Genomic DNA, 50,306 nt, shown 5'->3' on the forward strand with positions numbered 1-50,306 from the left:
ATGGGAACGGCGATTAGACTACTACGGAGACCAATCTAGGTCGTATTCTTCGCTTGCAACGGATGTCTGGGTCTCGTCAGATTCAATCACTGCAACAGCCGATACCGTCCCTTTCTCATAGTTTCCGACATCCGTATAGGAACCGTCTATTTGAACGTCCGCACTGGACTTGTTTGAGATTGTGACAACATCCCCAACGCCGAGGTTAGACATTTCATCGACAGCACTCGAGTCGGGATCATATAAGTCGTCGTTGCCTTCATCTCGGACCGTCCCTGTGATGTCAACGTAATCGGAATTACCGATCGACGTGACTTCTATCTGAATTTCATTCGCTTCTTCGTCCACATCGATCGTAACTCCGGCCTGTGCCTCTTGGCCGACACTGCCACCAAGATCGAGCACGAACGCTGCGATTACAGCGGCCAGAATCACGGTTATGGCGACCATCAAGATGACCCCGATAACGGGTGACACTGCGCGCTCCTGTTCGTCACCAACTAATTTTGATTTAATGTCTATCATTAGCTACTGAACCCCTCGTAGTCCTCGCTGGCGACTTGGGTCCGCGTTTCACTTTCTTGAATGACTGCGACGGCAGTCACAGTTCCGCTAGATTCACTCAGCCCGCTGTCCTTTTGCAGCCTAACAGTATCTCCAACCCCCAGTTCCATCTTCGAAGTATTGGTTGTTCCAGTCGATGACGCAGCTGCGTCTCCACTAACGTCCCCACTTAGTTCAACATGGTCTGAGTTACCCAATGACGTTACCTCGACAGAGACATTACCCTTAGCCGTTTCGTCGACTTCAATGTTCACACCGGCTTGCGCTTCCTGGCCGACACTCCCGCCAAGATCGAGCACGAAGGCAGCAATCACAGCCGCGAGGATCACGGTTATGGCTACCATCAAAATGACCCCGATAACGGGTGACACTGCACGCTCCTGTTCGTCTCCGATCAGCTTGTTTCGAATCGATTTTCCGTCTATCATTGTTCTGTCGCACCGACATAAACGGTGAGAAAGCTTTTGCACAACCTCCCCAAAGAGGCAATGCGGTCGCAAGGGGATATGGAGCCAACCTCGCGTCCCCGCTTTCTCATCCCGTCGCCGTCTGGTGCTATCGGTACCGAGCATGCTTCCCCTACTTATAACTATTTGATGCTACAGCTATTGAACGGAATAACTGTCCAAAAGGCTTTCAAAACTGATAATCAAGCACTGTCAGAACCGCTACAGCACCCCCTTGAACCGTTTCCGTCGTGCGATTTCCAAGATCACTCCCAGAAACAATAGGAATTTGATGCCACCGGTCCATTCACCTATCATGTCCGATTCTGAATCTCCGGTCTCCGCGGACGCCCTCGCGCGCACCTACAGTCCCCCCTCCTATTCGGACCCGGTTGATGTCGTCAAGGACTACGGCCGGACGATGGACTATGCGTCCCGACACCCAAACAAGGGCTCGAGTGCGATCGCCTCGGCCTTGGAGTTACCCCGCGGTCGCATTCGCCCATGGCTCGACGGCGCGAAACCAGATGCCGTCCGCGGCATCGAGACCGCCCGCGACTATGGGTGGCTTGAGGCCGAGTACGGCGACCCCGAGTTCACCGCGCACAACACGCTCGTCGCGAACGTCTTTTCGGCCGGGTCGATCTCTGAGCAGTACTACCGGCCGAGTTTCGCCCTGAACCATCGCGGCGAAGACAGTCACGTTCTTGACGCGCTCGAGTTGGCCGGCTGCGAGTATCGGATCGTTGCCGATCGTCGCGACCGGGCCGACGAAGCCCGGCCGACCGAGGACGCTTCGGTGCTCGGTCGCGTGCTCGCGGCGCTGGGTGCGCCGGTCGGTCCGAAAGCCGACCAACAACTCGCGCTGCCGACGTATCTCACTGACGCGCCCGACGATGTCCGCGAGACGTTCGTGTACTCTTATCTCGAGAATCGGGCGATCGAACACGATGACAAAGCGACGCTGACAGTCCGCGAGGCTCGCAACCGGACTTATCTCGAGTCGCTGGCCGCGTTGATCGACGACGTAGCGGGTGGCGGCGTCTCGCTGGGGGAGCGGGATATCGTGATCTCGGCCGACGCGGCCCGCGAGTTAGGGACTGTTCGGTAGGTGGATGGGGCCTGCCCTGGTATCGATTGCTTTTGCGACCGCCTCGCGGCCGTGGAGCGGCAGCACTCGAGGGGTCGGGATTCGGGTCCGAGAAATACATCTGTGTTCTGGTATTTTAAACCCAGAAACGGCACCCGGTAGCACTTTCGATCATAGTAAGCAAATAGAAACTATTCCCTTAGATATAAGTGGATGCGGCGCTAGCGCTAGAACGAACTCAGGTAGTTGCCGTCGCAGAAACGGCCGCGTGCTTGGAACACGCGACCTGGGTTCACACGAGGTAATCGAGTGAACATGAGTACGAAACCGCCGGCCCGTAAAAAGGCTACCGACGACAGTACCGAATCACAAGACATCGTCCTGATAGACGAGTCCACGATCCGCCGACTCGAGGACGAACAATCCGACGAGCACGGCTGCCGGTTTGCCGCGGTCGCCCGTACGTTCGAGCAGAAATCCACGCCGAACGCCACGTTCTCGCTGCCGTCTACTCGCGTTGCGTACGTGGATGAATCCGGAGAGTTCGCCATCGAACGGGAGTTTTTCGGCCACCGCGAGGACTGGCATGAAATCCCACGTACCGTGGTTGTGACCGATTCTTCCGTCGTCAGTAAACTCCCAGACCACCACACGGCACGCTACGCACCGATTCTCGAGATGTACCGTCGCGTGCTCGCGGAGGAATAGCGAGGGAGACCGATGCCTTCCGATATTTCATGCGCCGACGAGCGCCGCGACCGGACCGAGCAGTGGCCGCCCGAACGCATCGAGCGCGAGCTGTGTGAGATCGAACGCGCGAAAGCGACGTGTTACCCACCGGAGGAACGATGACCGCCGATGCTGCGGACTTACTCGAGTGGGTGCCCGTCGCCGTCGGCCAGCGTGCCCGCTGCGACCGCTGCGGCCAGACACTCCGACCGAACGATCGACTCGAGGTGTTGGTGATCTCGACCGGCTCGCTCGAGGCCGAGATCGTCGCCCGACGCTGCGACCACTGCTCGCGAGGGAACATCCGTACAGGAACCGAACGCGAGTGCGTGCTGATTCGGGGTCGGCTTGCGGCAAGCGTCGACGGCCAGGACCGCTCGCGGATCGTGCTGTCAGGTGCGACGGTGGCCGACCGGAACGAATAGCGACCGACCGAATCCTTTTCCTATTTCGCAGCGTAGCCACTCACTGTACCCCGAACCCGGCCAAGGTCCTCGGGGGCTCCCTACTCCGATTCGTTTTCGCCGGCGTCGAAGTTGAGATCGATGTTAGAGGCGTTGTTTACCAGCCACACGGCCTTTCGAATCCGATTCGCGTCATTGAACTCACTATCAATCCGGTGCTCGAGTTCATTTAATTCGGATTGTTTCATCTTGACCGTCACCGACTTCGCCTCATCTTCGTCGCCGACGGGCTCGTCGCCCATATTGTTGCCCTCTCGCCGCCGAGTCAAAAATGCTAGCCGTTTCCGATAGTCGGCTCAGCAATCTGTGACCAAATTTAGGATTGCTGAGACTGTTCTGAGCTTGCTGAGACTGTTGTAAGCGGTAGTTTCTTAATGCAAGACGTGTTTCAGTCTAGTAACCACGTCGTCGGAGCGGCACCCTCTCTGGGTATGTCCCCTCGTACGGGCCGTTGGCTCGTCTTCCGAACCGAGGAATACGGTCTCACGACCGGGCCGATCTCCGCGGCGATCGACTAGCCACTTCTGCCGTTTCAGGCACACAAACCATGAGTTCCAACAGTCACAACACTGTCGCCCTTGGTGCCCGGACGAACATTTTCGACAGCGAAACCGGCGAGTTCGACACCGAGCGCGACCCGAAAGACGACTCGAAACCGTCTCACGACGGCAGCGACGACGGCACCGTACACGACTTCGCGACCGTTGATGAGATGCTTGGCCGCGGTGAGACACATACGCAGGTTCAGGGCGTCAACCGGGATGCGTGGGTCGCCGGCTCAATCCTCCGGAGCTATGGCAACCCGCCGATTTTCTGCCCAGAATGCTGGCATGAGTTCGATACCAAATCGAAACTCTCCGACGCTGAACACTACGTCCCACGAATTGAGGTTGACCACGAGTTCGACACGGAATCGCTTGCACACTCGCTTGAGATATCGAAAAACGACCACCGACGCCATCGCCACTGCCCCGAGTGTGGGGCCGTTAGCTTCGGTGGCGTACTCGGCGATCGCGACACCGAGACCTTCGAGGAGATCCTCGAGTACGTCTTCGATGCCGTCGACGAGCTGGTACTGAGTCGACGGCGGCAATTGACTGCCCACGCCCTTGAGCGGAAAGCCGACGGCATGTCGGACGAATCGAATATGGAACACGTCGTTCGCGACCTGCGGACTGCGGATCAGTGAGAACACATTCATGACGGACCAAACCACTCCTTCGAGAGCGACGCGTAGGGTCGCAACCCGACTCACGTCGGCCCCGATCCGGACGGCCGAAACAATCGCACTGCTCGCGACGCTCGTTGCGTTCGCAGCGACGGTCGTCATGCTTGAGGTCTGGCCACCGGCCACCGAGGCGAACCCGCTGACGGCTGCCCTATTTGAACGTGGGGGTTATCTTGAGGCGGCGACGATCGCTGTTGTCGGTCTCATCACAGGGTTCCAGGTTCTCAACTGGGGCCGAAATCATGCCCCACGCGTCGCGACGGCCGGCGCTGCTGGGGTTGCACTCGTCTCGGTGCTTGACGCCGCTTGGACGGGCTACCTGTTCGTGACCTTCGAGCACGACTGGTTTTGGTCGGGAACTGGACAGGCCTCGATCGGACTCTTTGCTGCTCTTGCGGTGGCCTGGATCGCACGCGACCTCGTTTCTGCAACGTGGTCATCTCTCCAATCGCCCAGTCGAGGCCAGGCTCGAGCACTGCTGTTCGCGTTCGTGATGGTCTCAAGCATCGCAGCAATACCGCTTGCAGTTGGCCCTGGGACTGCAACTGCCATGCCGACAAACTCACTTAGCACCGCTACAGCGACGACGGATAACGCGACGATCTATGTCGGATCAGAAGACAACAATCTGTATGCATACGACTCAGAAACTGGCGAGAAAAAGTGGACTTTCACAACGGGTGGGAGCCTGGGGAGGTCATCACCAACAGTTGTTGACGGGACGGTCTATGTTGGGTCTACAGACAATAATCTCTATGCAGTTGATGCAGGCACTGGTGAGGAAGAATGGAATTTCACAGCTAATGACTACGTCACATCATCACCAACAGTCGTTGACGGGACGGTCTATGTTGGGTCTGGCGACAATAATCTCTATGCAGTTGATGCAGGCACTGGCGAGAAACAGTGGGAATACTCCACTTCAGGCAATATTGGATATTCATCCGCACAAGTGGTTGACGGGATGGTTTATATTGGGTCCAATGACGGTGGTGTTCACGCAGTAGATGCAGGAACCGGCCAACAAGAATGGAAATTCACCACTGGAGGTTCGACTTATGCATCTCCCACTCTATACAAAGATACCCTCTACGCAGCGTCGAAAGATAACAATCTCTATGCGATTGACCCAAAAACAGGTGATGAAAAGTGGAGGTTCGAAACTGGCGATTCTATTGTGAATTCCCCAACCATCAAAGATGATACTATTTATATTGGATCTGTTGATGGAAGTTTATACGCTATCGATAGTGAAACTGGACAGAAAGAATGGAATTATTCCGAGGGAGTCGGTCAGATCAGTTCCTCAGCTACGATCTCAAATGATGTCGTTTATGTTGGGGCCAGTGACGGGTCGGGTGGCGGCCTAGTCCATGCAGTTGACGCAGATACTGGGTCTCGAGTTTGGACCCATCCCACAAATAATAACGCCAAGGCGACTCCGACAGTCTCGGATGGTGTCGTCTATGTTGGCGAATATCAGTTCTATGCACTCGATGCACAGACCGGTGACACACTTTGGTCAACATCCGCGAACGGTTATGACTCGTCTGCAACAGTGGTCGAAAGTGGCGGTGACCGGAGTGCTGGAACCCGGACCTCTCTTGGGACGCTTGGTCATCACGGTGGGTGGACTGGATCGTTTGCTGATTCAATCACCGGCACCGTCACCGACCAACACGGTGACCCGGTCCCGAACGCAACGGTCTCCGTGTGGGGGACGAACCCGCCAAACTTCGATGAATCGACGCTCACTGACCTTAACAGCACGATCGACGACCTCGAGTCTCAACTCGAGTCGCCACTGCCCGATGGGTTCGACGAGGACCTCCAACTGACGGGCACGGGCGGGCAACTCTCTGGGGCCGACACAAACGTCGTCGCTGTCCACTCCGAATCGGACTGGGACCTAAACGGTCGGTCCATCCCGGGGAGTGGCATCGAGTACAATATCGATCCCGACCTCGACCAACCGACAGTCACGGCCCCGAGCAACGAACGGGTCGTCCTGTCGGTCTGGGACCCCACCGAGTCTGGCGGGGCGATTCGGGACCGTGAGGATGCAATCGATAGTGCGCTGCCGGGTCGCACCACGACGGGCACGATCGTCGTCGAGCAACTGTCTCCGACAGGGGAGACACGCGATATGCGCACGCTCGAGACAAGCCCGGTGCTGACAGCGAACCCTTCGTTTTCCTTCTCACAAAAAACGCATGAGGCGGCGGTGACCGAACTCCCAGCGGGAGTCTACCGTGTCTACGCAGAAGGGCACAAGGAGACTGCCTATCTCATCACGGTCGGCGATCCCGACGAGCTGATCGATTCGATCACGTCGGACGTACAAGATCAAATCGTCTCGCTCGAGGATCGCGAAGAACGATTGAGTGACCTGTTGGCCGACGACCGCATCGTCCGCAAGACCACCCAAGCGGACGCAAACGGTGCGTTTGCGGTTGACATGCCGTCGGGCGTCGAGACGGCAAACGTCCATGCGATGCGCGCCGACGGCACGATCCTTGAGGGACTGTCCGATCCGGGCATGCAGGACCTTCGCGATGCCCAAGCAGGCAGCTACAACGGGACGTTCTTCCTACCGAATCCCGAGCCGAACACGGTCGAACCACCGGCTCAAAACGTCTCCGTTACGGTCTACCGCAGCCCGAAGGTCCCACTCGGGGATATGGAGAGTCTGGCAACGCTCCAACAGTGGCTCGAGAACCAACGGCTCAACGAGACGATCGACGAACTGCGAACCGAGTACGACCAACGTTTCGACGAAATGGAGCGCCAAGGGCTCGAACGGGTCTACTCGGACCACCGCACACTCGTCGAGACGCTGCCCGGCGCAGAGGAGCGCTATCTCAATCGGTCTGAGTTCAACACAATCCAGAACGCGAGCAACCTCTCGAGCACGGAGTTGCCGACCGAGACACAGCACATGCAGGTCGCCCTCACGGGCATCGGGGAGATCGAGCCCCCTGACCTCGGCGGCGAGAACCCGATCGATATCGGAGGGGATGGGATCGACCTCGAGTACCCACTCCCGGATGGGATCGACCCCGATTCGATCTCTTTAGAGCGGCATTGGTCTAACGGCTCCGTTGAGACGATCGACGACGAGTTTTGGTCCGTCGAATCGGCCGGGCTCACTGGCCAGGGCCAAAAGGTCGTCGTCAACGACCTCCCGATCAGTGATGCGGACCCCGCAGCGTTCGATATTCGCGTGCGTGGGGCCAGCACTGGCGACGGTGGGTTGCTCCCTGATCTCGGCGACGATCCCGAGGGGCTGTTGGACGACCGACTCTCGGCACTGAACCCGGCGGCCAGCGGCTCGGCTCCGGGCATCGATGCGGTGGACTTCTCGTCACTCGCGCCCGGCCCATCCGAGCGCGTCAACGTCGGGATCGACGCGACCGATGGGACGGGATACGGCTCGCTGGTCGATGCGGCCGCGTTTGCTCCCGACGGCACTGAACTCAACGCGACCATCGATCCCGACCGCGACCGCGCGAGTTTCAGAACCGACGGCGCGGGCACACACTCTGTCCGCTTGACCTATGAGAACCAGCAAGGCGAGCAGTTCACCGTGTCCGAGCGCATCGACGCAAAAGAGCAGTCCCGGTCCGATCCCGCGACGGTCCGGGCCAGTGGCTCCGAGCAGTCACTGACCGGCATCTATGCCGTGACCGGCGAGAATCTCGAGGGCGCGCGCCTCAAGTCCAACGGCGGAACGATGGACGTGACCGTCGTGGCCGACGATTCCGACGGTCCTGGCGAACTCAACGTCATGCCGTCAAACGCAATGACTGGCACCGAGCACACGATCGATATCTCGGTGGTGTATGGCTCAGACGAGCAACGCGTCTCGGGCAACATCCCGGTCAACATCCACCTCGAGAATACGCGAGCAACGACGCTGTACTGGCGGTCGGCGGCCGACTTCGGCGGCGATCCGATCACCCACAGCGGGGAGACCCGCTTTGGCTCAGTCGAGAAACCAACCGACGGAAAACACGTCGTGCGGACCTACACGGAACCGGATGGCTCGCTGACCGTGACGGCGATCGAATCGGCCGGCTATCTTGATCGGGCGTCACACCAAGCTTCGCAGTGGCTGTCCGGGCTCCCGATTCCGTTTGGCATGACGGTCCCATCGGGCGAGTTCGTCGGAGTCCTCGGACTCGCCGGCATCGCTGTCCATCGACGACGGAGGGATACCCAATGACAGACCGCAAACAGACACGGCGCGAACACTTGTATAGCATCGGCGCGGGCGCGGGCACACTGACGCTGGCCTCGCTGGCCCCGACGACCGAACCCGGCCTGCTCGGCTGGGAACCCCCGGCAAACGCGACCTCTCACTCGGAGGACCGATGGAAATGGATCGTCCCCGTCAAAGGCGACGACCCCGAGACTCGCACGCAAAATCTCGATGCACTCGAGGACGAACTGTCTGGGGAGGATAACACGGCGGTCCTCTCGAACCGGCGACACGACGCTGCCGGGACGCTCACCACTCTCGCTCCGGTCGATGTTATTGGGGCTCGCAACCGTGACCGGTGGCTCGCTGATCAGGGCATCGCGACGCTTGACTATATCGACGCCAGCGGCATCGAGATCAATCGGACGGTCACGTTGGCCGACCCGCTCACGCCGGAGACGTCGAACGCGTGGTCTGAGTTCGGAACGCTCGAATCGGTGTTGCTCTCGACGCTTGCCGATGGCACTCCCGACAGTGCGGGCGTGGCGTTTGACGCTGATATGAGCGAGGATGCGCTCGAAGCCGCCCGCAAGGCGACGGCCGCAACCAGTGCCGAGACCGCCTTGCCCGATACCTCGAGTGTGACGGTCGCAGTCGCGGATACGGGCGTCTCCGAGGAAGCGTGGTTAGACGACGCCAATGGGAACACGCGCTTGCTCCCCGCATCGACCAATTTCGTTGCCGACGACGACCCAAGCGGTATCGGCGAGACAGCCGACGGCAACGGGCACGGGAATTGGTGTGCTGCTTGTCTTGCTGCCCGGACACCGTCCGATGCGACACTCGAGGGCTATCTCCCGTCGGCGGACGTGCTCGGTCTCAAGGCCTTAGACGATGAGGGCAGTGGCTCGCTCGACGATATCGCAGCGGCGATCCGCAAAGCCGGCGATGAGGGCGTTGATATCCTCAATCTCTCGCTTGGCAGTCCGAAATACTCGACAGCGATCGATAACGCCCTTGAGTACGCCGTCGAGGAGGGCGTCGTCCCGATCGTTGCAGCGGGCAACGACCGTCAAGGGACCCGCTGGGTGGCGACGCCGGCCTCGAGCGATAATTCGATCGCTGTCGGCGCGACGACCGTGGCCCCGCCCGAGGAAGCGCGATCGGCCTATTTCTCCAACGTCGGACCGCACAACGGGATTACCGACATGTCTGGCGGCGAAACGACTGGCGCAGCAATCGACGTGGCAGCGCCGGGCTGTAAAATTGAGTCCGCAAGCGGCGACGTGCTGACCGGGACATCGATGGCTGGCCCCGTCGTCGCGGGGGTTGCTGGGCTTGGCGTCGCTGACGACCGCATCACCGATCTCGAGTCAGCTCGCGAAGAACTGACCCGGACTGCGGAGCCGATTCCACGAGCAGCCCAGGAGGAGGTCGGCGCGGGGATGCCGTCGGCGGCGAATCTTCTGTCGGGGGCCGTCCCCGATCAAACCCAAACCGAGGCTGAGACCGCCGAGGCAGCAACCCGAGGGGCCGCCTACCAGACAATGAGCGGTTCATGGCTATTCAGACAGATCGATTAACATGTCTGTCTCGAGACGCCGATTCCTCGCGACAGCGGCGACAACGGCTGCTGCGGCCGTTGCAGTCCCGGGGCTTGCGTCGGCGGCCGATCCGCCCGGATGGACACTGAGTCACATCACGGCCGTCGGCGACGACGAGGCCGAACTACGGCAATACGAGCCGTATCTTGATATTCGATTTGACGACCAACAACAGCAGGTCGGCGTCTACGGATGGTGGGCCGAGTCAAGCGAGCACGACACGCGAGCGTACTACTACTGGGCGAAATACGCGAAACAAGACAGTCTCGCGGACCGAATCCCGTTCCTTGGCCCGCTACTGAGTGCTGACAGCCACTTCAAGGACCACGAGCCTATCATCGTCTTTACCGATCCCGACTCTGGCGACGTTCAAACGGTCGTCTATTCGGGCTATCACCACTTCGCGGTCCGATTGACTGGCGACGAAATGACGCTGGCACAAGATGAACTGTCGATCCCCACCCACCCCTCGCTTGCGGTTGCGACCCCGCATCATCACTACCGACATCAACGCGACGCGACTCGAGGCGTCCCAGCACACACGATTGCGGGCAGCGAGTTCGGGTCGTTCCTCGAGAAACAACCCCAGTGGGAGCGAAACCGTGTGTTTGCGAAGTCACACGACCCCGCGGTTTTCGATCCGTGGGTTGCTCGCGACCGCGGGACGTGGTGGGACAAGAGCACGCGCGACTATCAGTTCGCACGCATCCGAATCCTGTTGAACCTCCGCGACGGCGGTGAGACGCTGATTACCGAGGATTGATTCCCATGACACGAACACGCATCCGGTGGACGGCCGGATTGATACCCCCGCCAGTCCCGCCACCGCAAGCGAAACCCCCACCGAACACCCCTACCCGGGAGGACAGTCGCATAGCTCGCCCACTAACCAACTTCATTCACACACATCCACATGAATTTCAATCGATCCACAGTCACGACGCTGTTCATGGTCGCGCTGGTTGCCCTCGCGGGCATCGGCGCGTTCGCAGGCAGTGCCAGTGCGGCAACCACCACGCTGGCCGGCGACGGCACCGACACCGTCACCGGCTTCACGGCCGATTCAAGCAACGATCTCGAAACTAGCATCGCCTCGGACGGGACCGACTTCGACACTGACGGCACCGAGACGCTCAAGATGAACGTCTCCTACGACGGCGAGACCTACGCTCTCACGTCGGAGGACGTGACCGACGGTACTACCGCGTCCCAGACGGTCAACCTCTCGAACGACAAACTATCCGATCTCCCCGGCGATGCGGGCCAGATCACGACTGTCTCTGTCACCACCTGGGGCGTTGACGGCTCCGGTACCGTGACGACCGCCGAATCGAGCTTCCAGGTTGACATTACGTTCGATAACAGTTATGCGGTGACCAACGTCGACGACTCGAGTGCCACGATCGAGGATGTCGATGCCAGCGGCTGGAACACGTTCTCGTTCGGCCTGCTCGGCGATGACGATCCCGCTGACCGGCACACGTACGAACGGACCGTCGGCGTCGACGGCTCGAACACGACGGTCACGCTCAACGACGAGACGACCAACGGCTCGAGTGCGTTCAGCGACGCAATGGACGACAAGGACAGCGGCGACCTGATCCACGGTGCGAGTACGGGCGTTAACGGAACGCCAGTCCTGGCCTTCTACCAGTCGGCTGACAGCGATATCGTCGATACCAGCACCGACACGTACGCGGTCTACGACGCCAACGGCAACGGCGAGTGGACGTTCGAACTCGGCGATGACTACAGCGACGCCACGAGCGTCGATCTCTACGTCTCGAGTCAGTCGTTCACGTCGGTCGATAGCTTCGAGCAGGCCGACCTCAACAGTCTGTTCATCGACAAGGCCGATATGGGTCTGTACAGTCTCGGGAGCAACTTCGGGTGGACCTCGCTTGGGTCCTTCTCGCTGCTCGAGGCGATCGGCATCGGCATGACCGCGCCCGCTGGCGGCCTGTCGCTGGCGTTCCTGATCCCGGCTGGCCGCCGCCGACTCGGAGGTGCGTGATCGACGATGGGACAACGCAGCCAAGCACTCTGGCGGATCGTTGCGTTCGTCTATGGCATCACTGTCGCGGCGCTCATTTCGGGGATCGTCTCGATTGTCGCACTTGCCTGGGGTGTCGTTGACATCTTCTGGCAACTGCTTACCGGCCGCAACGACCTCTCGGAGGACTCTCGGCCGGCGACAATCGTGACCGAAACCCTGCAGTGGAACCTCGATCTGACGATCTACGCATTCGTCGGTAAAGGGTCCATGCAGTGGCTCCCCAGTTGGTGACGTAGCACAGCTTTCCAATTTTCGATCGACCTGCTCACGCACGGCGTGGATGCCGGTTCGACTCCGGCGGCGGGCATTATGGCAACCAGACAGTCTCCCAAGCGCGACCCGCGGACTAACAGCGGTACTGCTGCATACCCGATGGTTGATCGACGACTCTCGAGTGCGACCGGGTTCGAGGCCGAATCGATCGAGACGCTACGTGATATGCTCGGCCTCGAGTCCCGGCTCCGGATCGTCGCCCCTGGGGAATGGCGGCCCGAGCGGACCGCTATTCGTGGCCGGTCGTGGGCCGGCTACGGTTCGGTGATGCGACTCTCTAAGCGCAGCCGTCTCGGCCCATGGACGGTCTCGCTCGACGGCGACGTGTTGCTGTCCGATGCCAGTCGGCGCGAGGCCTTCGAGACGGCTGCCGAGCGGATGCGTGTCATCGCGAACTGCGAGTGACCCAGCCGACGCATCGGGGGTCGGTCCCCTGAGCGGGTTGCCTAGGCCACTCCGGGGCGCTTTCCTCGCTGCGGAGGTCTCGCTTGTCTCCCCCGATACCCTTTCAGTACGATCACTTATGACACAATCAGACCCACAGACGAGGCGACGATTCCTTCGGACGTCGGGGGCGGCCCTGGCGGTCGGTGGATCGACAACTCTCGCTTCGACGACCGCGAGCGCACAGACTGACAGTGACGATCCACCGAGTGGCCTCTTTGCCGACGGCTTCGAGGTCTCGAGTAACAACCTCTTAGCGTTCATCTACGGGTTCCAAGATGCCCGTCAGTACACGCTGTCCTCGGCATCGACACTCGAGAACCTCGCAAACGCGATGCGAAACGAGTTCACGGCCAACGAGGGCCACTGGATCAACTACTCGAATTGGCTCCTCGAGAACCACACGGACATCGACCCACTCGGCACGACGACCCTCCAAATCGACGTGATCGACCCGTCGCTGATCGGCGAGGGCGAACGCGTTGAAACGACTCTCGAAGCCGACTACGACGACACGACACGGACGTTTACGAGCGTCGACTGGCGACGCGAAACGCCCGAGAACCCCGATTACATTGTCGGAATCACGAAACGCCATGCCCGACTCGCGACGGACGACCTCATGGAGTTTCGACGGGAGTATATCGACGAGTCCGGCGACGGCAATCACGAACTGCCCGACGACGAGTATCTGAACGAACTCGCCGGGCGCTACTGGGATGGCCTTCGACTCGGCCCGGACAGTAAGGGCGTGCTTGAGGTCCTTGTCGGGGAGGTGAACACATGAGCGCCGTGCCCGATGACGTGCTCCCAGAGGACCCGCTAGATTGGCTGTTTGCACGACTCCAACAGGTCGTGTGGGCTGACGATCCACGAGACCAGGTCGCCGCGAATCTCTTGTTGTTCACGATCGCACTCCTATCCAATTTCGTCACGTTGGGGGCGACACTCGTTTTCACGGTTATCTTCGGCGTGTTCGGACTCGTTGGGATCGTCCGACTGCTCTGGCAGCTCATTCAGGGGTGATACGATGGTCCGAATTCCAACACTGATTCCGAAAACGCTCGTTCGGCTCACACGCCAGGCACTGTCGGGGACAGTCCTCGATACGCTGTGGCGACTGTTCGTCGTCGCCCTACTCGCCGTCGCAGCGTATGCACTCGCCAGCCTCGGCATGTTCGGAGCGGCGATCTCGGGTGTGATCTTAGGCACGCTCGTCACTGAGCCCGCACAAAATGCCGTCCGAGACGTATGGAACCGCAATTTCTGGGTGTTCAGAACATGAACCGGAAGGTTTCACTTACGACGGTGGCGTGTGCCGCCTTGCTGATCTTGTCGCTCCCAGTGGGTGTCCTCGCAGTCCAAGATGAGCCATTGGTGACGATCGACGAGTCGAACCCACTGGCCACACCCGACGCTGGTAGTACCTACGAGGAGACCGGTACCTTCGGGGGCAATGTCTCGGGCTATGACATGCGTGTCACCGTCGCCGAGACACACTCCGACGCCGGACTCTCCGGCATCGAGTATACCTCGGTCACTGACCGGATGCACCACTACTTGCGTGTCGATTACGACGAGGATATCGACCGGACGATTCGCTTCTACGTCGACTCGGACGTGTGGTATCCCCACTACCGCGAGCTCGAGGCCGAAAACGCCGACGTGACCGCGAGTCTTACGCCGGTCAACGACAGCGAATACACTGCGGTTGAAATCACACTCACTGGCCCGACCGACGCGGTCTTTCAGGTCCCAAAAGTCGTCTCGGGATACTACTACGCCCGCGACAGTGGCCGGTCGTGGCTTGAGAACCGCACGGGCTACGAGATCCCGTCGGTGTTCAGTGGTGGGACACAGTGGGAGCGTGTCGACCACGACGACCTCGCTGACACTAACGAGTCGGTGGCGATCGGCACGAACAACTCTGACCCGATGATTCAATACGACACGGCCGACGACGGCCAGCGGTGGGTACCAGTTCCGAACTGCGATACTGCTCGTGGCGAGGACGCGCCGGTGTGTACCTACGAGCGGCCAGAGGACCCCGATCATGTCTACGTGCTCGCCGACGGCGATGATCCGCCGCCAGTGCGGTACAAACATGGGACCGATGTGGTCGCAGAGATGCAAGCAAGCGTCAACGAACTACTTGAAGTCCCAAACAGACTCATGGAACAAGTAAAGGAATTCTTCGGAGGTGACGACTGACATGGAGTGGCCGTTTTCCACAGCGATGGGGTCTGGCATTGCGATTGTCGCTCTGTCGGTCGGTGTCATTGCTGCGTTAACAACCGGGCTCGGGCCGGTCATCGCTGGCGGTGCACTCATCGCTCTGGTATTGTACCTCATCTATCTCATCGTAATCAACATCCACCGTTGGGCAACGACGCGCTATCTTCGAGGTGGGCGGCGACGATGATGGTCGTTCTTTATCTCTTGGTGGCCGTCGGCGTCGCCTACGGTCTCTATCGGTACTTCCCGACCGCAACGAAGCGGTGGTTCCGACGCATTAAGACTGCCCGCAAGGCGGTTTTCAGCACACTCTTTGCGGTGACAACGCTCATACTGTTGATTAGCGGTGTGTCGTATCTCGTGGTACTCGGTATCAGCATGGCCGTCCTCGCTGCCCTGCAGATCATACTCGAGGACCCACTGGAGGTGTTCTAAGACATGGATCAAATCTTCCAACAACGATCGGATCGTATCGCCGACAAACTCGAGAAGGAAAGCATTCCGGTCGAAATCAAACTCGAGGCGAGCGACCGCCTCCGTGAGATTCGCAGCGACCAACGCCACGTCCTCACACAAGAGGGTCGTGAGACGTTCGTCTTACAGTATCTCAAAGGCGAGGCCGACCGCTTCAAAGCCGACGATGAGACACTCGCCGATCTCGATGCCGAGACGCCACGCAGTCGGCCGCTGTGTACGTGCCCTGACAGTGGGTGTGCACTCAAGGACGGTCGCTTGCCGGCAGCCTTCGCTGAGGACAAGTCACTGCAGCGAAACATCCGTGAGTTTCGCCACAACCACCTCGGCGACCCGATCGTGTTGAACGACGCCGAGGAGAAACTTGACGAGAAGGTCGAGCGCGTCATGTCAGTCTACGATATCGTGTTGATCGCCTTATCGAACAAATGCTCGGTCTCGGAGGTCGAAGCTACCCACACCGGCGACGATGCCGACGAGCCCGAGTCCGACAGTGACACCGAACCCACGGCGAGCGCGGAGGCTGACTAACCACTCATGTCGAACGCATACAATGCTGTCGAGCACGGCCAGTACGAACAACAGTACCAGGAACGGCGTAACCGAATCGATCGGCTGAAAGCGGCCATCGAGAAGTGTTCACGAGCACTCGAGCACGGCACGCGGAAACACTACCTGTATATCGCACGCCGGTTGCACGAATCGATTATCCCGACGATTCGCAAGCACACCTCAAAGTCGCTTGATGATTTCGACGCCGATCTTGACGGCCGCGCGGATTGGAGTTGGGGTGCACTCTCAGAGTTCCTCCGCAATGCCGAGTCGATCATCGCGACACTCGAGACGTCCGATGGCAGTCAGTCGGCGGACCTACTCACGCTGCAGTCGGCGGGCTACGTCGATCCGACGGCGTCGGCTCGCGAGACCGTCCGACGCACGCTGCATTCGATCGCCTGTATCGCCGAGCAAATCGGCGTCGTAAAAGGTAAGTATACCAAGACTGCCGAAGCACAGGGAATCTCTGGCCGCACCATCGGCCGCGTCTACAAAGACCCAAAGATGCCCTTTGGCGACCAAGTCGAGGCGATCGTCGATATCGGGACGATCAAATCGATGTTCGTCGGCGGCACCAACACCGGCAAGTCGACCGCTGGCGAGGGACAATTTCAGGATTACTACTGGCGGAATTTCGTCGACGGTGGCACGCCGACAAAATGCATCGACCCGGTCGACATGAGCGTCGGCGAGAACATTTTCTACGACGTGCCCCAACAGGACGACGACCTCCGCGATGCCCGGGAGGACATGGACCTGCCGCCGGATTTCACCGACACGGACCTCGAGCCCGAACAGGAGATTTTGATCCCACTGTCGCCGTCGTTGAACAACCCGACGACGAAACTCCCCTACGATACGGAGGCCGACGAGTATGTCCCCGAACCGTTCGTGGTTCCGGCATCAAATATCAGTCAGGAACTATTCGTGTCGGTCCTGACCGCACGCGTCTCGAATACCGAAGCGGATACGCTTCGTGAGGTCTACGAAGCCGTCGACCGCGAGCGCAGCGATTGGTCGCTGAAACATCTCGCCGAGGAGGTCGCCAGTCGGGATGAGCTCTCGGACAAACACCAGCGGAAAGCGATTCGGGTAATTCGCTCGCTGCAGGATATGGGGTTCATCCGCCAGCGTGGTGAGTACGAACTCGACTGGGATCGAATCTTCCGGTCGACCGACATCGTCACATCGATCAACCAGCTCGTCTGTCGCAACGATCGCGAGCGGTTGTTCGTCCTCGCGTGGATTCTCGAGCAAATGTGGGAACGGCGGAATCGAACCGTTCACTACCCGCAAATGACGATGATGCTCCGGGAACTGTGGGCCTACGTCCCACAGCGCAATCTCGAGCACGACGACGACATTGCAGCGGCACTGCAGGGCCGGATCATCTACCTGCTAACTCGGTTCCTCCGACAGAACCGGGACGTGCGGACACACGTCGTCGGCGACACGCAAAACGTCGCTGACGTGAATCGCGGCGTCCGCGAGGAGTTCAACCGGTTCTGTCTGTTCGAGGCCAGTTTCTCACCGGCAGAGAAGTTCTTCGAGTGGACGGGCAACCAGCGCGTTGAGTCGTTCGTCGGCAGCATTACGACCGACGTGGGTGAGTGTGGGATCGTCGGCATGATCGGTCCAGCGTTCGAACACACCCACGTCGAATACCTCGCTCCAGTGGCGATGGCCCCGCCAAGCCACCATCACCACGACAAGGACGACGGTAACGGCTTCTTGGTCCGCTGTGACCTCGTAGACGCCGAAGAACCACGCGCACCGGCCACAGATGACGACTGTGACTGGCCGGTTTCGGTTCCCGGAGACCTGCAGATTCCGACCCCCGAGGACCTACTCGAGGACGACGAGGACGGCGACGAGGGCGACGAGACCGACGTGTCGCCCTCCGAATACCACCGCAAAGAGGCCCGCAACCGGCGGCGTAACGGCCAGTCATACCGGTCGATTCGGGACGCCATTCCGAACAATCCAGACACCGGAAACCCCTACTCTGTGAGCACCATCAAAAATTGGACTGACGACGTGCAATCGAACACACAGGGATCGAATACGGGCAGTATGGCCGAACTGGCAGACGATTAGCGAACTATCCTGAGCGGGTGTTCGTTCGTTCGGCAGTGATGTTCGGGCATACTCCGTACTCAGTATAATACGCGCGTGCGGCCTCTCAGAGAAGTGTTCAACCAATCCAAAATCGAAAACAGCGCGAGAGGTCACACTGTGCAAAATTCCGGGTGGTCGGTTCACACTGTGTGCACACTGTTCGTAACACAAGCTAAACCAATATGGAAATAGACGAAATAAAGGAGGCCATTAACGCGGGGGCAACGACCGCGCGCGAAATTGCCGAATACCACGGCGTTGACCGCTCTACGGCTTCCAGATACGCAAAGCAAGCAGCGGAGGATAGCACGACAGACATCGTTCGCGAGCGTGGCCCCAACGGTGGCTACGTCTACGGTCTCGAGCAAGCCGACGCCGACGGCGCTGGCGAAATGCCCGTCTTTGGCGATCGGGAGTATGACTGGGGCCAGTTCGTACCCGAGCCCTCGGCGGACGTCTACGTCGAAGTCGACGGCGAGAAATCCGATATCGATGCGATTCTCGATGCCCGCGACGAGACGGGCCAACTCCCGCGGTTCCGACTGACCGGCCCGCCGGGCACGGGCAAGACGACGCTGGCCGAATCGATTGCTGCCGAGCGTCAGTGGGCGTTTATCACTGTCCAAGTGACCGCGTCCATGCGCGACGCCGAGCTATTCGGCTCGCCGCACTTGATCGGTGGCGAGTCGGTGTGGGTCGACGGCCCGCTCGTGAAAGCGTTACTCTGTTCCCAAGAGCGGCCGGTCGTAGTCGTCTTAGACGAGATCAACCGGGCACCGTTCCATCGGAAATCCGGCCTGCAGTCCGTGCTTGACCACCGCGCACAGGCGACCCTCGAGTTACGCGGCGGCGAAGTCATCGAGGGCAATCCCGAAAACCTAGTGACGATCGCCACGATGAACGAGGGGCCGGAGTACGAGACCTACGATATCGATCCGGCAGAACGCCGTCGCCACGGCAATACGTGGGAAGTCCCCTATCTTGGGCTTGTGAGTCCGGCCCGTGAGGCGTCGATCTTAGCCGATCGAACTCCTGTATCACGGACGCTGGCCGACGGTTTGGTAGCTGCAGCGAACGACGTGCGCAAGATTGCGATGGAAGATGCGACGAGCCCGATCGATAGCGGGATCGCCACCTCGATTCTCCTCGAGTGGGCGAACACAACGGCCGCGTATCAGCAAGCTGGCCGGGCAAACCCCATCCGTCGAGCAGCGAAAACATCGATGATCGACCCGCACTACCCCGAACCCGCGGCCTCGGAGGTCGACGCTGTCGTGACTGATCAACTGCGTATGCACGCTGAGGAAATCGCCGCTGAAGGCACCGCGGGGGGCGATTGAATGCCACCCCTCGAGCTGTCCGATCGCCACTTCGAGGGTATCAAGTGGCTGTTCGACCCCGAGACCGACGACTCTGAACCCGGCGACCCCGATGAGGACGAATTAGACCTCGAACTGGCCTTACTCGCCGAAAGCGACGACACGGACGACGAATCCGATCTGAGCGTCGATTTCGAGTGGTCCGACGACAGTATCCGCGAGACGGCCGTCGAGTCCTATTCACCCCGTGACCGCGACGAGCGGATCGCCGACTACAGCGGCGACGCCCCGCATGGTGAGATTCGCGCGCACGTACGCGACCGCGGACTCGCCGAGGACATGCGCGAAGCGCTGCAGGATATTGCGACAGAGGAACACGAAACGACGGCCGCGGAGGGCGACCTCCTCGACATGCGAAACGCGATTCGCCGACTCGCTGGCGATACGACCATCGACGAGTATTATCGGCGGCCGACGACCTATCCCGCCGACGACCTGGCGGTCGGCATCTCGATCGACATGTCCGGTTCGATGCGGAGTACCGAACTCGAGGCGAAAGCCGCCGTCGGAACCTTTCTCTTTGCGGTCGACCAACTCGGCGGCAGCGTCGTCGCGAACGCGTGGCACTACCAAAACGGCGCGGTCAAAGTACGGATGCTGACCGGCTCGTCGGAACGTTTTCAGTGGCGGCATCTCGATGGTGTCGAACCCGGCGGCGGCGATCCGATCGCCCGCGGAATGCGCTACTGTGGGAACTTACTCGAGCGCACGACGGCCAGTGAGAAGCTCCTATTCGTGATTACCGACGGGAAGCCAAACGTCGAATCGCTTCCCGACGAGGACTACGGCTCGCCGTTGCTCGAAGCCGACCACGTCGCAGGCGAGTTACGTCAGCGTGGCACTACGGTAATCGGCGTCGGCTTTGGCAGTGTTCGCGAGGACAATCTGATAACGATGTTCGGTGACGAGCGGTCAATTCACGCGCCACTTGAGGACCTAGCCGAGACGCTGGCCGACGAATTACTAGACGAACTGACTGGTCCGGAGGAACTACTGGTATGAGACACACACGCGCTTGCGACCGACCACCGCCCTACGTGGCCGAGACGCCGACGAATCGCCCGAAACCACCCCTACCTAACACAACACAATGACGACACACGCAGACCCAGAGAAGATCGCCGAGCACCGACAGCAAGCACTCTCCATGCGGCCTGAAACACCGTTCTCGGTAATCGTCGAGGAGATTCCGAATAATCCAGCGACCGGGGAGCCCTACGCCGCTGCAACACTGTCGAAATGGGCTTGGGAAGCTGAATCTGGCGACTGAGATTCTTTTTCGACCGCCGTTATAACGCACCGATAACCGACCGATAGCGACTGTTCTCACAGTTCATGCACACACCACAGCTATGCAACTCGAAATGACCGGCTCGGTCGTCGAAAACGAGCCGGGAGTACAGACGTACTTCCGCGAGGAATTCCGTGAATCGCCAGCCTTCCCGTTCGATCCTGGCGACGAGTTCCGAGCGATCGGCGTGCCGGGCACCGACATGCTCGTGCTCGTCGAGGCCGACCGCGACCTCGAGTTTCCGATCGAACTGATCATCCGCGACCCCGAGTCGTACCGGGTCACGATCGAACGCGACCCCAACACTGACACACCATAATGGCACTGACACGACTCAAAACCATCCTTGGTTACGACCCGACGTGGAAACGCTACCACTCGGGCGAATACACTTCGCTCGAGGACATCGCCGACCCCGAAACATGGGAGGACGACACGAAAACGACGTGGCGCGACTGGGTATCCGAAAGCCGCGGGAATCAGATCCTTGTCGGCGTCTCGTTGGTCATTGGCGTTGGCCTGCTCGTGTACTTCTCGCAGTTGTTCATCCGACTGTCAACAGGCGTGCTCTCGAACCGGCTCTTTCAGGCCGTCGTCGGCGCGCTGGGACTTGTCACTGTGACGTACGTGTACGCGACGAAAGCCCAACGCAAGCGATTTCAGACTCTCGACTGGTTGGTCTTGCCGAAAGACGGCGGCGGTGTGACCCGATTCCTCGGCTACTACCGCGAGGGTGATGCGACCGACGCACCGCTCTTTGTACCGGTGAAAGGCTTCCGGTGGAACGGCCACAAGGCCGAACCGTATCGGATCTACGAGGTCTCGTCGGAACTGGCCCGGCGGTACAAGAACACGAACCGCGACCCCGAGGACGTGGCGGTGATTCGTCTCGAGCCCGATATGGCGCGTGTCTCACAGACCGAGACCGGGACGGTGATCTGCCAGCAAACGACCGAGTTGAAACTTGACGAGTTCGGCAACGAAAGCTGTCTGAAAGCACCGGTCAGCGAAAAGCAAGCCGACACCGACGCGGTCCAAGACCTCAAACGCACGCTCGACGACGTGCGTAAAGAGATCTCCTATTGGAAAGCCGAGGCGTCGAAATTCGAGCGCCAGCGCAACGAAGCCCAACAGGATGCCAAACAGCGCCGGGAAAGCATCATCGACGAATTCCTTGAGAAGGCACAAGCCGGCGCGAAAGCCTTCCAGACCCGGCCACAGCGTCGGGGACGATCCCAGACCGATGCCGAGGACCTGCCACCGGCAGCGCAACAAGACATGCAGCAAATGGACAAGCAACTCTCCTACGATGACAACTAACCGACTCAGGACGACGCTTGCGGCCCTGTTGTTGGTCGCGTCGCTGCTCGTTGGCGGCGTGGCGACTGCAACGGCCCAACAGAATACGACGGCCGACACGACAACTGCCGATCTCGCCGTCGGCCAGCCCCATTATATCGGTGACGATGTTCGCGAGCGCACCGAAAACGGCTCGAAAGTCTACATTGCCAAAGGTGAGCGGCTGACACTCACGCCCGAGAACTTCGAGACCGACAACGTCACCGACTACCAGGTGGCGACCGACGGCGGACAACTCACCTACGACAGTACGCTCGAGACGTACGTCTTCGAACCCGGTGGCGGGGAAGGCACCTACGACCTCGAGTGGACTGTTCGCGAGTACGAATCCGTCACCGTCACAGAGGGGAACAACACCACGACCGAACGCCAGCGCGCCGATCGGACCTACACCGCGAAACTTCGCGTCGACGGCGGGCTGAATATGACCCACCTATCGGCGGCTGACAACGAGCGTCGCCAACACCACCTCGAGTTAGGCCGCGAGGTCAACGCGACGACGGACGAACTCCGAGACCGCTCGCTGCCGATGGCGAACAATGACGGGTCTGATTACGAGATTTTCCAGAGCATGACCAACCGGTATATCGATACCGGGCACCCGTTTAACCTCTTGACGGGCAACATCGGGATGATCGTTACGACGATCGTTGTGACGATGGGCGGGTGGCTGTTGATCGTGCTCACCTTCGGGTCCTTCGGCGCGGCAATTCGGGCGCTCAAGAAGAAACTCCACATTCACGAGAGTATCGAACACGAGGAGGGTGAGATCGCCGACCGACATGCTGAATTGGAAATCGAGGAACGCAACCGGAAACTGCAGAACGTCGACCACAACGATGTCTATGCGGACGACGCCATTGCCGGCTGGATGCGCGAGGCCGGCGAGAACGTCCACGACGCCTTGCACACGCTGACGAGTGGCGAACTGCAGCCAAAACACTGGATGGCTGATCGACTTGCGGTCATGGGCGCGGCGGGCTATCAGGCCGACGTGACGCGTACCGCGTCGGACGGTGATGGCGACGGTGAGGCGACGATCACCGACGCGACGCTTGCGACCCCCGATGCCGACAGTGACACGCTCGAGCCGATCGCCGAATTGGACCTCGAGAAACTCGTCGAGGCGATCGATTGGGACGATTCAGTGCTGTGGAACGACTTCCGACTCCCCGACGCTGACGTGGATTTCAGCGAGTTAGACCGCGAACCGCTGACGATGAACCTCGATGCAACGATGCATGAAGCGAACCTGCAGGTCGAACGCTTCCCGAACAAACGCGTTGCCGGCCAGTGTGTCCTTGAGTTGATCGAATCCGTCGAAGCCCACGAGTACACCGACGCCGACGGCAAGCCACAGCTCGTCCGTGAATTGCTGAACAATTGGCTCAAGACGCTCCAACACGCGACCGACCGCCACCGGATGCCGGTCCAAGCAATCAGCGAAGCCCTTGAGCAAGCCCTGGAGAACCACGACCCGAACGCCGAGGCCCGACAGGCCGCACAGGAGGTGCGTGCCGGTGCTGACTAATCACCTCGCCGCAGTCGTACTGCAGGCTGGCCGCGAGGGGACAGACGTTACGGTGCCACAGCGAACCCCTAGTCAGTTTTGGATCGCGATCGCCGTACTCGTCCTCGGGGCAGCAGCGGCGCTCTTTCTGTGGTATCGGACGGATTTTTCCGGGCTCCCCGACGACCAACAGAGCGTCAAATCGACGCTCAAACAACAGCGCCAAGACCTCTCGCCGGTCTCGCTTCGGATTCCCGCGACTGCGGACGTATCGGAGTGCTGGCCCCAACTTTCCCGGTTGCTCGATGCCGTCGAACGGGGATCGGCCGACGTGAGTCTGGGGGTTGAGACACACACAACCCATGCTGACGCGCTTGCACACGCACGGGACGAACTCTCGCAAGCGTGGGACCCGGTCGTGCGGCGGGTGCCGAAACGTGCTCGACAAGCAATCGAACTCGGTGTCTTACTTGCTGTCTTCGGGGCGATCGCCGTCTCGACAAGCGCGGTGGTCGGCACGCTGCAGGGTGGCGACGGACTGCCGACGCTGCCCCAGACGCTCGAGACTGCCGTGTCGATTACCCAGTCGGTTGTGACCACAGGCCTCGAGATCCTGACGGCGTTTCCGTTCGCCGACGTGGTGTGGGCGTTTGCCTTCGCCTACACTATCATAACTCTCGAGTGGATCTACACACACTGGTATGTGACCGCGTCAGTCGTTGTCCTCGGCGGACTCGTCCTTGCAATCCTTGAGTGGCGTTCCGATGGGGACGATTCGCGGGCGCTGTACGACCGTCGTCACACGACACTGGCGGTCGTCGCGTCGGTCCTGTCGGTGTGGGTCGTCGGTACCGTACCGGCGGCACTGGCAGCGTCGTTCGTGGCTGCGGGCGATCTCCCGCCACTCGTCGCAACGCTTGGGGCTGCCGTCGGGTTCCTGTCAGCGCTTGCACTCACCGTGACGTTCACGGTTGGTGCGGTCGCCGGCCTCCTACAGGACGTGTTCATCGCCGCGGGCGCGGGCGTGCGACTACAGCGGCTTGCACGTGCCCGACCCAGCGAACTGATCCGGCGTCTCCTCGAGCGGACCATCGGCCTGTCGCGTGGCACACGGGATCTCCCACAGCCCGCTTCCGGCTCCGATGCTGACTGGCCGCTCGTGGGATCGATCTTGGTGCGGCGTATCTTAAACGTCGCCAACGGGGTACTCGTTGTCGTCCTCGCAGCCTACGTCGTCGTAAGTGTCGTCGAGGGCCGACTCGCTCGCGTGCTCGGTGCGCTTGCAACCGCGCCAGGTGATACGAAACTCGCCATCGGCCTCGTCGTTGCGGTGCCGACGGTCGTGCTTGCCCTGCAGGCGCGGGCAGCATGGCCCGACATTCGGACGGCACTTGCCGAATCGTTCGCTCGTCAGCGGGTACGTGTCGCCGTCCTCGGACGTGGCATGCCGACGGTCGGCGTAGTCGGCGTGACTGTCGTGGCCTATCAATTCACCCAATCAATTCCCGTTGCCGTCGCTCTCGGGATTGCCGCTGGACTAGTGTTGTACGGCCTCTACGTGCTGTTGCTCAAATCCCAGCACGCCATTTCGATGCTCGAGACCGGCGAGTCGCTCCCGAAAGAAACGCTAGTCCAGGTCTACCCACCGTTGACGGTCGAAGTCGACGGCGAGGACGGCCAGACGCACGAGGAACAGCGCTTCTATGCCGTTATCAACGGGTCGACGGGCGTGATGTGGAACGATCGCACTGCGTTCGAACGGTTCCTCCGCGAGACGATCGCCGACTGCAGAGATCCCGATGCGACGCCGTCGTCGCTTGGGTACTGGCACGCCAAGGACGCCTTCGACCACGGGATTGCCGATCCCGACGTGACGGATGCAAAACTCGATGAGAAGATCCGCAAGCACACGGTACACTCGCTCCGCGAGGCAAACGGCGCGATCAAGCGATCGGAGGTGCTTGCCGACCTCGAGCAATTCCCCGACGACCGCCGTGAACAACGGTGGAACGAGTGGTTTGCCGACGGCATCTTACGCCGGGTTGACGACCTACTCGTGCTCGAGTACGACCCGTGGAAAGCGGACGACCGAGGGCGGTCGTCATGACGACCGAACTCCGCGGCGAGGTCCAACAGGTTCTCTCGCCGGACGAACTCGACGACTACGCACTCTCGGAACCGCTACGAGTGCTCGCCGAGGGCTGCCACGTCGTTGTGGTAGACGACCCACGTCACTACGATACGAGCCTGAAAACGCGAGTTCTCTCGCGGCTGTTGCTTCAGTCGGTTGACCCGCCACCGACGCTCGTGATTTCCGACCCGCCGTTTGCCGAGGACGACGCGATTCGCGTGCGAGCCGAGCGAAGCCACCTTGATGGCGTCTACGTGCAAGCCGACGACGTAGCTGTACTCGAGGATGGAATAGACGACACAGCGTCGCCGATCGACAAGCCGGGGAGTTGTCAGTGGTGTTCGACAGATTACAGCCGCTATGGCCGACTATTCGGATCGCTATTCGCAACGCTCCATGCGATTCGACGGCACCCAGACGAACTCGAGCACGTCGCCGACGGCGCGGACCCGGAGGAAGTGCCGGCCCAAGACAGCGACCCGTTCCAAATCTCCGGTTCGATCGATATCGTGAGTGTCGGACTCCTAATCGCTGTTGTAGGGCTCGCCACGTCCTACTATGAGTTCGTCGGGTATGGTCGCTATCTCACGGCCGCTGGTCTTGCTCTCGTGGCTCTCGGCGTCGTGAAAGTGACCTACGACCACGCAACCGGATTCGGCGGTGATTCGGAGTGACGGACTGTCGGGGCAACGTACTAGGTACCAGTATGGGAATCCACACACTATGGCAGGGATAGAACCACCACACGACACACTCGAGAGAGGCCAGCCACCCGAACCGGATGCGGACGGGACAGAGATCGTCTACGTCCCTGGCGCGGAGAATCACTACAAGTACGACCACGACGTGATCGTGCTTGACGAACGGCTGCAAGCGTACCCGAAGGCCCACGAGTACATCAAGAACCACGAACTCGAGCATGCAACCCACGGCGGCCTCGAGACCGGCGGGCTCCTCGCGTTGCTTCGCCTGGAGTGGCGGACGGACCTTGACCACTATTTCGCCGACGACGAGACGATCGCAGAGGTCCGCGAGTACTTCGAGGAGAGACGCGAGCGCGAACGAATCCCGCCGCTGACGGCCGCGAAACACACGGTTGTCGATCTCCTCCGCGGGACGTGGGATCTCGCGCTCCGGCCGCTCAGTTGGGCCTACTGGAGGGTGAAGGGATGAGTACAGACCTATTCAGAACCGGCCCGATATCGTTCGGCATCCGACAGTACCACCCGGCCGACCGCGAGGCCGTGATCGGCCTCTGGCAGTCCCGCTTTGGCTGTGAGCGCGACCACGCCGATGCATGGCTCGAGGAAGTGACTTCCGACTACCCGACGGCCTGTTACGTCGCGTCGCCGTCCCAGCACGGCCGCGTCCTCGGCTTCGGGATTACGACGGTCACGAACGAAGACACGACTGACGGGTGGCTCGCCGACGGCTACTACGGGAACGTCGATCTCCTGGCCGACCTCGAGCAACGGACAGCGGTGATGCATATCGGGGTTACGCGGCCCGAATGCGAGGGCGAAGGAATCGCGACCGAGCTGTGGAAACGGCGGCTCGCCCACGCCCGCGAACATGACGCTGCCCAAGCAATCGGTACGTCGTGGCGGCGGTCAGACCACATCGATAGTAGCGTTCTCTTTGAGAAATTCGGCTTCGAGTCGATCAAAGAGGTCGAGAACTACTACGAAGGCGACCGTGAGGACTGTTCCGACTGCGACGGGCAGTGTACGTGTAATGCAACGGTCTACTGGAGGGAGTTGTAGCCGATGTTCGACCTCTTAGACCCTATCGTCGTCGAACCCGACGCCACGGCGCGCCGCATCCGCGAGTACGCCCGCCGGAATCCCGACCTTCGGGAGGGGACATACGGCGGCGAACCGGGCACCGTCGACGGCCTCTGTTATCCGTTAGCAGAGGCATGGTTCCATGCTCAAGGCGGCCAAGACTCCGGGCTCAAAATCTACTGTCTGTCGTGGGCCGATGTCCGCCCCAACGGCGCGGGAACCCATTGGTATCTCCGCGACCCCGACCGCGAGGTGTGGATCGATCTCGGCCTCGAGCGCCCAGCCGATGGGACGCATATCCCCTACGCTGAGGGTCGGTCGCGGGCGTTTATGACCGGCTACGAGCCGAGCAAGCGGGCCGAACGGATACTGACCGACCTCGAGATTGAGGTGAGTGAGTCGTGACTCGTCGTCGGCTACGCACTCGCGCTGGGGCTGTCCTACGTCGGCGTGCGCGTGGTCTCGAGACGGTTGTGGGCTCGACTCGAGCAGGCGTAGGAAGAAACTATTCCCGAAACCGACCGGCCAGATACATGACAGCCACGAGCGCATACCCTACCAGTAGCACAACCGAGAGGCCGGTGATTAGCCACTCCGCGAGGACATCAAGCGACCGGAAGAACTCGAGGTGGAACTGTACGATCCAGTGGGACGGATCGGCCCCAATCGCCGTCGCAGTCCGTTCGAAAGTCTCGGCTGTGGACCACGATCCCAGTACGCCACCCCAGAGGTGGGCGACCGCAACCAGCGGCGCGCCGACGACCGCGACTCTCGCGAACAGCGACTCGAGGGCGCGCTCGCGCCGGCTTCGATGGGGCGCACACGCCCGGCACCGAGCGAGCGTCGAGCCGTTGATCTCCTGTCGGCGAGCAACGGCGTCAGACCCACAGATATCGCACGTGTCGGTCATGGTTCGAAGTTCGTCATTTTGAGACGTGAAAGTGTCGGGGACAGGCAGCTCACCCCTCGATTTCAGACGCGCCGCACTCGGGGCAGTCGACATCCATCGCATCATGCACGTCGCCGCAGTTCGCACAGACGACTTTCGTCCCGGGTTCGAGGTCGCCGTGGACAAACCGGGCTTTGAACTCGTCTCTCACCCGCGGATCGTCAGCAAGATCGTCTCGAGCCATCGAGGACTGGAGCCCGTACCACATCGCTGCAAGCACTAGGAGGGGCACGCTGGCGATGAACAGGAACAGCAAATAGGCCGGCGACCGGAGTCGGGCGGCCCAATCCGCGAGGAACGCCTGTCGCATCGCGGGCTCGAGTTGGGAGAGGAGAACGGCCAGCACGGCCGCGAGCCCGAGCAAGGCGAGGACAGCCCACGCGATCCACCGCGCAAGCGACGGCGGTTCGAACGGTGTGTCGTTGCTCATACGTCGCAGTTCGGCGGTTTGATAGTTGAAGGTGTCGGGGACAGGCGGTTCACGTTTCAAACGCCTCCGCGAGTTGGTCGCGCATATACTCGCGTCGATACTGTCGCCGTTCGGCTTCCGAGAGGTAATTTTTCAGAACCACGCCGGCGTCGGAACTTCCCTGGTCCTCGGCGATCGCGTCCAGATTCTCGAGCAGCCGTTTCTGTGAGTCGAGATAGGTCGTGTACCAGAACCGCCGGCCCATTTTCGAGGTCGGCGTCTCGCCACGAACCCGGACGCCCGCCCGGTCGGCGACGCGCTGAAAGCGTGCCTGTATCGTCTCGCCGACGACGTGGCCGCTGGTGGCCTGTCGCGAGGGAAAGAGATAGCCCGACCACTCGCGGTTGGCCGCCCCGAGCGCGTCGATCCGATCGGCCAGCGTCTCGCGGCCGTAGATCAACGCGACCGTGCCGGGGCCGTTCTTGCGTTCCTCGAAGTGGATGTGCGGGTCGTCGCCCTCAAGGACGAGCTGTGAGACGTGCAAGCCCGCAACCTCGCTGCGGCGAAGGCCCCACCCACACAACGCCAGCACCAACAGTTCCTCGTCGGGGCTCTCGACGGCGTCGTACAGTCGCCGGACTTGGTCGCTCGAGAGCGCCGCATTATCGGGTTCGGGCCGATCCCACCCGTACTCCATGTCGATGGTCTCGGCGGGATTGTACGCGGCCTTGCCCCGGCGCTGGAGGTGTTCGTAGAACTGTGAGACGTCGCCGAGGTACCGCAGCTTCGAGGCGTCGCTCTCGAGGTCGCGGTCGAGTTCGTCAAAGACGGCGATTGCCCGTTCGATCTCGTCGGCCCGACGGGTGAGGTCGCCGAGTCGAGCGGTGAGATCCGCCCGGCCATGCACGTCCCGATACAGCCGCGCGTACGTCGCCAGCCGCGAGCGTTTCGTGGCGACGGTGGACTCGGCGAGGTTCCGCCGCCGATCGAGCGTGCGGATGTACGACTCGAGTTCGTCGACGGCCGTTTCGGCGTCGATACCCCACGGGTAGCCGTCCGCATCGTCGGCTTCGAAGTACCCGACCGACCGGAGAAACTCACCGAGGGTCGTGTCGTGCTGCTCACGGAGTGCGTCCTGTAGCCCGCCGTAGCCGACCTCGAGGAGGTCCTGGTAGGACGGGCGCTCGGAAAGATCGACGCCGGCCCGCCGGAGGTCCGGTTCGATTTGCTTGTTCCAAAACGACTGGAGTTCGTCAAGGGACTTGTGGGACCAGCGGATGCGCTCGGATTCGGTCATTGGCCTCGGGATTCAAGCTGTATCTCGTCCCCAAGAACCCATTTTAGAGCGACTATACTCGCCTCGCGGAGATCTGCCGCGTCGTCGTTTCCCTGCTTACGGAGTGTATCACGTTCCTTCCGTAGCATTTCGAGTCTCGTTTCAATCTCATCGGCAGACCGCGCTACCTGCGGGCGTGTCATGCGTCTTGCCCCTCGAGAACCCCGTTCGCTCCGGGTTGTGGTGATTCTAAGACCGTCATTTCTGTACGTCTCTGTATTCGTGACAGTCACTAAAAGCTATCGTGTACTACGTTGTCGCCAGTGGACAACCACAATACACCGTATAGTGGAGATAGTCGGCCGTATTGGCGTAAACTGAATATCGCTATATGGAACTGCGGACGAATCTGAACACTCGGCACGAGTCACGAATCCGCCGAAAACAGCCGTCTCGACAGTTGCCTCAGCAGTTCAGTAGTGAAGCTACTCTATGTCCCAGTCATCGTCCTCATCAAGAGGTTTCTCAACAACCCAGATATTGGCAGTAAGAGCAACACCTTCTTCGAGATCTTTATCGTCAAAGTCGTATTCATGAAAGCTGTAATCCAACCGGCGGTGAACAACCTCATAACGATCTGATACAGAGGTAACCTCTGCATCTCCTCCCAGATCCTCGAAGGAACCAGACATCTCGAGATCGGCGAGTGATATGATATCGCCAACGACAGGAACAGTCATTTCGGTCGGGATAATTCGGTGATCCAGTTCTTCTTCGGTCTCACGGTCGAAGATAGTCAGTGAGGTGTAATCCATTTCTGTCTGAGTGAGGTTCACATTGACGGTGGTTTCGTCGTTCATGCGAGTTGAACTTGTCACGCGACGCGAATAAGGGTTCCGTGACCGCGGTGAAAGTGAACGGCCTCTACGCCGTCTCCGAAAATGCCTCGAGCGCGGCTTGCTCACTCTCCGGGTCGCCGGGTTCGGGCACGGGACTGTCGGTCTCCTCGGTCGCGGCCTCGAGTCGCTCGAGATAGTGCCAGTAGCCGTTCTGAAAGATCGTGGTCGTATCGCAGCTGTCGAAGCCGGTCCGATAGGCCCACACGAGGCCGTCGGCCCCACCCGGATTCCCGACGTGGGTGCGGAGATCCCGGTCGCGGGCTTCGGCGACGATCTCGGCCCCGTGGGCACGTTTCCATCGTTTCGGCCCGCCGACGAACACGCCCTGACAGCCCTCGAGTGCGTCGAATTGGTCCTCGAGTGGCCGGCCCGGCTGGAGGACCCAGTACCGGGCGAGTTCGCCTGAGCGCAACGGGAGCGGCCGATCATACAGCCATTCGCGGTGGCGTTCGATGGTCGCCTCGGCGTCGCCGTAGACGTCCGGCAAGACGATGAAATCGGGGACCGTCGGCATCTCGAGCAAGGAGCGTTCGACGGTCTCGAGCCACGCCTCGGCGTCGAACGACTCGGTGAATGCGCCATTGTCCACGAAGTACGGGCCGTCATGCGGCGTCATTTTCTGTGGCGTCCACCCGAACCCGTGGGTGTGTGACGGCGCGTGTTCGCGGGCCTTGCGGAGGTTGTTTGGCGACGCGCCAGTATAGTAGAGTCTCATGCGGACCACCTCCCGAGGCCAGCCTGTCCGGCCGCATCGGCGTCGATCTCGCCGCCGACATGCTCGCGTGCCCATTCACGGGCCACCGTCACGGCGACCTCGAGCCCACACTCGGCGGGCGTCTCGGCGACCTCCCGAATCTCGGGGTGTTTCGAGGACGAGCCGTGGGCTCGCAGCCATGGAGCCAGTGCAACGGTCGCATTCCCGCTACCCCGCCATTCGTGGACATACAGATACGGACACGTCTCTAGTGTGTATTGGTCGGGGTCGGCGTGGCCAGGAAAGCGAGTGATCGATTCGGTCCCGTCGCGGCGATAGTAGACCGTCGCCTCCCGGTTCTCGAGGTAGTAGCGCTCGAGACTGTAGCCTGGCGGGGCATCGAAGACGGCCTCGCACACCGCGGGGTTCGACCACTCGGCGGGTGCGGTTTCGCCCATCCACTCGCAGGCCGCGTCGATTCCGTCGACGACCGCACGGGCTTCGTGGCGGTCGCGCTCGCGGCCGTCGATGTCGTCCTCGTATCCATCCTCGTAGATTCGCACGCCGCGCTCGAGACCGTCACAGCGTTCGTCCGTTACCGACACGTAGACGCGGCCAAAGCCGGAGTACACGGCCACCGCGGTCTCACCGTCAGCAGCGTACCACGCGTGACCGTTTTTGTTCGACTCGGGCCGGTGGTGCCAGCCATTGATCTCGCGCGGCAGCTCGTCGCCGTCGGGAAGGGGCGGTTTTGCAACCATCACTCACACCTCCCGCGGGGCCGGCGAGACCACGTCGCCGATCGCCGCGACCGACTCAACGTTGTCGGGCCAGTGACTCTCGTCGTTGCACCACGCCATACCCCGCCCGACGCCAGTGACGTACTCGGAGGTTTGCCACGGCGTCAGGACCGCACACGGGAATCGGTCGAAGTGGGCCTCGAGAGCCCCGACGTAAGTTGCGCTGCCGATGAGCACGACGGCGTCGAAGCCCCCGCACTCAAGGATCGTAGCAAGGTCCCGGGCAACGTCGTGTCCCCATGCTCGAGTTCGATGGTCAGACAGGTCGTCGAGCGTGCGGTCGTAGTGGGCGAGTTCGGTCTGATTGTGGACCAAGCCATACTCCGCGCTCATGATATAGTAGCCATCGGAGTGGCGGCCGTAGCGATCCTTGCAGGTGTGGACACTCGAGTCGTACAACTCGCGGGCGGGGACCGATTCGCCGGGTGCGAGGTCCTGTTTGGTCGCGCCACAGGAAACGACGGTGCAAACGTGAGGACTCATTGGTCGCCCTCCGCTTGCAGTTCCTCGAGTCGCTTTCTCGAGCCCGCAGCAGTCTCGCGTCGCGTTTCGATATCGCCGCCAGCACCGGGCTCAGAAACGTAGCAGTCGGGGCAGAGGTAGTCGCCGCCGTACTGGAGTTCGGCGGGATCGCCACACTCAGCGCACGACTTGACCTCGCGTGCCCGTCCCGTCCGTTGGTATGGATAGTCTTCAGGCGTCATCGGTCGGCCTCCTGCCAGCGGTCGCGCTCGCGAAGCTTCGCCGCCGAGCGAACGATGGTCGCGCCGTAGTCGGGCGCTCGAGGGTGGTCGTTGCCGTAGCCGACCACGAGTGTCACGACGCCGTCGCGGACGTCGTCGACGGTCGCCCTGAAGCGCGGGTGGTCGGCCCACAGCGCGTCGGTGTGGGGGTCGGGGACCGCGTCGGGATCGGCGCGGGCCTCGTTGCACCGCCATGTCTGACCGGGTTCGATCGGGGTCGTCTCGTCTGTCGGTGGTCGTTGTCGTTGCATTGGGGAACACCGAGTACCTCTCTGGTACTCAACCGTAACAATGCTACGATAGACTATAAAGATACCGGAGACCGCACAGACAGGCGACTCTCGGGGGAATTAGGGTCAGCGACCGGGCGAAAAAGAGCGAGGTCGGCGGTCGGTCAGTTAGTCGAACGCGAGCGTTTCACTCCCGCACATGAAACAGTCGCATTTCTCGAGCGGGATTTCATCGGCCGACTCGGCGACGCCGTCGGTTTCGATCGCCTGCTTGACGCGCTTGGCGCGCTCGACGATCGCCGCGAAGCGGTCCGGGTCGAACGCGAAGTACCCATCCTCCGGGTAGGTCCGCACCTCCATGTCGCCTTTCGAGACGTAGACGATCTGGCCGTACTCCGCGCCGGTCGCGGCCATGTAGACATGCACCTGATCCAAGTGGCGGTCTTTCGGCGGGTCGAAGTTGTACCAGCCGTTCCGCGACTTGAAATCCGTCACGGCGTTGCGCTCGGCGTCGTAACAGTCGGTGTGCCCGACGAATCGGACGCCGTCGGTTTCGTACTCGACGGGCTTTTCGAACTCCGCGTCCGCGAGCTGAGGGCCGACGTACTCCTCGATGAACTCGTGAATCAGCGTGCCGGTCTGAAAGATCCCGAGAATGTCGGTGTGGTCTTTCAGCCCGAGTTTGCCGAGGTACGCTTGCCGTTCGCACGCTGCGATTTGGGACGGGTGGAACGTTTCGGCGTCGCGTTCGACGTGGCTTTCGTCGTCGTTTGCATCCTCGAGCGCGGTTTGGAGCCGCGCTTCGAAGTCGATCGGTTCGGGTTCGGTCGTCGTCATTGGTTCCTGAGTCGTCATTGGGGAACACCGGGCCAGTCTCACTGGCCCTAATCGTAGCATAGTTACGGTTACGCATAAAACTACCGGAACGACACTGTTGGCACTCCGAAATCAGTGAAATCGGCGGCGTCGAGATACCCGGTGTTCCCCAACAACGAGTTGATGCGACGCCGCCGGCCGAACCTCCGCGAGCGGACGTGAAAAAAGCCGCGCTCCCATCCAGCGATTGAAGTGGCTACTCGAGCGGCCGAAATCGGCCGCCGTCATGCGATTCGATCGGTATCTTTATTATATACCGTAACCATGTTACGGTTGGGTAGCAGAGAACTACCCGGTGTTCCCCAGATGCACGGCAAACCGTCGAATCTGACCGCCGAATCGTACAACGAACAAATCGAACAACTCGTCGCGCTGAAATCGGCGCTGGCCCGACTCGACTGCGTGGAAACGATGGACATCAACCACGACGAGAACGGTCGCATTCGCGGGCGCGTGTCGCTGCGACACGGCGAGCGGTTCTACAACTTCAACGAAACGATCGTCGATCACCCGGTCAAAATCGTCGCCGTCTACTCCGACGACCGAACCGAGACGACGCCCGACGGCACCCGCCGGGAAGCGGTCGAAGTCCGCGTGTTGATCCGCGAGACGTAACCTAAGCGCCGCTCCATTTTTTCGCGCCCGCTCGAGACTGTCAGCGACAGCTATTTATAGAGTGTCGTAGCTATGTTACGGTACGGGCAAACGCCCGGTGTTCCCCATGCAAGCATTAGCCGTGAACGATCTCCAGTCGCGTTTCGAATGTGTTGCACAGCAAACGGCCCGGTATGAAGACGGGTCGGTCAGTGTCTCGGTCAAACGCGCACTTGATGTCCTTGGACAGACCGGCGTCGCACAAGCGATTCGCTTTGCCGAAACCGACGACGTCTTTCTCGTCGGCGAGTTGGTCGGCAGCGGACTCGACGGGCGAAAGAATCCGATGGGCCGGAACCTGAACAACCCTGGCCACGACCACCGCGTAAAGATCCCGCCCGCGGCGTTCGACCACCTCGAGATTGACAAAGAGCAAGTCAAGGCCGGCGAGGCCGATCTCGACGTGTGGGTGTGTACCGATCCCGAGATTGACGAGTCGGTGATCGCCATTAGTCCGCATATCCGACAGACGTTTCAGGTGGACCTCGAGCCGTTGCTCGGTGATTCGGAATGAGCGAACCGGGCTACTACCTCCGCTTTTCGGTCCGCGGCGTCGATGCCGAGTGCGAAGCCGGGCCGTTCTCGAAAGACCTCGATGCCTACAACGCACGCGACGAACTCGAGGAAATCGACGCAGTCGCGGACGTGCTACTGGAGGATCGGTGGTAGGATGGACAGCCAAATTAGCGACGCGATCAGGTTCGGTCTTCATACCGGAGCCGTGATTGGTGCGATCGTCGGCGCGGTGGCATACTGGATTCGGCCAGAGGTTGCGGTCGGACTCATTCTCGCCTGGAGCGCGATGCTAGTCGTCGCTATCTGGCGACGTGCGGGCACAGAAGGCTTGGTAGACGTACTGGGCGGCCGCCGATAACACCTCTCCTATTCGTCCGCACTCTCGAGCGCCGTCCGCTGCCGAAGCGCATCCTCGATCTCGAGGCCGTGACTCGCGGCCAGGTCCTTCGCCAAGACCCACGCTCGGCAGGCCCGTTCGGGCTGGACGTCTTTCCGATCGGCGTGATACTCAACGAGCGCTTCAACGACGAGGAGATCCTCCTGGGGAGTTCGGTGCATCACCGACGCTGGCCGCGGCTTCCCTGATAAAGAGTCGGACTACCGGTGGTTCAACGCCGTCCGCACCGCCGGCAGCGTATCCCGCAGGCGGCCGTGGTCCCGCGCGAGATGCCGTTCGTATTCGATCTGGGCGTCGACGAACACACGGCCACAGGGACAGCGATAGCAGGCGTCCGGGTGGACGGGCATAGGCGAGTGTCGGGACTGCGTGGGTGTGAGTCTATCTACTCGTCGGCAACCTACTCGCGAAAGTTCTCGCCCGACCACTCGAGATCGGGTACGTCCGCGCCGTCGATCTCGAGGTCGGTGAACATCGCTTTCAGACGTGGGGCGTGTTTGGCTTGGAACTCGTAGGTCGTCCCGTCGGGCATTCGTAACTCGAGGGTATCGCCTTCGCTGGCCTCGAAAGAGTCGGTCTCGTCAGTCATCGGCTAACGCCTCGAGCGTAACAAGACCCCCACCGACACCGGCGACCATGAGCGGTTCGCCGTCGAAAAACGCCCGCACGGCCTCGAAGGCGTTTGATCGGTTCCCGTCTTGTGGCAGCGTCCGATACACTTCGCCCGTCTCGTAATTTCGAATGTCGACGCTCCAGCCGTCGCTGGATTTTCCACAGAGGATTTCAGTCTCGGATTCGGGATGGTACCACGTCGTCTTATCCCATCGGCGGCAGGTGACGATCCACCCGTCCGGGGACCGCACGTCGAAGACCGAGACATGCTTGCAGAGTGTGCCGAAGATCCCTTCGTAGGAGGGTTCGGGACCTTCGTAGCTCGTATTTGTCGCCATACCTGATCGTTCGGAATCCGCCTAGAAAACGATACCGCCGGCAGGCTACTCGTCGTGATCTAGCAGGCGGCCCCCGCTCACCCGGTCGAACCGCTCGAGGACCCACAGCCACACCAGCAAGGACAGGAACAGCACGACGAGACCGACGAGACCGCGACCGGTTTGGACGACCGCCTCGAGCGGGCCGTAGTCATACCAGTACCAGACGCCGGCGCTGGCGAGTCCGAAGAGCGTCATAAGGCTGGCCAGAGTGGCAAGCGAGACATGTCCCCAGCGCGTCTCGAGTCGGTACGTATCAAGCGTCGCGAGCGGCCCCTCGAAGGCAAACGCAAGCGCGCCGAGAAGCGCGTACACGCCGAAGCCAACACCGGCCACGGCGACTACAAGGCGGGTACATTGGACAACGAGCCCCTGAAGGAATAGCGCTTGGTCCTGAAACTGGGCGTTCGCACCTGCGATCGTATCCGGGTACGACTCTGGATTCGGATACGGCGGGACCGTGGTCTGAACGAACGCCTCGAGTGACTGTATCCCGACGGCGATCAATACGACGGCCCCGACCGACAGGCCAGCGACGAGTTTCCATGTCGCCGGCAAATCCTCCGCGTTCGGTTCAGTCACCGGTTCTGTCGCCATATGAACGGGTTCGGAACACTCCTAGAAAACGATACCGCCGACAGTCGGAACTTCAAAACGCCGTTCCAATTCGGTAGACGAGGTATACCAGAGATCCGTACCACACGACAGTAAAGATGGTTGTAAGAAAGGCACCGATCGGGTACGAAATCGATCGTAGTAGAGTCTCCGTCCATGGTCCAAACCGTCCCTCCATTCGGTCGCCAGAATCCGCCGCATCGGTCTCCATACATGACAGTTCGCCATTCGGTCGGATAAACGTACCCCTCACAACCGCCCCGATTCGCCTGTTTTCGCACCCCTCGAGCCCGCGAGCGCCCCGATTGTCGGGATAACACTTATCCGTATAATTCACGTATCTGATTCATAGGATTCGGGCGACTCGGCCACCCGAGCCCGCCGGAATCGGTGAGATAGATATGAGCGTCGATCACCAAACGACAACGACAGGCGAACAGCCCCCGCGGGACGACCCGCTGGCACGATTGTCAAGCGACGAGGTCCTGAAATGCCGGGACCCGGCGACGGGCTACGTGTGGTTCTACGATGTCGCGGACGGCGTCGTGCGAAAGTACCACTGCTACCACGGCTACGCGCCGGAGTTGGTCTCGCGGACCGAGGCCGCCGAGACGATCGGGCGGGCCGGCGAGGTCGCGACCGTCGGGGAGCAGCATCTCGAGATGTTACGGAGGGCTGGTGAATGAGCGCGAGCATTATCGACTGGTGGCAGTGTGCGGACTGTGGCGAGTCGGGTTCAAGCGGCGTCCCGCACTGTCCCGAATGCGGATCGATGCAACTCGGATCGCCGGAGAAAATCACGGATCTCCCGCCGTGTTGGAAAGAGTCCGATCTTGCGGCCGCCCGAGGCGTCGATCGGCTATTTGTCCACCTTGACGGCCCCGGGTTCATCGGTGTTGAGGATGGAACCGCCGAACTCGTGACTGCCGACCTCGCTCGCGGGGAAGAACCGGACCCGGAAACCCGGCCGGCGACACTCGAGAACGTGCAGGAACTCGCGGCGAACTACAACGACGAGTTCTACGGCGACGATAACCACTCACTCGAGGCGGCAGGTGAGACCAATGGCGAGTAAAACGGAGCGGTGGGAACGCGCCGGACGGCCGATGCCGACGGGTGCTGTCCGTCTCGAGGGACCCGACCGTGGCGAGTGTGCGTTCGAGTGCGGCCGGCGCGCGGACTATCTCGTCAAAGCCGAGGCCGAATCCGGCGCGACGGCAACAACGCGCGTCTGTGAGACCTGCAACGACGAGCATCGGATTTGGGCCGAGCGGTACCTTCCGCCAGAATCGGACGGTGAGAACGCATGAGCGACCACGAAACGCTCGACGAAATCGCCGCACAGGCAGCCGAGGAATGGGACTATCGGGCCTTCGATGGCGAGTTCGGGCAAGAGCAACACGTCTCGATTCCGTGCCAACTCCGGTTCACCGACGAGCCCGAGCAACAGACAGAGAAATTCCATACGGCGCTCGAGGTGCATGATCTCACGCCACTGGATGCACGGCCCGTCTCGGATACCGAGCCGTTCTACGACGGCGAGATTTGTTCGACGGACCACTACAACCGACTCCGGGTGTTGGTGTTCCGGGGCGACCTGATTCGGATCTATCCCAAGGACGGCTACGTGCCCGACCCCGAGGAACTGGCGCGGCTCCTCCATGCGATTACCGTCGGGTTCCGGGCCGACGTGGAACACGATCCGATCGAACGTGACGGGGACGACGATGAGTAGTCACGTCCTCGCGCCCGACGGCATGCTCGAGGCCCACTGCGACGACTGTGACTGGACCTACGAGCGGTCGCTCGAGGCCGGCGACGACCTCTCTATCGAAGACAATCAGGAGATCGCCGAGCGCGTCGTGCGAAACCACGAGTACACCTGCAAGGCGACCGGCGACGGGTGGGGCGAGACGGCAACGGTCGCGTTCGACGGCGTCGGGGGTGACAGCTAATATGGTCGAAACACCGGCCGACAAGATCGATATCGAGGACTACGACAGCATCGACTCGTACATCGACGACGCACTCGAGGCCGGCTGGACGCTCGAGGCCGAGGACTTCGAAGGCCGCCCGTGTGCGTACTGCGGAGACCTGATCGACTACGCCGACGTGATGGGCGACCCGGAGTTCGACGTGCCGACCTACGATATTCGGGTCACAGACCCCGACGCGGACGGGCCAGAGCCCTATATCGATCGGCATTACTTCTGCTCAGCGGACTGCCGGGACACCGCGCGCCGGAGTACCGAGTGGCATCTTACCGGCCAGACCGAACACGTCGAACCGGACCGAATCCACATCGACGACGTGGAGGGGATGATCTAATGGCCGCGAGTAACGCCGACCACCGCACGCGAGGCCGTGACGCCGACACGATGGAACGGGTCACGTTTCGGACGACCGGCGGGCAACTCGAGGCTCTGGAGTCGTTGGTCGATGCGGGCCAGTTCCCGAATCGGAGCGCCGCGATCCGCGCGGCGATTCGACAGCTCGTCGGCGACGATTCAGCGGAAACGCGAGGTGAGCAACAGTGACCTACCAGAACCTTGACCGACAAGCACAGACCGCCCGCCAGCGTCTCGTCGAAGCCAGCGGGACGCCCTTCGCCCCGTCGCCGGAGATCCGGCCCGTCGTCGCCGTGATCGACGGCCGCAAACGCAACGACGAGATCGATCCCGCGGCGTGGCGACGGGCGCTCGAAGCGGGCGACGGCAGCGTGGCGGTATACTTCGAACTCGCGGGCGATCATGAGTGGTGGCTCGCCTACGACGACGACCGGGAGTACGGGGAGTACGAGGGGCCGTTCCACCAGTGGTCGCGGTATCCGACCGGCCCGTGGGACCACAGTGCCGTGACCGGTGGGATGTTGGAGATGAACCTCGAGAACGTCTACGGGGTGTCCGACCGCGACCGGGAGTGTGCGGTGTATCGCTCGCGGGTGGTTCGGCTCGAGGACGCGCCTGAGTTCGTGCGACGGGAGGTGAGCGACCGTGACTGACCCAACACCCATCCGCCGACTCGAGGAAACGCCCGACGGCCTTCGCGTCGTCGTGAAGAACCTGCGTGAACTGTACGACTACCGCTCGGCGAACGCCCTCAGCGCGGAGTACCCGGCGCTGTACACCGACTGTGTCCCCGCGAAAGGCGGCCCCGAGCGGGTGCGAATCGCCAGCGCCGCCCGCTACGGTGACGCGACCCGGTGGGGCATCCACGGCGCGAACGGGATCTACGCGGAGGTCGGCCTTCGCGAGCGCGAGCTGTCCGACGGCGAACGCGCCTACTGTGAGGAGCATCCGCTACACAACGCCGTCGAGTCGGTCGTCGAGTTTGAGATTCCACACCCGGAGGCACTCGCGGCGGCGATCGCCGACCAAGACCTCGGTAGATTCGACTGTCTCGGGGCCGTAATCCGTGCCGACGGCCGTCGGCATGACGTACTCACGACGATACAGGAGCGGATCGAACGCGAACGCCTACGGGCGAACCAGTTGCACCCACGCGAGGGGATCATCACCGATGTCGATCCCGAGTGGGACCCGTCGAACGACCACAACGACGGGACGGCCCGCGAGCACCTGCATGACATGGCTCGCTCGCGGAAGGACGCCCACTTACAGGACTTCGAGCCCGTGGCCGGCCTCGAGTACTGGGCGTTCTGGTACGCCCGCTCGCGGGCGCTTGACTGGTATGAATCCGACCTCGAGCCGTGGGATATCGTCGGGCTCGACGTGGTCGACAAGGACGGTTGGGCCTACTGTCAGGAGTGTGGCGCGGTCGCGCCCGCCGAGCGGTTTCTCCGGGTCGATCTCGAGCGCGTCGACGCAACCCGGCGGGCCTGCGATCGGTGTGCGGATCGCAACACAGCATCCGAGTACTGTAAGACCTACAGCGCCGCAAACGTTGCTGCGGCGCGGGATCGGCGCGTGCAAGACCACGGCGAGGGCCAGCGGAATCTTTCAGGCAAGTACGAATGAGTGCCGATATCGCCCGTCGGTCACACTGCGCGGCCCAGATACTGATTACTTATTTGAGAGGACAAACCCCTCTCCGTTTTCGATGTGGGCGTTGGTTTCCTCAACCACAGTTCTATCATAGCATTGACTGAGTGCATTAGTTGCGTTAAAATGCACATCACGACCGCGATAACAAGAATAGACCCACTCTCTGGTAACTCGATAGTATGTTGCGTCCCGTCCGCGTTTGAGAATTTCAAAATTCTCTGACTGTTTAGATCGTGCCTGCAAGTCATTTCTCAGCCCTTCCGTATTATCTATATCTTCCAACAGTTCGTGGAAATCACGTACAGGTACAGAATAATATCTTGCAGCACGGTTTGCGACATGGCCAGGGATCGGATGAGAATATTCCTCGTCCTCGATCATACAAACTAGCTTGCACCTGCAAGGTGATATGTTTTGTTGCTTCTTAAGATATTATCGAATTTAATGCTAATATGAAAGTCTATTTTTTCTAGCAACCGACAGCGATATCCGATACTGTTTTCGTACCAGTAGGACAAGTGACAGTCGCGGCGCGCTCGAGGCCCGCCGCACGGCCGGCCGTTTTCGAGGATTAGTCGACTAGTTCGGATTCGGTCGCCCGGTTCGTTACCTCGAGCGGGTGAATCTGGCCACACGTCTCGCAGCGTTTCTTGCGCTCTTTCGAAACGCGACCGTCCTGCTCGTCAAGCATGACCCACTCATCGACGAGCGCCGGGTCGTCACAACAGCCGACGCCGTCGACCTCCGCGCCACGGCCGCAGGTGTGGGCCTTGGCCGTTCCCCAGTTCTTTTGAACGTGATCGCCGCAGTAGAGACACTCGAGGATAACGACGCCGTCTCGAGTGCCGACCTTGGCCATGTTCTCGGTCGTGCCGGGATAGGAGCCGTCGATCTCGTCGGTTTCGGTCATGGGTCCTCCGAGTGGTCGGTGTCCGATTGTAGTGACCGTTCTAATTCATCCCGGGCATCAACGACATTCTCACGGAACTCGTCAAACGAGTCGTCACCCGATAGCGACGTTGATGTGTACGAGAGTAGTGCCTTTGCCTGCTCTCGCGTGAACTCAGGCTGTACAGTATCGCTCGTCTCTGTCTCGATTGTGTCGTTCATGGTATGAATTTGAATGTCGTCCGTACTAGTTCTATCGCCGACAGTCCACTAGCGCCCGTACTCCGCCAGCGTCTCCCCTGCATAGCGCACCCGAACACGCCCACCCGCGACCGTCCGCGAGTATCGTTACCAGTGCTACAAGTGCGATTGTGCCAACGACGGGGCTGATGCCCCTGTCTGGGCCTGTTACCATTTGAATCGGCGGGTTTCCCCACCTACACAGACATTCAGGTTCGACAAGCAAATAGTATACGGTATCCTGTATACAGTATCCAGGAAGCGGGAAACGGAAAACCGAGACCGAGCTACCTACAACGTGTCTTCGGATACTTGATCCGCGGCGCGTTCAGCCTTAGCGCGCTCGTAGGCCCGCTTTCCGTCTGCCCACGTCGTCAACAGTTCCTCGTCAAGATCGGCGATCGCATACCGGAGCAACAGCCGGATCGCATCGGCTTGGGTCTCCGGCGATTCGTCACGCCCGAGTTCATCGGCAGCCTGTTGGGCAAGCGCGGCGAGCTGTCCCGCGTCGTCAAGGCCAGCGAACAACGCCGAGAGTCGGCGGTCCCGCGTGGTCAGATGTTCGGTCGCGTCGCCGTCGTCGATCGCCACGAACGCATCGGCGATCGCATCCTCGAGCGAATCAGGACTATCGTCGTCTTCGCCGGCCGTCGACGCGGAAGCTTCGGCCTCATGGAGTTTTTGGCTACCCGATTCTTGGAGTAGTTCTTCGGCTTTATCGGTGTCGTCGGTCATGGTTATCTGGCCTCGAGTCGGTCGAGTAGATCGTCGGTCAGTTCCTGGTACGCCTCGCGTGCGCGGACGCCGGTGTCGAGTAGTTCGTCCTCGTCGACGGCAAAGATCGTTCGGCCGTTGCCTTGCTCGCGGCCGATATCAGCATTTTTCGAGACTCGCGGGGCAACGATGTCGGGGTAAAGCTCCTCGACGGTCGACGCGAAGGCTTTGTCTTGGGGTTCCCGGCGATCGATCGCCGTCGGCGCGACCATCGTCAGTTCGGGATCGACGCCGTCGTGGCCCGCGCCGATTTCCTTGAGCGACGTATCGAGGTTCTTGACCTGATTCAATTCGAACTCCCCGGGCTGGAGCGGCGCGAGTGTCTGTTGGGCCGCAAACAGCCCGTTCAGGACGATATTGTTTTCGTTGCCCGGTAGATCCATAATGACGAGATCGTAGTGGGGCGCGAGGTCGTCTGATACGAACCCATCAAGGACCGTGAACCGATCCTCGAGCGGGACACTCGCGAGGTTGTTATTCGCACCACTCAAGCCGGGGTCGGCGGGAATCAAGTCCGGCCCTTCGCCGGTCTCGAAGGTCATGCGCTCGACAAGGTCGTCGATGTTTTGCTGGATGAACTCCCAGTTCTCGCCGAAGATCGCCGAGACCGGCGCGTCGGGCGCGAGGTCGCCGTTCTCGTCGGTCGGGATCTCGACGCCGAATTGGGTCGCGAGGTCGTTTTGGGTGCCCGCCAGATCGATCACGACAACGTCGAGGCCGTGGTCTTGGGCCGCCGCGACCGCGACGTGGGCGCTCGAGGTCGTTTTCGACACCCCTCCTTTTTGCACGTATGTCGCGAGTCGTTTTATTTCGTCACTCATGGCTGCCCTCCGCGGCGAGTCGGTCGGCGTGTTCGGCGATCACTTCCCCGTGACAGGCCGGCCCGTCGGCCTCGAGTCGATCCTCGAAGTCCGCGCGGAACAACTCGATGCACTCCGCGCGGCCGTAGTCGTCTTTGGGATACGGGTTGCCGAGCCACCCGCGCTTGCCGATCTCGGTGTTGTTCAAGTGGGCGTCGCCGCGGTCGCCGCGGCCGACGTAGATATCGGTCTCGTCGTCCCGGCAGTGACCGACGAGCGTTTTCACGCCGCCGTCGAGTCGGGTTTGTGCAGTCTCTGTCATGCTCCGTATACAGGATACAGTATACCGAACACATATACCTTATCCAGACAATCGGATTCGGTACTCGGAATATACTTACCAGTGACGTAGTTCAGAACACAGTACACCGGTGTTATTCGCCTCAGAAACCGACCGTCGCCCGCTACGGCTCGCCAGAGGGGCGGCAACAGCCCGTGGGTCCACGCCGGCAGACGCGACGGCCACGCACGGCTTTCGGGCCATGCAGTAAAGCGATTGTGGTGGCCAACGGACACACCGCGTGCCGAGTGAAAAGTGAGCTAGTCGTCGCGGTTGACGATGCGTGCAACCCGCGTGTTCTGTTGGGTCTCACAGACCGGGCAAGTATGCAGCGACGGTGGCTCGAGCAGATACTGGAGCCACACATGCCGACAGGCCTGCCCCTGAATCGGAGAGAGTCGCCCGCGCTCGAGGGCAACCGTTTCGAAGTCTTCCGAGCCACAGTCCCAACAGCGCGGGTAGCCATAGCCCGGTCCGGGCGTCTCGCGGCCACAGTCTCGACAGCGGTAGGCCGGAGCGATCGGTAGTGGTCCGATCGGCAGTATCTGTGCGACCGGGCGGCCGTTCGCATCGGTCGGATACGCAGGCTCGTCAGTTTCGAATAGTCGCTCGTCGAACGTGTCATCCGGTGGCCGATGCGTCGAGACCGGTTCATCGGCGTCATCGACGACCGCGTTCAGCGAGGACTTACAGTAGGGGTGTCGGAGCGAGTACCAGCCGTCGCGTTCCCGGTGGGTTTCGATATTGTTCGGGTGCGCTTGACACTCCGGGCAGTAGAGATTCGTGTAGCGGCCGTCGGGGATCGTGTTAGGATTGACCATCGGTGTCCTCGTGGGTCTCGAGTCGATCATCGAACCACTCGACAGTCGCCAGCACGTCGCCGCTTTCGGACACGATCTCGTCGCCCTCGAGTGCGACCAACTCCTGTGTGACCGGGCGGTCGGTCTCGCCGAGTTTCGTGTTGCAGTCCTCGCAGTAGACCGCGTCGGGCGTGTAGAATCGCAGCGTCGCGTACCAGCCACACTCGGCACAGGTCCGCCAGCGGTCGTTACTCGGCATCGATCTCCCTCCGAAGATCCATCATCCGAATCGCCGCTTCACCGACGAAATCAGCGTTCGCATCGAACGGCGTATGCCCCAAGAAGTGGGCACCGACCTGTTCGACCGACGCGGCGACGAACATGTGTTCGCAAGCGTCGTGTGGGCATCGGCCCGTGATTTGGTCGTCACTCGGCACTGTCGGGCACCTCCGGCGGGTCGGCGATCGCCCGGTCGACGCCGTAGCGCCCGTAATTCGCGTTCGCGGCGATATACAGCGCCGCGGCTTCGGCCGTCCACTCCCCAGCGTCGATCCGTTCGCTGGCCGTCTCGAGGGCGGCCGCATCCTCCCGAAGCGAATCGGCCATATCGGCCATGTCGTCGGTGTTGACCTCCCCATGGCAGTTGCACAGCCAGTAGGGGTCGTCCTCCGAAAGGAGCCCGGAGATCCCCACGTCGGTCTCGAGGGCGTCTTTGGCGGCCTGTCGGCCGTCGGTGTTGTTGCGTTTCATTCGCTCTCACGCTCCGTTCGCGCGTCGGGATGAATCGGCCCCAGCACACGGAACTTCGCCTGAAAGTCCGACCGGCGCATGTAGTTGCCCGCGCCCTCCGAGTCACTGTACTCGCGGGCGAGATCGGCGTGTTCGTAACAGCCGACCGCGTCCTCGAAGCGGGCAAACACCGCGTCGGGCAGGGCCTCGAGATTGAGGAAGCGGACCACCTTCTCGTCGGTCCGCTCGTCGTCGGTCTCGTCGAACACGTCGCCCCACGTTCGGTCGGGCAGGTCGGTGATCACGACCCACGACCACCCGTCGGGCTGGTACTCGCAGACGGTGCCGAGTGTCGCGTCGTTCTCGAGTCGCGGGTAGCGACGGGCGCGGTCGGCGTGGACCGTCGGGACGGGCGCGGTGCTACTCATAGCTCTCCTCCGCAGTCGGGACAGTGGGGCCGTTCGGTGCGGAAGGTTGCCAGCGTGCGCGAGACACGGTCGCGGTCGCAGTCGTCGTTCGGGCACTCGAGAGTCTTGGTTTCGATTTGCATCTACTCGTCGCCCCCGCGGTCGGCGTTCGGAAGCCACGCTTCGCGCCACGTCACGCGGGCCGACGACCGGAAGCGGTCGCACGTATCACATTCCCACTCGAGGTCACCGGTCTCGCGGAGAGTGCCGTCACAGCGGTCGCCGTACTTATCGCAGGGGTCGCCGTCCTGGGGCGTCGTGCGGAACCACTCGAGACAGCCTTCGGAACACCAGCGGCGGCCGTTCACGTCCTCCACGTGGCCGTCGCAGTCGGGCCGGAGACAGTCGTCGCCGATCCCGGGCACCTGTTCCGGGCCGATCTCGCGGTCGCCGATCTCGGTCAGGACGGTTCCGAGTGCTGGGTCGTCGACCGCCTGATACTCGTCGTCGCCGGTTTTGACGAGCGTGCCGGGCCCGAGTGTTGGTTCGGTACTCATGCTTTCACCAGCTCGCAGCCCTCGGGCAGCGCCGATCGTGCGGCCTCGAAAACACCGTCGGCGTGGGCCTCGACCTTCTCGGTGTCGCCGTACATCGAAACCGTGTATCGGACCTTGGACGTTTCCCACGCCCGCACGTCCATGTGTTCGTGGTCGTCGGTCCGGTCGCCACCCTCGAGCGGTGTTTCTTCCGCGAGGTAGTCCCCGACGGCCATGTCGGCGGTCACGAGCGGCCCTGCGCCGCGGGCTTCGTTGCCTTCGGCCTTGATCTCGACCTCGAAGCCGTCGCCCCACGTCGCCATGGATCCTTCCCAGTCGTCGTTTTGCTCCTTTCCGCTGGTAGATTCGGACGACATTACGCCGTCACCTCCCCGAACCGTTCGGCTTCCCACTCCTGGCGCTGTGCGAGCAGGGCCTCCCTGCGGCCGGTGAGCGAGTATTCGTTGGTCCGCTTGTCGCGTTCGCCTTTCTCGATGAGCCCACTGTCGGCCAACTCGTCAAGATTCGGATATAGTCGTCCGTGGTTCACCTCAACACCGTAGTAGTCTTCGACCTCAGCCTTGATTTTCGTCCCTTTGACCGGTTCAGTGGCAGCGATCACGAACAGCACGTCACGCTGGAATCCGGTCAGGTCAGGCACCGTCGTTCGTGGCGTTGTATCAGCCTGTGCCATATGTCAAACATCGTTATTATCGGGTATAAGCGTTCCCCCGACAGCGGGATTTATCGATCTCGAGTTGCGATAAGTCGATTGGTTAGTCAGATATCCGACTACAAAACAGACTGCTACTCGTTTTGGGAGAAGCGAATCAGCACATCAAATCACTGGCCGTCTTCCGGCCCGCGAGGATCGGCTCGATATGCTCCTCGGCGAGCTTGAGTTGTGCCGTGTGCGGAATCTTCTTTCGCAGTCTGTCACGCGACATTCAGTTCCACCTCGCAGTTTGGACAGGTGTGTTCGTCGCCTTCTGGCGGAGTGAACGGGGTATCGCAAACAGGACATCGTGGCTTGGCCACGCTTTGGCGATCGCCGCTAAGGAGATCGATGAGGTGATCCTGGCCGACCGCCTTGCACTCGAGGTCACAGTAGAGATTCCCGTACTTATCTCCTTCTCGAGTCTCACCCGACTCGATCGGCTCCCCGCAAGCTGCGCAGCTCATCTTTGCCCAGTCATCTTCGCCGTGGAGGTCCATCGGGCACAACCACGGGAACAGATGCCTCGGGCCGCCGCAGTTTCGACAGGTTTGGCTCTTGGACGAATCGCTATTCATTGTATTCCCTCGGTAGTTTCTCGAGGATGTCTCGAGGGTCATGTCCGTGGACGTGTTCGGGAACATCGGCGAACGATACCCTCTCGACGTCATCTGAAAACTCCGGTTGGAGGTTGCTATCAACGAACCCCGGAGATGCTTCTTTGACGATACCACTGCGATCGTCGACGTAGTACACGCCATGATCTTGGAACCAGACCCACATCGTCGTCTCCAGCTCCTCTGCTGGCGTGAACTTGAGTGCGTATTTCATCGTAACACCCGGTGGGACGAGTCTTGCACGGTTAGGTGTCTGACTCGCTGATGTTCTCGGTCGCCTCTGCGGGATCTATCCCTGCGCAGTCGATGCAAATCGGGTATCCGTCGCTGTCTCTCGACCATGTTTGGCCGAGTCCATGCCCGCACTCGGAGCACTTTTCCGGAATATCCGGAGAACGAATCACTTCGACGGCCTCTGCGGTCGCCTGCGCTTTTCGGACCTTCTCCCGAGCGCGGGCAAGCGTGTTGTCGAGTGTGTTCGGCGAGATGCCCATCGACTCGGCTGCGGCCTCTCGAGGGACACCCTCAACCGCGCGTAGTACGTACGCTTCCGCTTGGCGGTCTGTCAACAGACCGGCGTCGACCAACTGCGAGATCGCGTCGTCGGAGTTCATTCGTCGGCCTCGAATCGGACTGTAACTGTCGTAGTGGGGGACTCCGGGAAAGTCGCGCCGAGTTCAATTTCCCGAGGTTCCTGCATCGCGTTGCGGACGTTGCTCTCCCAGACTTCGACTGCCGTGTTCCACCATTCATCCCATTCTCCTTCCATGTCCTCGCCCTCTTCGATGCTGTCGTCATTCTGCCAGTGCTCAAACTCGTCGCGGAACTGAGACCGCTGAACGTCGTAATCTGGATGTGCCAGCGCCGGGTCGAGTTGATTGTCTGGCCGTCCCTCGAACAACGTTGCAGCCCCGATGTGGATCGGTGCCGGGTCCACATCCGCCGGGTAGTACGCGTGGTCGTCAGAGACGTACAGCGAGGCCTTTTGTTCTCCCTTGAGCGGAGGAGTGACGCGAAGAACATGGCTCCGCTGTTCGGTGGCGTCGCGGTTGTTTCGTCGGAACATCTCGAGAACGTCCTCAGGGTCGACGACGATCGTCTCGAGGTCCGCAGCCGGGTGGTTGTCGGCCGATCCGCCGTCGCCGGCAATCTGTTGGGCCATATTACTACAATATAGTGGTATACACTTATACTTTACCCCTATACAATGGTAACCTGTCCGACTTGCACGCAGGTCCAGAAAGGCGTTACAGCCCGCCCGCGGACGTTGTACGATCCTCAGCCATGGGCAAAAGGAGTCACCTCAATTGGAACAGGCTCGACTGTTCGAATGTGGTCGTTTACGATGTCGATCGCGGCCTGTCGACGAACCTCGAGTGGGTTCGGATACGGCTGACCCTCAAGCCGGTAGACCGATCGGCGGCTGCATCGCATGTACTTCTCCCGTCCGAGATGGAGGGCGACACCGAACTCA

Annotated in this window: 77 protein-coding genes (1 of these 77 running past the window's edge); 41 read left to right on the forward strand and 36 right to left on the reverse strand. The window is 61.0% G+C overall.

Annotation, left to right across the window (positions count from 1 at the left end):
- Window positions 1–21 precede the first annotated feature (21 nt).
- Window positions 22–525, reverse strand: a complete 504-nt coding sequence (locus FGF80_RS18385) for a type IV pilin (RefSeq protein ID WP_138655676.1) — start codon at window positions 523–525, stop codon at window positions 22–24.
- On the reverse strand, window positions 525–989 hold the full coding sequence (locus FGF80_RS18390) for a type IV pilin (protein WP_394348260.1): 465 nt from the start codon (window positions 987–989) through the stop codon (window positions 525–527). Before FGF80_RS18390 ends, FGF80_RS18385 begins: the two co-directional genes overlap by 1 nt.
- A 337-nt stretch (window positions 990–1,326) precedes the next feature.
- Between FGF80_RS18390 and FGF80_RS18395 the strand changes: the two genes are divergently transcribed.
- The 4 genes from FGF80_RS18395 (at window position 1,327) to FGF80_RS18405 (ending at window position 3,254) form a co-directional block, all read left to right on the forward strand.
- Window positions 1,327–2,121, forward strand: a complete 795-nt coding sequence (locus FGF80_RS18395; protein WP_138655678.1) for a hypothetical protein — start codon at window positions 1,327–1,329, stop codon at window positions 2,119–2,121.
- A 294-nt stretch (window positions 2,122–2,415) separates the two neighbouring features.
- Window positions 2,416–2,808 (forward strand): hypothetical protein, encoded by a 393-nt coding sequence (locus FGF80_RS18400; RefSeq protein WP_138655679.1) that lies wholly within the window; start codon window positions 2,416–2,418, stop codon window positions 2,806–2,808.
- A gap of 12 nt (window positions 2,809–2,820) precedes the next feature.
- A complete protein-coding gene (locus FGF80_RS19825; protein ID WP_269150353.1) occupies window positions 2,821–2,952 on the forward strand; it encodes a hypothetical protein in 132 nt (43 codons plus the stop codon).
- Window positions 2,949–3,254: a hypothetical protein gene (locus FGF80_RS18405; RefSeq protein ID WP_138655680.1), complete on the forward strand. Its 306-nt coding sequence runs from the start codon at window positions 2,949–2,951 to the stop codon at window positions 3,252–3,254. The genes FGF80_RS19825 and FGF80_RS18405 overlap by 4 nt, the downstream gene beginning before the upstream one ends.
- Before the next feature lie 80 nt (window positions 3,255–3,334).
- Here FGF80_RS18405 and FGF80_RS18410 read toward each other — a convergent pair whose 3' ends face one another.
- On the reverse strand, window positions 3,335–3,535 hold the full coding sequence (locus tag FGF80_RS18410; RefSeq protein ID WP_138655681.1) for a hypothetical protein: 201 nt from the start codon (window positions 3,533–3,535) through the stop codon (window positions 3,335–3,337).
- A gap of 305 nt (window positions 3,536–3,840) precedes the next feature.
- Here FGF80_RS18410 and FGF80_RS18415 point away from each other — a divergent pair, with 305 nt between their 5' ends.
- From FGF80_RS18415 to FGF80_RS18535, 25 genes are all read left to right on the forward strand, one after another.
- The gene (locus tag FGF80_RS18415) at window positions 3,841–4,482 is read left to right on the forward strand and encodes a hypothetical protein (protein ID WP_138655682.1); all 642 of its coding nucleotides are present in this window, start codon (window positions 3,841–3,843) and stop codon (window positions 4,480–4,482) included.
- Window positions 4,483–4,621: 139 nt separating this feature from the next.
- Complete coding sequence (locus FGF80_RS18420; protein WP_175417072.1) at window positions 4,622–8,746, forward strand: beta-alanine-activating enzyme beta-propeller domain-containing protein; 4,125 nt, start codon at window positions 4,622–4,624, stop codon at window positions 8,744–8,746.
- Entirely contained in the window at window positions 8,743–10,305 is a 1,563-nt protein-coding gene (locus FGF80_RS18425; RefSeq protein ID WP_138655684.1) for a S8 family serine peptidase, read from the forward strand. The genes FGF80_RS18420 and FGF80_RS18425 overlap by 4 nt, the downstream gene beginning before the upstream one ends.
- Before the next feature lies 1 nt (window position 10,306).
- A complete protein-coding gene (locus FGF80_RS18430) occupies window positions 10,307–11,089 on the forward strand; it encodes a hypothetical protein (protein ID WP_138655685.1) in 783 nt (260 codons plus the stop codon).
- Between the two features lie 150 nt (window positions 11,090–11,239).
- Window positions 11,240–12,340 (forward strand): hypothetical protein, encoded by a 1,101-nt coding sequence (locus FGF80_RS18435; RefSeq protein WP_238705388.1) that lies wholly within the window; start codon window positions 11,240–11,242, stop codon window positions 12,338–12,340.
- A 6-nt stretch (window positions 12,341–12,346) separates the two neighbouring features.
- The gene (locus FGF80_RS18440; protein WP_138655686.1) at window positions 12,347–12,613 is read left to right on the forward strand and encodes a hypothetical protein; all 267 of its coding nucleotides are present in this window, start codon (window positions 12,347–12,349) and stop codon (window positions 12,611–12,613) included.
- A gap of 141 nt (window positions 12,614–12,754) precedes the next feature.
- The gene (locus tag FGF80_RS18445) at window positions 12,755–13,060 is read left to right on the forward strand and encodes a hypothetical protein (RefSeq protein ID WP_138655687.1); all 306 of its coding nucleotides are present in this window, start codon (window positions 12,755–12,757) and stop codon (window positions 13,058–13,060) included.
- Between the two features lie 118 nt (window positions 13,061–13,178).
- Window positions 13,179–13,886: a hypothetical protein gene (locus tag FGF80_RS19710; protein ID WP_238705389.1), complete on the forward strand. Its 708-nt coding sequence runs from the start codon at window positions 13,179–13,181 to the stop codon at window positions 13,884–13,886.
- Window positions 13,883–14,125 carry a hypothetical protein gene (locus FGF80_RS18455; protein WP_138655688.1) on the forward strand — a complete coding sequence of 81 codons (243 nt, stop codon included), beginning with the start codon at window positions 13,883–13,885 and terminating at the stop codon, window positions 14,123–14,125. The genes FGF80_RS19710 and FGF80_RS18455 overlap by 4 nt, the downstream gene beginning before the upstream one ends.
- Before the next feature lie 4 nt (window positions 14,126–14,129).
- Complete coding sequence (locus FGF80_RS18460; RefSeq protein ID WP_138655689.1) at window positions 14,130–14,384, forward strand: hypothetical protein; 255 nt, start codon at window positions 14,130–14,132, stop codon at window positions 14,382–14,384.
- Window positions 14,381–15,310: a hypothetical protein gene (locus tag FGF80_RS18465; RefSeq protein ID WP_138655690.1), complete on the forward strand. Its 930-nt coding sequence runs from the start codon at window positions 14,381–14,383 to the stop codon at window positions 15,308–15,310. Before FGF80_RS18460 ends, FGF80_RS18465 begins: the two co-directional genes overlap by 4 nt.
- Window positions 15,311–15,478: 168 nt before the next feature.
- Window positions 15,479–15,769, forward strand: coding sequence for a hypothetical protein (locus FGF80_RS18470; RefSeq protein WP_175417073.1), 291 nt, complete (start codon window positions 15,479–15,481; stop codon window positions 15,767–15,769).
- A gap of 3 nt (window positions 15,770–15,772) precedes the next feature.
- On the forward strand, window positions 15,773–16,339 hold the full coding sequence (locus tag FGF80_RS18475) for a hypothetical protein (protein WP_138655692.1): 567 nt from the start codon (window positions 15,773–15,775) through the stop codon (window positions 16,337–16,339).
- Window positions 16,340–16,345: 6 nt separating this feature from the next.
- Window positions 16,346–18,460, forward strand: a complete 2,115-nt coding sequence (locus tag FGF80_RS18480) for a hypothetical protein (RefSeq protein WP_138655693.1) — start codon at window positions 16,346–16,348, stop codon at window positions 18,458–18,460.
- A gap of 203 nt (window positions 18,461–18,663) precedes the next feature.
- Window positions 18,664–19,821 (forward strand): AAA family ATPase, encoded by a 1,158-nt coding sequence (locus tag FGF80_RS18485; protein ID WP_138655694.1) that lies wholly within the window; start codon window positions 18,664–18,666, stop codon window positions 19,819–19,821.
- Entirely contained in the window at window positions 19,822–20,862 is a 1,041-nt protein-coding gene (locus FGF80_RS18490; protein ID WP_138655695.1) for a vWA domain-containing protein, read from the forward strand.
- 88 nt (window positions 20,863–20,950) lie between these two features.
- Window positions 20,951–21,130, forward strand: coding sequence for a hypothetical protein (locus FGF80_RS18495; RefSeq protein WP_138655696.1), 180 nt, complete (start codon window positions 20,951–20,953; stop codon window positions 21,128–21,130).
- A gap of 82 nt (window positions 21,131–21,212) precedes the next feature.
- Entirely contained in the window at window positions 21,213–21,470 is a 258-nt protein-coding gene (locus FGF80_RS18500; protein ID WP_138655697.1) for a hypothetical protein, read from the forward strand.
- Window positions 21,470–22,471: a hypothetical protein gene (locus FGF80_RS18505; RefSeq protein ID WP_138655698.1), complete on the forward strand. Its 1,002-nt coding sequence runs from the start codon at window positions 21,470–21,472 to the stop codon at window positions 22,469–22,471. Before FGF80_RS18500 ends, FGF80_RS18505 begins: the two co-directional genes overlap by 1 nt.
- A complete protein-coding gene (locus tag FGF80_RS18510; RefSeq protein ID WP_138655699.1) occupies window positions 22,461–24,041 on the forward strand; it encodes a hypothetical protein in 1,581 nt (526 codons plus the stop codon). The genes FGF80_RS18505 and FGF80_RS18510 overlap by 11 nt, the downstream gene beginning before the upstream one ends.
- Window positions 24,031–26,127 carry a hypothetical protein gene (locus FGF80_RS18515; RefSeq protein WP_138655700.1) on the forward strand — a complete coding sequence of 699 codons (2,097 nt, stop codon included), beginning with the start codon at window positions 24,031–24,033 and terminating at the stop codon, window positions 26,125–26,127. The genes FGF80_RS18510 and FGF80_RS18515 overlap by 11 nt, the downstream gene beginning before the upstream one ends.
- A complete protein-coding gene (locus FGF80_RS18520) occupies window positions 26,124–26,825 on the forward strand; it encodes a DUF7526 family protein (protein WP_395166384.1) in 702 nt (233 codons plus the stop codon). The genes FGF80_RS18515 and FGF80_RS18520 overlap by 4 nt, the downstream gene beginning before the upstream one ends.
- A gap of 49 nt (window positions 26,826–26,874) precedes the next feature.
- Window positions 26,875–27,324, forward strand: a complete 450-nt coding sequence (locus tag FGF80_RS18525) for a hypothetical protein (RefSeq protein WP_138655702.1) — start codon at window positions 26,875–26,877, stop codon at window positions 27,322–27,324.
- A complete protein-coding gene (locus tag FGF80_RS18530; RefSeq protein ID WP_138655703.1) occupies window positions 27,321–27,914 on the forward strand; it encodes a GNAT family N-acetyltransferase in 594 nt (197 codons plus the stop codon). Before FGF80_RS18525 ends, FGF80_RS18530 begins: the two co-directional genes overlap by 4 nt.
- Before the next feature lie 3 nt (window positions 27,915–27,917).
- The gene (locus FGF80_RS18535; RefSeq protein WP_138655704.1) at window positions 27,918–28,340 is read left to right on the forward strand and encodes a hypothetical protein; all 423 of its coding nucleotides are present in this window, start codon (window positions 27,918–27,920) and stop codon (window positions 28,338–28,340) included.
- Between the two features lie 100 nt (window positions 28,341–28,440).
- Here the strand turns inward: FGF80_RS18535 and FGF80_RS18540 are convergent, their stop codons facing one another.
- The 10 genes from FGF80_RS18540 to FGF80_RS18585 all read right to left on the reverse strand — a co-directional run bounded on the left by FGF80_RS18540 (window position 28,441) and on the right by FGF80_RS18585 (window position 34,790).
- Complete coding sequence (locus FGF80_RS18540; protein WP_138655705.1) at window positions 28,441–28,845, reverse strand: hypothetical protein; 405 nt, start codon at window positions 28,843–28,845, stop codon at window positions 28,441–28,443.
- A 49-nt stretch (window positions 28,846–28,894) separates the two neighbouring features.
- On the reverse strand, window positions 28,895–29,314 hold the full coding sequence (locus FGF80_RS18545; protein ID WP_138655706.1) for a hypothetical protein: 420 nt from the start codon (window positions 29,312–29,314) through the stop codon (window positions 28,895–28,897).
- Between the two features lie 49 nt (window positions 29,315–29,363).
- On the reverse strand, window positions 29,364–30,590 hold the full coding sequence (locus FGF80_RS18550) for a tyrosine-type recombinase/integrase (protein ID WP_138655707.1): 1,227 nt from the start codon (window positions 30,588–30,590) through the stop codon (window positions 29,364–29,366).
- Between the two features lie 464 nt (window positions 30,591–31,054).
- The gene (locus FGF80_RS18555; protein ID WP_138655708.1) at window positions 31,055–31,429 is read right to left on the reverse strand and encodes a hypothetical protein; all 375 of its coding nucleotides are present in this window, start codon (window positions 31,427–31,429) and stop codon (window positions 31,055–31,057) included.
- 64 nt (window positions 31,430–31,493) lie between these two features.
- A complete protein-coding gene (locus FGF80_RS18560) occupies window positions 31,494–32,183 on the reverse strand; it encodes a hypothetical protein (protein WP_238705390.1) in 690 nt (229 codons plus the stop codon).
- Window positions 32,180–32,923: a hypothetical protein gene (locus FGF80_RS18565; protein ID WP_138655709.1), complete on the reverse strand. Its 744-nt coding sequence runs from the start codon at window positions 32,921–32,923 to the stop codon at window positions 32,180–32,182. The genes FGF80_RS18560 and FGF80_RS18565 overlap by 4 nt, the downstream gene beginning before the upstream one ends.
- 3 nt (window positions 32,924–32,926) lie before the next feature.
- Entirely contained in the window at window positions 32,927–33,445 is a 519-nt protein-coding gene (locus FGF80_RS18570; protein ID WP_138655710.1) for a DUF6884 domain-containing protein, read from the reverse strand.
- Complete coding sequence (locus tag FGF80_RS18575; RefSeq protein ID WP_138655711.1) at window positions 33,442–33,666, reverse strand: hypothetical protein; 225 nt, start codon at window positions 33,664–33,666, stop codon at window positions 33,442–33,444. The genes FGF80_RS18570 and FGF80_RS18575 overlap by 4 nt, the downstream gene beginning before the upstream one ends.
- Complete coding sequence (locus tag FGF80_RS18580) at window positions 33,663–33,956, reverse strand: SNF2/RAD54 family helicase (protein WP_138655712.1); 294 nt, start codon at window positions 33,954–33,956, stop codon at window positions 33,663–33,665. Before FGF80_RS18580 ends, FGF80_RS18575 begins: the two co-directional genes overlap by 4 nt.
- A gap of 147 nt (window positions 33,957–34,103) precedes the next feature.
- Window positions 34,104–34,790 (reverse strand): PD-(D/E)XK nuclease family protein, encoded by a 687-nt coding sequence (locus FGF80_RS18585; RefSeq protein ID WP_238705391.1) that lies wholly within the window; start codon window positions 34,788–34,790, stop codon window positions 34,104–34,106.
- A 327-nt stretch (window positions 34,791–35,117) separates the two neighbouring features.
- Here FGF80_RS18585 and FGF80_RS18590 point away from each other — a divergent pair, with 327 nt between their 5' ends.
- The 3 genes from FGF80_RS18590 to FGF80_RS19390 all read left to right on the forward strand — a co-directional run bounded on the left by FGF80_RS18590 (window position 35,118) and on the right by FGF80_RS19390 (window position 36,134).
- Window positions 35,118–35,426 carry a hypothetical protein gene (locus FGF80_RS18590; protein ID WP_138655713.1) on the forward strand — a complete coding sequence of 103 codons (309 nt, stop codon included), beginning with the start codon at window positions 35,118–35,120 and terminating at the stop codon, window positions 35,424–35,426.
- Between the two features lie 106 nt (window positions 35,427–35,532).
- Window positions 35,533–35,979, forward strand: a complete 447-nt coding sequence (locus FGF80_RS18595) for a hypothetical protein (protein ID WP_175417074.1) — start codon at window positions 35,533–35,535, stop codon at window positions 35,977–35,979.
- Window positions 35,976–36,134 (forward strand): hypothetical protein, encoded by a 159-nt coding sequence (locus FGF80_RS19390; protein ID WP_175417075.1) that lies wholly within the window; start codon window positions 35,976–35,978, stop codon window positions 36,132–36,134. Before FGF80_RS18595 ends, FGF80_RS19390 begins: the two co-directional genes overlap by 4 nt.
- 213 nt (window positions 36,135–36,347) lie before the next feature.
- Here FGF80_RS19390 and FGF80_RS18600 read toward each other — a convergent pair whose 3' ends face one another.
- From FGF80_RS18600 to FGF80_RS18615, 5 genes are read right to left on the reverse strand one after another with little or no spacing between them, the layout of a single operon-like run.
- Window positions 36,348–36,539 (reverse strand): hypothetical protein, encoded by a 192-nt coding sequence (locus FGF80_RS18600; RefSeq protein WP_138655714.1) that lies wholly within the window; start codon window positions 36,537–36,539, stop codon window positions 36,348–36,350.
- A gap of 39 nt (window positions 36,540–36,578) precedes the next feature.
- On the reverse strand, window positions 36,579–36,728 hold the full coding sequence (locus FGF80_RS19395) for a hypothetical protein (protein WP_175417076.1): 150 nt from the start codon (window positions 36,726–36,728) through the stop codon (window positions 36,579–36,581).
- Window positions 36,729–36,778: 50 nt separating this feature from the next.
- Window positions 36,779–36,967 carry a hypothetical protein gene (locus FGF80_RS18605; RefSeq protein WP_138655715.1) on the reverse strand — a complete coding sequence of 63 codons (189 nt, stop codon included), beginning with the start codon at window positions 36,965–36,967 and terminating at the stop codon, window positions 36,779–36,781.
- Window positions 36,960–37,328: a hypothetical protein gene (locus FGF80_RS18610; RefSeq protein WP_138655716.1), complete on the reverse strand. Its 369-nt coding sequence runs from the start codon at window positions 37,326–37,328 to the stop codon at window positions 36,960–36,962. The genes FGF80_RS18605 and FGF80_RS18610 overlap by 8 nt, the downstream gene beginning before the upstream one ends.
- A 45-nt stretch (window positions 37,329–37,373) precedes the next feature.
- Complete coding sequence (locus FGF80_RS18615; protein WP_138655717.1) at window positions 37,374–37,964, reverse strand: hypothetical protein; 591 nt, start codon at window positions 37,962–37,964, stop codon at window positions 37,374–37,376.
- A 419-nt stretch (window positions 37,965–38,383) separates the two neighbouring features.
- Between FGF80_RS18615 and FGF80_RS18620 the strand changes: the two genes are divergently transcribed.
- The 9 genes from FGF80_RS18620 to FGF80_RS18660 are packed head-to-tail and all read left to right on the forward strand — an operon-like array spanning window position 38,384 to window position 41,959.
- Window positions 38,384–38,668, forward strand: coding sequence for a hypothetical protein (locus FGF80_RS18620; protein ID WP_138655718.1), 285 nt, complete (start codon window positions 38,384–38,386; stop codon window positions 38,666–38,668).
- Window positions 38,665–39,057: a hypothetical protein gene (locus FGF80_RS18625; RefSeq protein ID WP_238705383.1), complete on the forward strand. Its 393-nt coding sequence runs from the start codon at window positions 38,665–38,667 to the stop codon at window positions 39,055–39,057. Before FGF80_RS18620 ends, FGF80_RS18625 begins: the two co-directional genes overlap by 4 nt.
- A complete protein-coding gene (locus FGF80_RS18630; protein WP_138655719.1) occupies window positions 39,047–39,292 on the forward strand; it encodes a hypothetical protein in 246 nt (81 codons plus the stop codon). Before FGF80_RS18625 ends, FGF80_RS18630 begins: the two co-directional genes overlap by 11 nt.
- Entirely contained in the window at window positions 39,289–39,717 is a 429-nt protein-coding gene (locus FGF80_RS18635) for a hypothetical protein (RefSeq protein ID WP_138655720.1), read from the forward strand. The genes FGF80_RS18630 and FGF80_RS18635 overlap by 4 nt, the downstream gene beginning before the upstream one ends.
- Window positions 39,710–39,937: a hypothetical protein gene (locus FGF80_RS18640; protein WP_138655721.1), complete on the forward strand. Its 228-nt coding sequence runs from the start codon at window positions 39,710–39,712 to the stop codon at window positions 39,935–39,937. The genes FGF80_RS18635 and FGF80_RS18640 overlap by 8 nt, the downstream gene beginning before the upstream one ends.
- Window position 39,938: 1 nt before the next feature.
- A complete protein-coding gene (locus tag FGF80_RS18645; protein ID WP_138655722.1) occupies window positions 39,939–40,310 on the forward strand; it encodes a hypothetical protein in 372 nt (123 codons plus the stop codon).
- Entirely contained in the window at window positions 40,310–40,519 is a 210-nt protein-coding gene (locus FGF80_RS18650; RefSeq protein WP_238705384.1) for a ribbon-helix-helix domain-containing protein, read from the forward strand. Before FGF80_RS18645 ends, FGF80_RS18650 begins: the two co-directional genes overlap by 1 nt.
- Window positions 40,516–40,983 (forward strand): hypothetical protein, encoded by a 468-nt coding sequence (locus FGF80_RS18655; protein ID WP_175417077.1) that lies wholly within the window; start codon window positions 40,516–40,518, stop codon window positions 40,981–40,983. The genes FGF80_RS18650 and FGF80_RS18655 overlap by 4 nt, the downstream gene beginning before the upstream one ends.
- Window positions 40,976–41,959, forward strand: coding sequence for a hypothetical protein (locus FGF80_RS18660; RefSeq protein ID WP_138655723.1), 984 nt, complete (start codon window positions 40,976–40,978; stop codon window positions 41,957–41,959). The genes FGF80_RS18655 and FGF80_RS18660 overlap by 8 nt, the downstream gene beginning before the upstream one ends.
- Window positions 41,960–42,004: 45 nt before the next feature.
- On the opposite strand, the gene FGF80_RS18665 is transcribed toward FGF80_RS18660, so the two are convergent.
- From FGF80_RS18665 to FGF80_RS18755, 18 genes are all read right to left on the reverse strand, one after another.
- Entirely contained in the window at window positions 42,005–42,367 is a 363-nt protein-coding gene (locus tag FGF80_RS18665) for a hypothetical protein (protein ID WP_138655724.1), read from the reverse strand.
- Between the two features lie 190 nt (window positions 42,368–42,557).
- Complete coding sequence (locus FGF80_RS18670; RefSeq protein WP_138655725.1) at window positions 42,558–42,896, reverse strand: hypothetical protein; 339 nt, start codon at window positions 42,894–42,896, stop codon at window positions 42,558–42,560.
- Entirely contained in the window at window positions 42,893–43,096 is a 204-nt protein-coding gene (locus FGF80_RS18675) for a hypothetical protein (RefSeq protein WP_138655726.1), read from the reverse strand. The genes FGF80_RS18670 and FGF80_RS18675 overlap by 4 nt, the downstream gene beginning before the upstream one ends.
- Window positions 43,097–43,405: 309 nt before the next feature.
- Window positions 43,406–43,849: a hypothetical protein gene (locus tag FGF80_RS18685; protein ID WP_138655728.1), complete on the reverse strand. Its 444-nt coding sequence runs from the start codon at window positions 43,847–43,849 to the stop codon at window positions 43,406–43,408.
- Window positions 43,850–43,851: 2 nt separating this feature from the next.
- Window positions 43,852–44,709: a ParA family protein gene (locus FGF80_RS18690; RefSeq protein WP_138655729.1), complete on the reverse strand. Its 858-nt coding sequence runs from the start codon at window positions 44,707–44,709 to the stop codon at window positions 43,852–43,854.
- Window positions 44,702–45,010 carry a DUF4326 domain-containing protein gene (locus FGF80_RS18695; RefSeq protein WP_138655730.1) on the reverse strand — a complete coding sequence of 103 codons (309 nt, stop codon included), beginning with the start codon at window positions 45,008–45,010 and terminating at the stop codon, window positions 44,702–44,704. The genes FGF80_RS18690 and FGF80_RS18695 overlap by 8 nt, the downstream gene beginning before the upstream one ends.
- Before the next feature lie 278 nt (window positions 45,011–45,288).
- Window positions 45,289–45,849 carry a PhlB family protein gene (locus FGF80_RS18700; protein ID WP_138655731.1) on the reverse strand — a complete coding sequence of 187 codons (561 nt, stop codon included), beginning with the start codon at window positions 45,847–45,849 and terminating at the stop codon, window positions 45,289–45,291.
- Window positions 45,836–46,087 carry a hypothetical protein gene (locus FGF80_RS18705; RefSeq protein WP_138655732.1) on the reverse strand — a complete coding sequence of 84 codons (252 nt, stop codon included), beginning with the start codon at window positions 46,085–46,087 and terminating at the stop codon, window positions 45,836–45,838. The genes FGF80_RS18700 and FGF80_RS18705 overlap by 14 nt, the downstream gene beginning before the upstream one ends.
- Complete coding sequence (locus FGF80_RS18710; RefSeq protein ID WP_138655733.1) at window positions 46,077–46,265, reverse strand: hypothetical protein; 189 nt, start codon at window positions 46,263–46,265, stop codon at window positions 46,077–46,079. The genes FGF80_RS18705 and FGF80_RS18710 overlap by 11 nt, the downstream gene beginning before the upstream one ends.
- Window positions 46,255–46,578 carry a hypothetical protein gene (locus tag FGF80_RS18715; RefSeq protein ID WP_138655734.1) on the reverse strand — a complete coding sequence of 108 codons (324 nt, stop codon included), beginning with the start codon at window positions 46,576–46,578 and terminating at the stop codon, window positions 46,255–46,257. The genes FGF80_RS18710 and FGF80_RS18715 overlap by 11 nt, the downstream gene beginning before the upstream one ends.
- Complete coding sequence (locus FGF80_RS18720; RefSeq protein WP_138655735.1) at window positions 46,575–46,985, reverse strand: hypothetical protein; 411 nt, start codon at window positions 46,983–46,985, stop codon at window positions 46,575–46,577. The genes FGF80_RS18715 and FGF80_RS18720 overlap by 4 nt, the downstream gene beginning before the upstream one ends.
- Before the next feature lie 122 nt (window positions 46,986–47,107).
- The gene (locus tag FGF80_RS18725; RefSeq protein WP_138655736.1) at window positions 47,108–47,521 is read right to left on the reverse strand and encodes a hypothetical protein; all 414 of its coding nucleotides are present in this window, start codon (window positions 47,519–47,521) and stop codon (window positions 47,108–47,110) included.
- Window positions 47,518–47,877 (reverse strand): hypothetical protein, encoded by a 360-nt coding sequence (locus tag FGF80_RS18730; RefSeq protein ID WP_138655737.1) that lies wholly within the window; start codon window positions 47,875–47,877, stop codon window positions 47,518–47,520. The genes FGF80_RS18725 and FGF80_RS18730 overlap by 4 nt, the downstream gene beginning before the upstream one ends.
- A complete protein-coding gene (locus FGF80_RS18735; protein WP_394348259.1) occupies window positions 47,877–48,194 on the reverse strand; it encodes a PadR family transcriptional regulator in 318 nt (105 codons plus the stop codon). The genes FGF80_RS18730 and FGF80_RS18735 overlap by 1 nt, the downstream gene beginning before the upstream one ends.
- Before the next feature lie 591 nt (window positions 48,195–48,785).
- The gene (locus FGF80_RS18740; protein WP_138655738.1) at window positions 48,786–49,046 is read right to left on the reverse strand and encodes a hypothetical protein; all 261 of its coding nucleotides are present in this window, start codon (window positions 49,044–49,046) and stop codon (window positions 48,786–48,788) included.
- 31 nt (window positions 49,047–49,077) lie between these two features.
- The gene (locus FGF80_RS18745) at window positions 49,078–49,446 is read right to left on the reverse strand and encodes a sigma factor-like helix-turn-helix DNA-binding protein (protein WP_138655739.1); all 369 of its coding nucleotides are present in this window, start codon (window positions 49,444–49,446) and stop codon (window positions 49,078–49,080) included.
- Window positions 49,443–49,994, reverse strand: a complete 552-nt coding sequence (locus FGF80_RS18750) for a hypothetical protein (RefSeq protein WP_138655740.1) — start codon at window positions 49,992–49,994, stop codon at window positions 49,443–49,445. The genes FGF80_RS18745 and FGF80_RS18750 overlap by 4 nt, the downstream gene beginning before the upstream one ends.
- Before the next feature lie 116 nt (window positions 49,995–50,110).
- Window positions 50,111–50,306, reverse strand: partial view of a hypothetical protein gene (locus tag FGF80_RS18755; RefSeq protein WP_138655741.1) — the 3' portion only. Its footprint extends 158 nt past the window's final position; 196 of the gene's 354 nt are visible here — the last part of the coding sequence; its start codon lies off the right edge, out of view — the gene reads right to left on this strand; its stop codon occupies window positions 50,111–50,113.

It is taken from the genome of Natrinema pallidum (assembly GCF_005890195.1).
GTDB classification, from domain to species: Archaea; Halobacteriota; Halobacteria; order Halobacteriales; family Natrialbaceae; genus Natrinema; species Natrinema pallidum.

Bases quoted from the DNA above. Each gene is read 5' to 3' on its own strand.
- FGF80_RS18385 (WP_138655676.1), bottom strand. From the start codon at position 525: ATGATAGACATTAAATCAAAATTAGTTGGTGACGAACAGGAGCGCGCA.
- FGF80_RS18395 (WP_138655678.1), top strand. From the start codon at position 1,327: ATGTCCGATTCTGAATCTCCGGTCTCCGCGGACGCCCTCGCGCGCACC.
- FGF80_RS18400 (WP_138655679.1), top strand. From the start codon at position 2,416: ATGAGTACGAAACCGCCGGCCCGTAAAAAGGCTACCGACGACAGTACC.
- FGF80_RS19825 (WP_269150353.1), top strand. From the start codon at position 2,821: ATGCCTTCCGATATTTCATGCGCCGACGAGCGCCGCGACCGGACCGAG.
- FGF80_RS18405 (WP_138655680.1), top strand. From the start codon at position 2,949: ATGACCGCCGATGCTGCGGACTTACTCGAGTGGGTGCCCGTCGCCGTC.
- FGF80_RS18410 (WP_138655681.1), bottom strand. From the start codon at position 3,535: ATGGGCGACGAGCCCGTCGGCGACGAAGATGAGGCGAAGTCGGTGACG.
- FGF80_RS18415 (WP_138655682.1), top strand. From the start codon at position 3,841: ATGAGTTCCAACAGTCACAACACTGTCGCCCTTGGTGCCCGGACGAAC.
- FGF80_RS18420 (WP_175417072.1), top strand. From the start codon at position 4,622: ATGCTTGAGGTCTGGCCACCGGCCACCGAGGCGAACCCGCTGACGGCT.
- FGF80_RS18425 (WP_138655684.1), top strand. From the start codon at position 8,743: ATGACAGACCGCAAACAGACACGGCGCGAACACTTGTATAGCATCGGC.
- FGF80_RS18430 (WP_138655685.1), top strand. From the start codon at position 10,307: ATGTCTGTCTCGAGACGCCGATTCCTCGCGACAGCGGCGACAACGGCT.
- FGF80_RS18435 (WP_238705388.1), top strand. From the start codon at position 11,240: ATGAATTTCAATCGATCCACAGTCACGACGCTGTTCATGGTCGCGCTG.
- FGF80_RS18440 (WP_138655686.1), top strand. From the start codon at position 12,347: ATGGGACAACGCAGCCAAGCACTCTGGCGGATCGTTGCGTTCGTCTAT.
- FGF80_RS18445 (WP_138655687.1), top strand. From the start codon at position 12,755: ATGGTTGATCGACGACTCTCGAGTGCGACCGGGTTCGAGGCCGAATCG.
- FGF80_RS19710 (WP_238705389.1), top strand. From the start codon at position 13,179: ATGACACAATCAGACCCACAGACGAGGCGACGATTCCTTCGGACGTCG.
- FGF80_RS18455 (WP_138655688.1), top strand. From the start codon at position 13,883: ATGAGCGCCGTGCCCGATGACGTGCTCCCAGAGGACCCGCTAGATTGG.
- FGF80_RS18460 (WP_138655689.1), top strand. From the start codon at position 14,130: ATGGTCCGAATTCCAACACTGATTCCGAAAACGCTCGTTCGGCTCACA.
- FGF80_RS18465 (WP_138655690.1), top strand. From the start codon at position 14,381: ATGAACCGGAAGGTTTCACTTACGACGGTGGCGTGTGCCGCCTTGCTG.
- FGF80_RS18475 (WP_138655692.1), top strand. From the start codon at position 15,773: ATGGATCAAATCTTCCAACAACGATCGGATCGTATCGCCGACAAACTC.
- FGF80_RS18480 (WP_138655693.1), top strand. From the start codon at position 16,346: ATGTCGAACGCATACAATGCTGTCGAGCACGGCCAGTACGAACAACAG.
- FGF80_RS18485 (WP_138655694.1), top strand. From the start codon at position 18,664: ATGGAAATAGACGAAATAAAGGAGGCCATTAACGCGGGGGCAACGACC.
- FGF80_RS18490 (WP_138655695.1), top strand. From the start codon at position 19,822: ATGCCACCCCTCGAGCTGTCCGATCGCCACTTCGAGGGTATCAAGTGG.
- FGF80_RS18495 (WP_138655696.1), top strand. From the start codon at position 20,951: ATGACGACACACGCAGACCCAGAGAAGATCGCCGAGCACCGACAGCAA.
- FGF80_RS18500 (WP_138655697.1), top strand. From the start codon at position 21,213: ATGCAACTCGAAATGACCGGCTCGGTCGTCGAAAACGAGCCGGGAGTA.
- FGF80_RS18505 (WP_138655698.1), top strand. From the start codon at position 21,470: ATGGCACTGACACGACTCAAAACCATCCTTGGTTACGACCCGACGTGG.
- FGF80_RS18510 (WP_138655699.1), top strand. From the start codon at position 22,461: ATGACAACTAACCGACTCAGGACGACGCTTGCGGCCCTGTTGTTGGTC.
- FGF80_RS18520 (WP_395166384.1), top strand. From the start codon at position 26,124: ATGACGACCGAACTCCGCGGCGAGGTCCAACAGGTTCTCTCGCCGGAC.
- FGF80_RS18525 (WP_138655702.1), top strand. From the start codon at position 26,875: ATGGCAGGGATAGAACCACCACACGACACACTCGAGAGAGGCCAGCCA.
- FGF80_RS18530 (WP_138655703.1), top strand. From the start codon at position 27,321: ATGAGTACAGACCTATTCAGAACCGGCCCGATATCGTTCGGCATCCGA.
- FGF80_RS18535 (WP_138655704.1), top strand. From the start codon at position 27,918: ATGTTCGACCTCTTAGACCCTATCGTCGTCGAACCCGACGCCACGGCG.
- FGF80_RS18540 (WP_138655705.1), bottom strand. From the start codon at position 28,845: ATGACCGACACGTGCGATATCTGTGGGTCTGACGCCGTTGCTCGCCGA.
- FGF80_RS18545 (WP_138655706.1), bottom strand. From the start codon at position 29,314: ATGAGCAACGACACACCGTTCGAACCGCCGTCGCTTGCGCGGTGGATC.
- FGF80_RS18550 (WP_138655707.1), bottom strand. From the start codon at position 30,590: ATGACCGAATCCGAGCGCATCCGCTGGTCCCACAAGTCCCTTGACGAA.
- FGF80_RS18555 (WP_138655708.1), bottom strand. From the start codon at position 31,429: ATGAACGACGAAACCACCGTCAATGTGAACCTCACTCAGACAGAAATG.
- FGF80_RS18560 (WP_238705390.1), bottom strand. From the start codon at position 32,183: ATGAGACTCTACTATACTGGCGCGTCGCCAAACAACCTCCGCAAGGCC.
- FGF80_RS18565 (WP_138655709.1), bottom strand. From the start codon at position 32,923: ATGGTTGCAAAACCGCCCCTTCCCGACGGCGACGAGCTGCCGCGCGAG.
- FGF80_RS18570 (WP_138655710.1), bottom strand. From the start codon at position 33,445: ATGAGTCCTCACGTTTGCACCGTCGTTTCCTGTGGCGCGACCAAACAG.
- FGF80_RS18575 (WP_138655711.1), bottom strand. From the start codon at position 33,666: ATGACGCCTGAAGACTATCCATACCAACGGACGGGACGGGCACGCGAG.
- FGF80_RS18580 (WP_138655712.1), bottom strand. From the start codon at position 33,956: ATGCAACGACAACGACCACCGACAGACGAGACGACCCCGATCGAACCC.
- FGF80_RS18585 (WP_238705391.1), bottom strand. From the start codon at position 34,790: ATGACGACTCAGGAACCAATGACGACGACCGAACCCGAACCGATCGAC.
- FGF80_RS18590 (WP_138655713.1), top strand. From the start codon at position 35,118: ATGCACGGCAAACCGTCGAATCTGACCGCCGAATCGTACAACGAACAA.
- FGF80_RS18595 (WP_175417074.1), top strand. From the start codon at position 35,533: ATGCAAGCATTAGCCGTGAACGATCTCCAGTCGCGTTTCGAATGTGTT.
- FGF80_RS19390 (WP_175417075.1), top strand. From the start codon at position 35,976: ATGAGCGAACCGGGCTACTACCTCCGCTTTTCGGTCCGCGGCGTCGAT.
- FGF80_RS18600 (WP_138655714.1), bottom strand. From the start codon at position 36,539: ATGCACCGAACTCCCCAGGAGGATCTCCTCGTCGTTGAAGCGCTCGTT.
- FGF80_RS19395 (WP_175417076.1), bottom strand. From the start codon at position 36,728: ATGCCCGTCCACCCGGACGCCTGCTATCGCTGTCCCTGTGGCCGTGTG.
- FGF80_RS18605 (WP_138655715.1), bottom strand. From the start codon at position 36,967: ATGACTGACGAGACCGACTCTTTCGAGGCCAGCGAAGGCGATACCCTC.
- FGF80_RS18610 (WP_138655716.1), bottom strand. From the start codon at position 37,328: ATGGCGACAAATACGAGCTACGAAGGTCCCGAACCCTCCTACGAAGGG.
- FGF80_RS18615 (WP_138655717.1), bottom strand. From the start codon at position 37,964: ATGGCGACAGAACCGGTGACTGAACCGAACGCGGAGGATTTGCCGGCG.
- FGF80_RS18620 (WP_138655718.1), top strand. From the start codon at position 38,384: ATGAGCGTCGATCACCAAACGACAACGACAGGCGAACAGCCCCCGCGG.
- FGF80_RS18625 (WP_238705383.1), top strand. From the start codon at position 38,665: ATGAGCGCGAGCATTATCGACTGGTGGCAGTGTGCGGACTGTGGCGAG.
- FGF80_RS18630 (WP_138655719.1), top strand. From the start codon at position 39,047: ATGGCGAGTAAAACGGAGCGGTGGGAACGCGCCGGACGGCCGATGCCG.
- FGF80_RS18635 (WP_138655720.1), top strand. From the start codon at position 39,289: ATGAGCGACCACGAAACGCTCGACGAAATCGCCGCACAGGCAGCCGAG.
- FGF80_RS18640 (WP_138655721.1), top strand. From the start codon at position 39,710: ATGAGTAGTCACGTCCTCGCGCCCGACGGCATGCTCGAGGCCCACTGC.
- FGF80_RS18645 (WP_138655722.1), top strand. From the start codon at position 39,939: ATGGTCGAAACACCGGCCGACAAGATCGATATCGAGGACTACGACAGC.
- FGF80_RS18650 (WP_238705384.1), top strand. From the start codon at position 40,310: ATGGCCGCGAGTAACGCCGACCACCGCACGCGAGGCCGTGACGCCGAC.
- FGF80_RS18665 (WP_138655724.1), bottom strand. From the start codon at position 42,367: ATGATCGAGGACGAGGAATATTCTCATCCGATCCCTGGCCATGTCGCA.
- FGF80_RS18670 (WP_138655725.1), bottom strand. From the start codon at position 42,896: ATGACCGAAACCGACGAGATCGACGGCTCCTATCCCGGCACGACCGAG.
- FGF80_RS18675 (WP_138655726.1), bottom strand. From the start codon at position 43,096: ATGAACGACACAATCGAGACAGAGACGAGCGATACTGTACAGCCTGAG.
- FGF80_RS18685 (WP_138655728.1), bottom strand. From the start codon at position 43,849: ATGACCGACGACACCGATAAAGCCGAAGAACTACTCCAAGAATCGGGT.
- FGF80_RS18690 (WP_138655729.1), bottom strand. From the start codon at position 44,709: ATGAGTGACGAAATAAAACGACTCGCGACATACGTGCAAAAAGGAGGG.
- FGF80_RS18695 (WP_138655730.1), bottom strand. From the start codon at position 45,010: ATGACAGAGACTGCACAAACCCGACTCGACGGCGGCGTGAAAACGCTC.
- FGF80_RS18700 (WP_138655731.1), bottom strand. From the start codon at position 45,849: ATGGTCAATCCTAACACGATCCCCGACGGCCGCTACACGAATCTCTAC.
- FGF80_RS18705 (WP_138655732.1), bottom strand. From the start codon at position 46,087: ATGCCGAGTAACGACCGCTGGCGGACCTGTGCCGAGTGTGGCTGGTAC.
- FGF80_RS18715 (WP_138655734.1), bottom strand. From the start codon at position 46,578: ATGAAACGCAACAACACCGACGGCCGACAGGCCGCCAAAGACGCCCTC.
- FGF80_RS18720 (WP_138655735.1), bottom strand. From the start codon at position 46,985: ATGAGTAGCACCGCGCCCGTCCCGACGGTCCACGCCGACCGCGCCCGT.
- FGF80_RS18725 (WP_138655736.1), bottom strand. From the start codon at position 47,521: ATGAGTACCGAACCAACACTCGGGCCCGGCACGCTCGTCAAAACCGGC.
- FGF80_RS18730 (WP_138655737.1), bottom strand. From the start codon at position 47,877: ATGTCGTCCGAATCTACCAGCGGAAAGGAGCAAAACGACGACTGGGAA.
- FGF80_RS18735 (WP_394348259.1), bottom strand. From the start codon at position 48,194: ATGGCACAGGCTGATACAACGCCACGAACGACGGTGCCTGACCTGACC.
- FGF80_RS18740 (WP_138655738.1), bottom strand. From the start codon at position 49,046: ATGAAATACGCACTCAAGTTCACGCCAGCAGAGGAGCTGGAGACGACG.
- FGF80_RS18745 (WP_138655739.1), bottom strand. From the start codon at position 49,446: ATGAACTCCGACGACGCGATCTCGCAGTTGGTCGACGCCGGTCTGTTG.
- FGF80_RS18750 (WP_138655740.1), bottom strand. From the start codon at position 49,994: ATGGCCCAACAGATTGCCGGCGACGGCGGATCGGCCGACAACCACCCG.